This is a genomic window from Thauera linaloolentis 47Lol = DSM 12138 (genome assembly GCF_000310205.1).
In the GTDB taxonomy this organism is placed as follows: Bacteria; Pseudomonadota; Gammaproteobacteria; order Burkholderiales; family Rhodocyclaceae; genus Thauera; species Thauera linaloolentis.
This window is the reverse complement of sequence record NZ_AMXE01000013.1, coordinates 1-56,248: the sequence shown is the minus strand read 5'-3', so window position 1 is coordinate 56,248 and position 56,248 is coordinate 1. Positions and strand designations below refer to the sequence as shown.

Genomic DNA, 56,248 nt, shown 5'->3' with positions numbered 1-56,248 from the left:
CCTCGATGGCATGGGCGGCAGAAGCGCCGCCCCGTCATCCCGATCAGGCCGCGGCTTTCGCCTTGAACACCTGGCGATAGCGGTGCAGCAGCGGCTCGGTGTAGCCGCTGGGCTGGGCGCAGCCTTCGAAGATCAGCGCACGGGCGGCCTGGTAGGCGACCGAGTCATCGACGTTCGGCGCCATCGGCCGATAGGCCGCGTCGCCGGCGTTCTGGCCGTCGACCACGCCAGCCATGCGGCGCAACGTGGCATCGACCTGCTCGGCGCTGACGACGCCGTGGCGCAGCCAGTTGGCGATGTGCTGGCTGGAGATGCGCAGCGTGGCGCGGTCTTCCATCAAGCCGACGTTGTTGATGTCGGGCACCTTCGAGCAGCCCACGCCCTGCTCCACCCAGCGCACCACGTAGCCCAGGATGCCCTGGCAGTTGTTGTCGAGTTCCTGCTGGCGCTCTTCGGCGCTCCAGTCGGCCTTGACGGCGACCGGCACGGTCAGCAGGCCACCAAGCAGCGCATCGCGCTCGGCGGCGAGATCGATCTTCTCCATCTCCTGCTGGATGGCGGCGACATCGACCTGGTGGTAGTGCAGCGCATGCAGCGTCGCGCCGGTCGGCGACGGCACCCAGGCGGTGTTGGCGCCGGCCTTCGGGTGAGCGATCTTCTGCTCCAGCATCGCCGCCATCAGGTCGGGCATGGCCCACATGCCCTTGCCGATCTGGGCCTTGCCGCGCAGGCCGGCGGTCAAGCCGACCAGCACGTTGTTGCGTTCGTAGGCCTGGATCCAGGCGCTGGTCTTCATGTCGCCCTTGCGGATCATCGGGCCGGCTTCCATGGCAGTGTGCATTTCGTCGCCGGTGCGGTCGAGGAAGCCGGTATTGATGAAGGCGACGCGGCTCTTGGCCGCGGCGATGCAGGCCATCAGGTTGATCGAGGTGCGGCGCTCCTCGTCCATGATGCCCATCTTCACCGTGTGGCGCGGCAGGCCGAGCAGGTCCTCGACGCGGCTGAACAGTTCGTCGGCGAAGGCGACTTCGGCCGGGCCGTGCATCTTCGGCTTGACGATGTACATGCTGCCGGTGCGCGAATTGCCCTTGCGCGCGATGTCGTGCATCGAGATCAGCGTGGTGACCACGCCGTCCAGGATGCCTTCGGGGATCTCGTGGCCTTCGCCGTCGATGATCGCCGGGTTGGTCATCAGGTGGCCGACATTGCGGATGAACAGCAGCGAGCGGCCGTGCAGGCGCAGGCTGCCGCCCGCCGCGGCAGTGTATTCGCGGTCGGCGTTGAGGCGGCGAGTGATGGTCTTGCCGCCCTTTTCCAGTTGTTCGGTCAGCGTGCCCTGCATCAGGCCCAGCCAGTTGCGATAGACGACGACCTTGTCGTCGGCATCGACCGCGGCGATGGAATCTTCACAGTCCATGATCGTGGACACCGCGGCTTCCATGACCAGATCGTTGATGCCGGCGGCGTCGGTCTTGCCGATGGCTCCGCCGCGATCGATCTGGACATCGATGTGCAGGCCGTTGTTCTTGAGCAGCACGGCGCTCGGCGCGGCGGCGTCGCCCTGGTAGCCGACGAACTTCTCCGGCTGCTGCAGGCCGACGGTGGAACCGTTCTCGAGCGTGACGGTGAGCTTGCCGCCGACCACCGCGTAGGCGGTCGAGTCGGCGTGCGAGGCGCCGGCCAGCGGCGCGGCCTGATCGAGCACATTGCGCGCGAAGGCGATGACCCTGGCGCCACGCACCGGGTTGTAGCCCTTGCCGAGTTCGGCGCCGTCGGTCTGGGGGATCGCGTCGGTGCCGTACAGCGCGTCGTACAGCGAGCCCCAGCGGGCGTTGGCGGCATTGAGCGCGTAGCGGGCGTTCATGACCGGCACCACCAGCTGCGGGCCGGCCTGCGAGGACAGCTCGCTGTCGACGTTGGGCGTATCGACCTTGACGCCGGACGGCTGCGGCAACAGGTAGCCGATCGATTCGAGGAAGGCACGGTAGGCGGCCATGTCGGCGATCGGGCCGGGATTGGCGCGATGCCAGTTGTCCAGTTCGGTCTGCAGGCGGTCGCGGTCGGCGAGCAGTGCGCGGTTCTTGGGCGCGAGATCGTGTACCAGCGCATCGAAGCCTTTCCAGAAGGCGGCGACATCTACGCCCGTGCCCGGCAGGGCCTCTTCTTCGATGAAACGCTTCAGATTCGCAGCCACCTGAAGGCGGTGGCAGTTCACTCTCTCGGTCATGTTACGCACTCTCTGGAATGGTTCACGGAAAACCCGGCGCGGCAATCATGCAGCGCGGGCGACCGCGAGGATGCGACCGATTCGTGCTCCGGTCAAGGCCAAAGGGCAAAAGTCCTATATAAGACCTGTGATGAGCTGCCCCATGAATTTCGTCTTCCAACGTAGTCGTCGTAGGATCGACACAACGAGAGGAAGAACGACGTGAAGCGCATCCCGAAGCAGGAGTACACGGCTGAGTTCAAGGAGCAGGCCGTCAAGCGAGCTGACGAGGTCGGCAACATTGCCCGTGTTGCCGAGGAACTGGGGTTGGTTGAGCAGACGCTGCGCAACTGGGCCAAGGCGGCGAAGGCGGCGAAGGCGGCGAAGGCGGCGAAGGCGGCGAAGGCGGCGAAGGCGGGCAAGCTGAATCCGGCCGGCGCCAAGCAGATCACTGCCGAGCAGATGGAGCTGTCCCGGTTGCGCGCTCAGGTGGTGCGCCTCGAGATGGAAAATGAGATCCTAAAAAACGTCTTTCGCGGCGGCGCCCCGTCCCGATGGAAAGAAACACGGGTGCTGCCTACACTGGCCTGAGCCAGACCGTGGCCGTCAGCTTTTTGGAGGCTTTCGTCCCCGTCAAAAAACTTGGCCCGTGGGGAATCAGCGGACCCAGCTGTGGTGGCGCCTCGTGCGACCCCGTTTAGGAAATTGATTTGAACCGCTCCCCTGTCTGGCACCTTGCCTAGAGGAGGCTGCCATGTCCAAGAAAGCAAAGGCGCTCGGCCTGCCCATCGTCAATGATCGGGCGGCGGGCATCGACATCGGCTCGCGCATCCAGGTCGCGGCCGTGCCACCGGAACTGAGCGACGATCCGGTACAGACGTTCCAAAGCTTCACGGGCGATATCGAGCGCATGGCCGATTGGCTGGTGGCGCTGGGGATCAAGACGGTGGCGATGGAGTCCACGGGCGTTTACTGGATCCCCGTGTACGAGATCCTGGAGGATCGCGGGTTGGCGGTGGTGCTGGCCAACGCGAGGGACTGCAAGGCTGTGCCCGGTCGCAAGAGCGACGTCAACGACGCCCAGTGGCTGCAACGTCTGCATGCCTGCGGGCTTGCTGCGCGCCAGCTTCCGCCCGACGCGCGAGATAGCGGCGTTACGCGCCTACATGCGCATTCGCGAACGGCATCTCGAGTACGCCGCGGCGCACATGCAGCACATGCAAAAGGCGCTGATCCACATGAACCTGCAGCTACACCATGTCATCAGCGACATCAGCGGGGTGACCGGGCTGAGGATCGTGCGCGCCATCGTTGCCGGTGAGCGCGACCCCGATGTCCTGGCGAGCATGCGCGATGTCCGGTGTCGCGAGAGCACCCAGACGATTCGCGCGGCCATGGTGGGCAACTATCAGCCCGAGCACGTGTTCGCGCTGTCCCAAGCCCTGGCATTGTTCGACTTCTACCAGGACCGCATTGTTGACTGCGATGCACAGATCGAGCGTGCGCTGCAGATGTTGTGCGCGGACAAGGTCGAACCGTCGGAGCCTCTGGCCAAACCGCGCCACCGCACCAAGCAGACCAACGCGCCGAAGTTCGATGCGCGAGGGCTGCTGTACCAGCTCACGGGCATGGATCTGACCCGCATCCATGGCATTGGGCCGAGCGTGGCGCTTGCCTTGATCGCCGAATGCGGCACGGACATGAGCCGATGGCCCACGGAGAAGCACTTCACGTCATGGCTGACGCTGGCGCCGGGTTGCAAAATCAGTGGCGGCAAGGTGCTGTCCTCGCGCACTCGCAAAAGCAACAGCCGCGTGGCCGCGCGACTGCGACTGGTGGCAACCACCGTCGGGCGTACCGAAACCGCGCTGGGGGCGTTCTACCGCAGGTTGGCCGCGCGCATCGGAAAGGCCAAGGCGCTGACGGCCACGGCACGCAAGATCGCCGTCCTCTTCTACCGGGCGATGCGATTCGGAATGCAGTACGAGGATCCTGGTGCCGAGCAGTACGAGCAGCGCTACCGCGAGCGGGTCGTCAAGCAGCTGCAACGTCGGGCCGCCCACTTCGGCTTCTCGCTACAGCCGGTTGAGTCAGGTGTTTCTTAGGAAAGCGACGGCATATTTCGCGAAGGAGCTGCTGTGAAATATGCCTGGATCGAGACGCAGCGCAGATCCTTTCCGTTGCCTGTCCTGTGCGAGGCCTTATCGGTGAGCCAGAGCGGCTTTCGGGCTTGGCGAGGAGGCGGGACGCCGGAGCGCAAGCGCCTGACCGATGCGCAGGCCCTGGTACTGATCCGCACGGTTCATCAGGAGGTCCGGCAGGCCTACGGGGCACGACGCATCCACGCCGAGTTGCGTGGGCGTGGCTACCGGATCGGCTTGCCGCGCATCGAGCGACTGATGCGCGAGAACGGCATTCGGGCACGGCACAAGCGGCGCTACAAGGCGACGACCGACTCCAGGCATCACCTGCCGGTGGCGGAGAATGTGCTCGAGCGCCAGTTCGCGCCTCAGGCGCCCAATCGGGTATGGACGGGCGACATCACCTACATCGCCACCGCCGAGGGCTGGCTGTACCTGGCGGTGGCGATCGACCTGTTCAACCGCGAAGTGATCGGCTGGTCGATCAAACCACGGATGACGACCGATCTGGTGCTCGATGCGCTGTCGATGGCATGGTTTCGCCGGCGCCCAGGACCGAGCGTGCTGTTCCACTCCGATCGGGGAAGTCAATACGCCAGCCAGGCTTACCAGGCCCGCCTGGCCGCTTACGCCATGCGTGGATTGCAGAACTGGATCGAACGACAGAATCAGCAAAAAATGGCAGCATGAGGACGGCCAGTTGGAAGACGGAAAACGTAGGGCACCTCATCAACGCCTTGCTGCAGCTTGCGTGCGCCTGCATCTGGCTACTTGCGAACAGCTCCAGGATTCTTTTTGCTTGCCGGCTCAATAGTGCTGTAGCGAGGGCTACAGTGGCCACTTGATCTGCTTCGAGTCAGGTGGCATGTTCATACGTACATTGCCAGGAACAGAGGAGGGTATGTCATGCGAAGAATACTTGTGTTGTTTGTGCTTGGAAGCTTTGCACAGTTCGCCCAAGCGCAGAGTTCTGAGCTAACAGAGCTATGCAAATCTTTGGCTGATGTGGGCAAAAAACAAGCAACATCGTTCGATGCACGAAGAGGCTGCATTACAAGACGAGATGGCCTCTGGAATACGTCTGCGAGCGACGACGAGTTCCTCCCGGTCGATGCGGTATCGGCGACTCTGTTGGGAAAGCAGTTGACTACTCAGAATGCACTGCTCCAGCAAATTCGGGAATTGCGCCAGGAACTGGCTGCCAACACAGCCAAGCTTGAGGAAACAAGAAAAGCATATGACGCAGCAAACGCCAAGGCGTCGGCTTGGCGCGATGATTCGCTGAAGACGCTCGTTGAGGAAGTGAAGGCAGCACCTTCCGAGTTGGCAGCCAACCCCATCCTGCAGGAGGCGCTGCTTCCAGTGGTAGCGGCAAAACTGTTGGCTGACCCGGCTTTCATAGACGCTGTGCGTGGCACCAGCGACTCACTACGTAATGGGCAACAGCAATGACTTGCCCACGAATGACTCCTGTTGCATTTGTAGTTGCTGTTGCCGTCGGCACCATCTGGGCACGCCCAGCGTTTGCGCAGACGACATCAGCACAACTCAGACCGCTGACGGACAAAGCCACCGCAGCTCTTGCCGTTGCTGGAGTCGAGTTCGCCGTCAACACGATCGAGCTTATTGCCGACTCACAGAAACCATTCGTATCCGTGCCCGAGGCACAGCGTATCGGTTCCCAAGGCACCGCCTTGCTTGAAAGCTACCATGCTCGAATGCGCGATATCCGGTATTCAGCGGATTTGCTGCATTCATCGTTTGAAGTCGCGATCGTTGCCGGTACAGCAGCAGGTAGCTCCACAGGTGTAGGGACGGTAGTGACCGTTCCAATAGGCGTTCTTGCATCTCGCGCCAACGACATGGCACGGGATTGGATCGTTGCGGACACACAGGGGAAAGCGTCTGCTGCACTGAGCCGCGGACTGGATCAGATGAATGGCGATCAGCGGCAGACCATGGACGCGCTTCTGGGGGCCGGCAAGTACGATGAGGCAGCAACTTTTTTCGAGCAATCGACAGGCGCCATCTCGCGGATGAAAGAAAAGATGGCCAACGACGCGCAGGCGAAAAAATTGCTCGATACGGCGGTTCGGAACTCGTTTGCGCAAGGATCGGTGGCGGCCATTCGGGTAGCCGGCCAAGCGGCGTCAACCGCTGCTGATGTCGAGCAGAAGTTGGTCGCCCATACCAAGGCCTTCAGCAGTTTTGCCACCAGGAGTGCGGCGGCTGCGATGCGGCTTGAGGCTGCCATGGATGGCATGCGAGACGACCTGGACTCGCTCAAGACCAGCATGGTTGACTTGGCGAGGGATCAACAGGCGACTGCCGCACAGGTGCAGATCATTCAGGACGTGCTTTTCGATCAGCAGCCCCCAGCGGTTCGATTGGCGATGCTGGATGGGGGTGCCAAACCCGGGCTCACTGAAAAACAGAGAGAGCACCTACGCGCAGCCCTGCAAGTCCAAGCCCGCCAGCAGGAGATTACGAGTACAGCAGCTGAGTTTGTGAGCTACGCACGCGACCTGAATACAATCATGGGAGCCTTTGGCGCCGAGAGCAAGGAACTGAACGCTGCGGTTCAGTATGGATCAGCAGCCACGTCGGCACTCACGTACGCCTTCAACGGGAATTACCTCGGCGCCATTGCTTCTGTGGCAGGTGTTTTCGGTGGAGGAAGCAAGCCAGATCCCATGGCAGTGTATATCCGCCAGATCATGCAAGCTTTCGAGCAGATCAATCAGAAGCTCGACAAGGTGATCGAGCTTCAGGTGCAAACCTTGGAGGCAATCGACGCATTGTCGCGCGATGTCCAAACTCTGAGGCGGGAGGCACATGCGCGTTTTGATCGAATTGATTTCGAACTGGCAACGCTTTCGGCTTTGCAGCGGCAAGGAATCTGGAAGGACATTCAGGTATGCGATGCCGCCTGGAGCGCGCAGAACCTGCATTTGACACCCGCAAACAATGGGCGTGCCCGCTACGACACCACACGGCAGCGCTTCTGGGATCTGCAGTCGGTAATCGACTACACTGAATCTCACGGGGACAAAGCGTACAGTTGCTACCATGCTTTGAACAACAGGTTCTCCAGCTTCAAGAACGTTGGTGGCCTTGCCGGCAATCCATTGACCATTGCATCGGTCGAGACGCAGTTCGGCGGACTGGGCGTGCCGAACCCAAAAGTTACGCAAGATGAGACAGGCGCCTTCGTCTACGGCTTATCTGCACTCGCATACTACAAGAATGACTTGTACTTGCCATCGCTGGGCCTACTCCAAAGCGCCTGGTCGTACGAGACCAAGAACAAGCCTGGCTGGGGTGGGTTCGGCAATGCATATGCATTGATGACCAGGCCAGTTGCTGGGGTGCAAGGAATGCTCCAGCGAATCCGAGCCCTGGACAGCATCAGCGCCCACCAGCCGCTGGAATATTGCCGCGGACATACAGTGCTGGGCCGCAGACTTCAGAACTACCTCTGCACAAGCACTCCACCATATAGAGAAGAGCCCACCGGATCGAAGGAGGCTGAAGCTCGTGCTGCGAGAGTCACCAACGCCTTTCTTGCCGATCCTCTGATCCGGGACCAGATTGGTGAACTGGTACGCTACACATTGTTCATCGAACGGCCAATCATGTTCGCCAAGGGACAGCACGCGCCCGGATCATACACAATGGAAGAGCTTGGCAGCCTACGCCGGGATCATTACGGCCAAGGTTTGCTTAGCGACACCATGATGGTGGTGGATGTGAGCATTGCACAGCAAGCCATGCTGTACGGGGACTTCACAGCTTGGTACATCTATTCCTTTCTTTGGAACGCGAAGGAAGGAAAATGGAGAAGCGCACCGCCAGACGGCGTGAGCCAGACAGTTTTCGAGGATGCTCAAAAGCTGCTCAAGGACAATCCCAATAACCCGTGGTTGCGCCGCAATGTTTTGATGCTCATCCTCAAGGGGCAGGAAAAGGATTGCCCGGAATTGATGCAACAGGTCAACGACTGCGCATCGAACAACTTCATTTATCGCCTTATCTACGACCGTTTTTTCAAGGCGAACACGGATGGTGCATATATCTCACTCTCCGAGGGAGAGCATGCCGCTGCAGAAGAGACGCTGCTGGGTCTGTTTCGCTGGGGAGAAAAACCAAAGCTCACTATCCAAGAGGCCGCAGGCGGAGACCGCCAACTGCTTCTGAATCTGCAAGGCGTGAAACTCCCACTGCCCTCACCTGCGGAGTGGGATAAAGGAGCGTTCATCTACCCACCGCAGCTCATGAGCCGTCTCGACGATCGGGAAATTCTGGCCAGCCGCCTGGCTGGGTATGCTGCGCTCGATAGAATGTCGAAGGAAGACCGGGCCAGCGTGCTCACGATCCTTGCCAATGGCAAAGCACCGACGGCGCCATAGCTGGATCGTCGTGCCGCATGGAGACGTGCCCTCAGACGGGCATGTTCATGATGTCCTGGTACGCGGTGACGAGCCGGTTGCGTACCTGCACCATCTGCTGGAAGGACAGGTTGGCCTTCTGGAGGTTGACCATCACGTCCTGAAGATTCACGTTGGGATCGCCGGCGGAAAATTCCTGCGCCATCTGGCGCGCCTCGGACTGGGCCGCGCTGACGTCCTTGAGGGCGTTGTCGAGCACATCGGCGAAGTTGACACCGCCTGCCGCGGGCGCAGCCGTTTCCACAGGCTTGCTCTGTGCAGCCTGGGATACCGAGCGCAGTTCGCTCAACATCTGGTCGATTCCACGGGTGTCCATGCTCGCTCTCCGGTCCAGGTTTCCGGCCTGTGATCTGTCTGTCGATCTTCGGTTCCCCGGCCTGTGTCGCTCTGTTTGTCGCTGTTGACGTCAGTCTAGCAGAGCAAGGCTCGTGCCACTGCTGCGCAATTCGCCCGCCGGCTAGACATCGTAGCCTTCGTCGCGGTACTGCTGCAGCTTGTAACGCAAGGTTCGTTCCGAAATTCCCAGCTTTTCGACGGTTTTCTTGCGCGATCCGCCCAGTTCGCGCAGCGTTGAAAGTATATGCTCGCGCTCGAGATCTTTCATGTTGGCCGGGCGGGCGGCCTGCGCCGGTGCTGCGGCTTGCGGCGGAATGGCCTGGCCGGCGGCAAATATTGCCGGCGGAACGACACCCCCGGCAGCACTTGCCGGAACCTGCGCGGACAGCGCGGGTTCCGCCGGTGGCACGGCTGCGCCATCCCAATGCGGCAGGCACAGGCGCAGCGTCTCGGGGCCGACCGTATCGCCCGGCGTCAGGATCAGCACCCGGTGCAGCGTGTTTTCCAACTCCCGCACGTTGCCCGGCCACGGATAGCAGGGCAGCAGCGCTTCGGCCTCGGCCGACAGGCGGACCTGGCGCTTGAGCCGCGCCGCGTGCTGCGCGAGAAAATGGCGGGCCAGTGGCGCGACGTCGCCCGGGCGCTCGCGCAAGGCGGGGATCGCGATCGGGAACACGTTGAGGCGGTAGTACAAGTCCTCGCGGAAGCGTCCCGCGGCGACTTCCTTCTGCATGTCGCGGTTGCTGGTGGCCAGCACGCGGATGTCGAGCGCCACCGGCTTCTTGCCGCCGACACGCTCCACCTCGCGCTCCTGCAGCACGCGCAGCAGCTTGGCCTGCAGGCCGAGCGGCATCTCGGAGATTTCGTCGAGCAGGATAGTGCCGCCCTGCGCCTGCTCGAACTTGCCCGGCTGCGAGGCCTGCGCCCCGGTGAAGGCGCCTTTCTCGTAGCCGAACAGCGTCGCTTCGAGCAGGTTCTCGGGGATGGCCGCGCAGTTGATGGCGATGAAAGAACCGGCGCGACGCGGCGAATGGCTGTGGATGTAGCGTGCGAAGACTTCCTTGCCGGTGCCCGACTCACCGGACAGCAGCACCGTGGCATCAGTCTCGGCGACGCGCGCGGCCAGCGCCAGCAGGCCGCGAGTATGCGGATCTTCGGCCACCGTGTCCTCGGCGGCGGGCGGCAGCGCCGCGTAGCGCCGCACGTTCTCCAACAGCACCTCGGGCTCGAAGGGCTTCATCAGAAAGTCGCACGCGCCGCCGCGCATCGCCGCCACGGCCTTGTCGACGTCGCCATAGGCGGTCATCAGCAGCACCGGCAGCTGCGGCTGGCGCAGGCGGATCTCGTGCAGCAGTTCGAGCCCGTCCATCGGTTGCATGCGCAAGTCGGTGACGACCAGATTGAAGCGCTGGCGTTCCAGTTCGGCCAGCGCAGCCGGCCCGCCATCGACGCCGGTGACGCCGTGATGGGCCATCTCCAGCGTGAAGCACACGGCATCGCGGAGCGCGGCGTCGTCCTCGACGACAAGGATGTTGAGCTGTTCGATCATGATGGCGGGGGCAATGGAGTCGGACCTGCCGGCGCGTCGAGCGACAGCGGCAGACTGAGGGTGAAGGTGGAGCCCTGCCCGGGGGCCGAGCGCAGCAGGATGTCGCCGCCGTGGCCGCGGGCCACGCCGCGCGCGATGGCGAGCCCGAGGCCGGTGCCTTCGGCGCGCGTGGTGAAGAAGGGCTCGAACAGCCGCTCCTGGAGCTCGGGCGCAATGCCGCGCCCCGCGTCGCTGACGGCGAAGCGCACGGCGTCCATGCCGAGGCCGCTTTCGGCCGCGGAGACGGTCGCGACGTCGAAACGCACGCAGGCGCCGGCCTCGCTGGCCTGGATGGCATTCTCGAGCAGATTGGTCAGCGCGCCGCCCAGGGCCTTGCGGTCGCCGACGAGTTCGGTGTCGCCGCAGCCGCAATTCGCCTCGAACGCGATCTGGCGCGCCTTCGCCAGCGGCTCCAGCGTATGGGCCAGCTCCGCCGCCAGCTCGCACACATGGAAGCGCTGCCGCCCGAGGCTGTCGCCGCGGGCGAACAGCAGCATGTCGCGGATCAGGCGTTCGAGATAGCGCAGGCGCTCCAGCGCGCGGTCGGCCACGCGGCTGCGCTGTGCGGCGTCGAGTTCGGGCTGGCGCAGGTTGCCGGTGTACAGCAGCGCGGCGGCCAGCGGCGTGCGCAACTGGTGCGCCAGGCCGGCGACCATCTCGCCCATTGCGGCGAGCCGTTCGTTGCGCTCCGAAGCGAGGCGCATGCGGTGGGTATCGGTGATGTCGTGCAGCAGGATGATGCGCTCGTCGCCCGACTCCGGCGCGGATTCGGACAGCGACAGCCGCCGCGGCTCCTCGCCGGCGCCCCATGCGCCTGGCGCCGGCAGCGCAAGCGTGAACTCGCCCGGCGTCTCGGTGGCCTGCAGGCGCGCCCATGCCGAGCGCCAGGCCGTGCCGACCAGCGTGCCGCCGAACAGCGCTTCCGCGGCACGATTGACCTGCACCACGGCCCCTGCGCGGTCGACCACCACCACCGCCGCAGGCAGCGCCCCCATCAGCACCGAAAGGCGCTCGGTGAGCTGCCCGACCTGCGCCTGCAGCGCGTTGTAGGCGGTCGACAGCTCCTCGGACGCGCGGTTGAACAGCGCAAAAGCCTCGGCGAGCTGTGCGGCATCCAGCGGCGCGGCAGGCGATCCGGCAGGAGATTGGCGGGGTTCCGTATTCACGCCCTGCACTCTAGTCATGGTTGGCGCTATCTTAGCCGGCAAACAGGCGGCAAAAAATGCCGCTATTCACGCGACCGCCCTTGCCGGCACCGCGTGACAATGCGTCCATCCGAAAAAGTGGACCCCAAGGACCCGCCGTCATGGCCGCTGCCGAAAACACCGCCGAGATGCCCATCGGGGACGCGCCCGCCGCCGAGCCCGCGGCGGCATCCCGCCTGCAGCAGGCGCTGCAGAACATCAATGCCCTGTCGCAGCAGCAGAAGATCGCCGCCGCCGCCGCGATCGCGCTGGCGATCGCGCTGGTCGCGGGCCTGCTGATGTGGAACCGTCCGCCCGACTACGCGGTGCTGTTCTCCAACCTCGACGAACGCGACGGCGGCCAGATCATCTCCGCACTGCAGCAGCAGAACGTGCCCTATCGCATGTCGCCGAACGGCAATGCGATCCTGGTGCCCGGCGCGCAGGTCCACGAAACCCGCCTGCGCCTGGCCGCCGCGGGCCTGCCCAAGGGCGGACTGGCCGGCTTCGAGCTGATGGATGGCCAGAAGCTCGGCATCTCGCAGTTCAACGAGCAGGTCAACTACCAGCGCGCACTGGAAGGCGAGCTGTCGCGCACCGTGCAGTCGATCGCCACCGTGGACAGCGCCCGCGTGCATCTGGCGATGCCCAAGCAGACCGCCTTCCTGCGCGACGACCAGAAGCCGACCGCGTCGGTGATGGTGAACCTGCGCCCGGGCCGCGTGCTCAACGAGAGCCAGGTCGCCGGCATCGTGCATCTGGTGTCGTCCAGCGTGCCGCGCATGACGGCCGAAGGCGTCAAGATCATCGACCAGAGCGGCAAGCTGCTCACCGAGCAGGCCGACCCGCTGATGCGTGCCGGGCTCAATGCCAACCAGCTGCAGTACGTGCGGATGGTGGAAGAAGGCCTCATCGAGCGTATCGACAACATCCTCGTGCCGCTCTTCGGCAAGGACAACTTCCGCGCCCAGGTGACGGCCGACGTCGATTTCAACCAGGTCGAGCAGACCGCGGAGACCTACAAGCCCAATCCCTCGCCCGACCAGGCGATCCGCAGCCAGCAGACCACCGAGATCATCAATCCGCTGCAGGGACCGCAGGGCATCCCCGGTGCGCTCACCAACCAGCCGCCGGTACCCGCCACCGCCCCGCTCAGCGTGCCGGCGGTCGGGCCGGGCCAGCCGGGCACGCAGGGCGTCGCCAGCAGCAACCGCAGCGCGGTGCTCAACTACGAGGTCGACCGCAACATCCAGCACATCAAGCAGGCCGTCGGCCAGATCAAGCGCCTGTCGGTGGCGGTCGTCGTCAACAACCGCAGCATTCCCGGCCCCGACGGCACCCCGGCCAGGGTGCCGCTGACCGACGAGGAAATCGCCCGCATCACCAATGTTGTGCGCGAGGCGGTGGGCTACAGTGCCGACCGCGGCGACACCATCAACGTCGCCAACAACGCCTTTGCCGGCGACACGGGCGATGCCGTGCTGCCGCTGTGGAAGGACCCGGAAATGGTCGAGCTCGGCCGCGAGGGCCTGAACTGGCTGCTGGTGCTGATCGCGATCCTGTTCGTGTATTTCGGCGTGCTGCGCCCGCTGCTGCGCACCGTGGTGCCGCCCAAGGAGAAGCAGGACAAGGACGCCCAGGCCGCTTCCGCCCTGGACGGCGAGCCCGGCGGCGAGGACGAGGACGGCGTGCTCGTGTCGCTGTCGGGCGAAGAGGCCGACACTTACGAAAGCCGCCTCGCCCGGGCGCGCGAGCTGGCCCGCAACGATCCCAAGACCGTCGCCAACCTGCTCAAGGAATGGATGGGCGTGGCCGAGGAGGGCCGCAAGTGACGACACCCGAAGAAGGGCTGGAAAAGGCCGCCCTGCTGCTGATGACGCTCGGTGCCGACGAGGCGGCCGAAGTGCTGAAACACCTCGGCCCGCGCGAAGTGCAGCGCATCGGCATGAAGATGGCGAGCATGCCGCCGCAGTCCCGCAGCAAGGTCGACCCGCTGCTGATCGAGATGATCGAGCACTTCGGCAAGGGCGCGCTGATCGAGTCGGACGAAGAGCAACTGCGCCTGATGCTGACCAAGGCGCTGGGCGACGAGCGCGCCAGCCACCTGCTCGCGCGCATGATCCAGGGGTCCGACACCGCGGGCATCGAGAGCCTGAAGTGGATGGACGCCGGCACGGCCGCCGACCTCATCAAGAACGAGCACCCGCAGATCGTCGCCACCATCCTGGTCCACCTCGAATTCGACCAGGCCGGGGAAATCCTCAAGCACTTCAACGACCGCCTGCGCAACGACGTGGTGCTGCGCATCGCCACCCTCGACGGCGTGCAGCCCGCCGCCCTGCGCGAACTCAACGATGCGCTCACACGCATGCTGGCCGGCGCCTCGACGGTGAAGAAGGCGTCGATGGGCGGCGTGCGCCACGCAGCGGAAATCCTCAACTTCGTCGGTTCGGCGCACGAAACGAGCGTCATCGACAACGTGCGCGAATACGATCCGGAGCTGGCGCAGAAGATCCTGGACGAGATGTTCGTGTTCGAGAACCTGCTCGACATCGACGACCGCGGCATCCAGACCATCCTGCGCGAGGTCCAGTCCGACTCGCTCATCGTCGCCCTCAAGGGCGCGCAGCCCGAGTTGCGCGAGAAGATCTTCAAGAACATGTCGAGCCGCGCCGCCGAGATGCTGCGCGAAGACCTCGAATCCCGCGGCCCGGTACGCCTGTCCGAGGTCGAGGCGGAACAGAAGGAAATCCTCAAGATCGTCCGCCGCCTGGCGGAAGAAGGCCAGGTGATGATGGCCGGCAAGGGGGGCGACGATGGCTTCGTCTAATCACGCCCCACACCTCACGCGCACAGGCCTGCCAGCCTCGCCCGCGCCCGGGAGCGTGCCGTGAGCATTTCCCGCCACCAGGCCGTGGGCGCCTACCAGCGCTGGACACCGCAGGACTTCGGCGCTCCGGACGAGGCCGGGCCCGCACAGGAAACCGCCGCCGCTGCCGAACCCGAGCCCGTCGCCGAAACGCCGGAACCGGCCTACGACCTGCCGCCCGATTTCAAGCTGCCCACGGCAGAGGAAATCGAGCGCATGCATGAGGACATCCGCAACGCCGCGCATGAAGAAGGCCGGCGCGAAGGCCATGAGGCCGGCCTGGCTGCGGGGCTGGTCGAGGGCGAGCGCAAGGGCTACGAGGAAGGCCGGACGAGAGCCGAAGCCGAGGCCGCGCGCCTCCTGTCGCTCGCCGACCGGCTCGACCAGTCGCTGGCGGAAATCGACCGCGAGGTGGCCGAGGAACTGATGGCGCTCGCCATCGAGCTGGCGCGGCAGATGGTCCACGACACCCTGCAGCTCCACCCCGCAACGATCCTCGACACCGTTCGCGCCGCCCTGCAGCAGTTGCCGCAGGGCCACGCGCAGATCCGGTTGCATCCGGACGATCTCGCGCTGGTGCGCGAGCACATGGGGGAACAGCTGTCGCACGCCGGCCACCGCCTGCAGGAGGACTTCGGCCTGCAGCGCGGCGACTGCCGCATCGACGCCCAGGGCGCCCAGGTCGACGCCACGCTCGAGACCCGCTGGCGGCGGGTGCTGGAATCGCTCGGGCGCGAACACGCCCGCTTCTCCCCGGCCGACGACGGGGGCGAACCGGCAGCGGACAGCACGGGCGCGGCGGACGGAGAGGCCACGGACACCGGAGCCGAAGCGGCCGCCGACGCCGGCGATGGCAGCCCGGCGGACGGCCGGGGCGACACCGCATGAAGCACGGCAGCGAGCTGTGGCGGGACTTCCTAGCCGACGGCCGCCGGCTGGCGCGGGACGCCAGCACCTTCGAGGTCTCGGGCCGGCTCACGCGCATCAACGGACTCGTCATGGAAGCGGCCGGACTCAAGCTGCCGCTGGGCTCGGGCTGCCGGATCCTGGTGCCGGGCGGCGGCGCGGTCGAGGCCGAGGTCGTCGGCTTCAGCGGCGAGAAGCTGTTCATGATGCCGACCGACGACGTCTTCGGCCTGGCCCCCGGCGCACGCGTGCTGCCGATGGAAATGGGCATGCCGCGGCTGGTGCCGGGCAAGCGCATCGGGCCGCGCCGCCGCGCCGCCGACCGCGCCAAGCATCTGCCAGTGGGCAATGCCCTGCTCGGCCGTGTCGTCGACGGCGCGGGCCGCCCGCTCGACGGCGCCGGGCCGCTGGCCACGCAGGAGACACGCTCGCTGCAGGGACGCCCGATCAACCCGCTGACGCGCGCGCCGATCCAGCAGCCGCTGGACGTCGGCATCCGCGCGATCAACGCCTTGCTCACCGTCGGCCGCGGCCAGCGCCTCGGCCTGTTCGCAGGCTCCGGCGTGGGCAAGTCGGTGCTCATCGGCATGATGGCGCGCTATACCGCGGCGGACGTCATCGTCGTCGGCCTGATCGGCGAGCGGGGCCGCGAAGTCAAGGAATTCATCGACCACAGCCTGGGACCGGAAGGCCTGGCGCGCTCGGTGGTGGTGGCCGCGCCGGCCGACACCAGCCCGCTGATGCGCATGCAGGGCGCAGCGTATGCGACCACGGTGGCGGAGTACTTCCGTGACCAGGGCAAGCAGGTGCTGCTGATCATGGATTCGCTGACGCGCTACGCGATGGCCCAGCGCGAGATCGCGCTGGCCATCGGCGAGCCCCCCGTCACGCGCGGCTACCCGCCGAGCGTGTTCGCCCGCCTGCCGGCGCTGGTCGAGCGCGCCGGCAACGGCCCCGAAGGCGGCGGCTCGATCACCGCCTTCTACACCGTGCTCGCCGAAGGCGACGACCAGCAGGACCCCATCGCCGACGCCGCGCGTGCCATCCTCGACGGCCACTTCGTGCTGTCGCGCAACCTGGCGGACCAGGGCCACTATCCGGCCATCGACATCGAGCAATCGATCTCGCGCGCCATGCACGGCCTCGTCGGCGACGACCATTTCGCCGTCGTGCGCCAGTTCAAGCAGTTCTTCTCGCGCTACCAGCGCTCGCGCGACCTGATCGCGGTGGGCGCCTACCAGCCGGGCGGCGACCCGGTGCTGGACACGGCGGTACAGCTCTACCCGCGTCTCGAGGCCTTCCTGCAGCAAGGCATCAACGAGCGCGAGCCCTACGACGGCGCGCTGCAGAAGCTGGCACAGGTGTTCTCGGCGTGAGCGTGACATCGTCCGCGCGCCCGCGGCACGAGAAAAGTGCCAAACCGCGCACAGCGGCTAGAATACGGAGTCATACTGCCCTCCGGGGCGCCAGAAACGAGGCTATGCGGCTCCCATGAATACTCGCTTCCATCTGCAGCCCCTCCTCGACCTCGCCCAGACCCGCACCGACGACGCCGCCCGCCGCCTGGGCGAACTGGTCGCCGCCGAACGGGACGTGGCGCAAAAGCTGCAGATGCTCGAAGACTACCGGCGCGAGTACAACCAGCGTTTCGTCGAAGCCGCCCGCGAGGGCCTCAGCCCGGATGCCTGGCGCAACTACGGCGCCTTCATCGCGCGCCTGGACGATGCCATTCTCGCCCAGCGCAAGATGGTCGAGCAGTCGCATCAGCAGACGGCGCAGGGCCAGCAGCAATGGCTCACGCAACGCAACAAGCTCAAGGCCTTCGACACCCTGTCGCAGCGGCATCAGGCGGGCCTCGCCCGCATCGAAGCCCGCCAGGAACAGAAGATGGCCGACGAGCATGCGGCGCGGCGCGGGCGAGCAAGCCTCGACGGCGACGGCCCCTCCCACGACTGAGCGCCACGGCGGAGCTTCCGCCGACCCGCATGCCCAGTGGCACGCCTTTTGCATTGAGAGCCCTGCTCATCCATGTTCCAGAGGCGCCAGACCATGCCCGCATCCGTTTCCTCCTCCAGCCTGGCCCAGGGCCTGCAAGGTACCGCCGGGCGCAAGCTGTCCGACCAGGCGATGACTACCGGCCTGGCCGGCCTGATCGGCCCCGGCAAGCAACAGGCCTCTTTCTCGCGCACGCTGCAGAACCAGTTGCACGCTTCACACGCCCAACCGGCTCAAACCCAAACCACACGCGCCAGCGACGCCTCACCGCGCACCGCCTCGCCCGTACGGCAGCGGGAAGCCGATCGCAGCGCACAGCGCAGCACAGCGCAGGAACCGGAACGCGCCCAGCCGCAAACCCCGGACGCGGACGCGGGACGCGGCACGGCCGAAACCGCCGCCGCAACGGACGGCACGGCCAGCGGCAACGACGGCCAGCGCGGAAACCCCGACTCGCCTCACGACTCCGGGACGGCGCCGGCCGAAGAGGGCACGGATGCCGCCGGCACCGCCGATGCCGCCGCCATTGCCGGCCTGCCGGCAGCGATTGCCGCCCTGCGCTCGGAAACGGCAAGCGCCGCCGGCGAGGCCGACGGCGACCTGGCGGCGGGTGACAGCACCGGGAAATCGCTTCAGAATGCCGGCCTGCTGCCGAAAGACGATACGGGACTGGCGAACGCCGGCGCGGATGCCGACACCGCGGCGCAGTCGGTGCAGGGGCGCCTGCCGATCATGGCGGCCATCGCCGACAAGGCCGCGGGAACGGCCGCGGCGCTGCAGGCCGGGGACGGCGACATGGCGATCCAGCAGCCCGCCCAGGCATCGGGAGGGCATCATGGTGCGAACCTGCTTGGCGTGCTGCGGCACGCACCGGCTCCGTCGACGCCGCAGTTGCCGGTCCAGACGCCCGCAAGCCAGCATGCATGGGCCGAAGACGTCGGCAACCAGGTACGGTGGATGCTCGGCCGCGCGGAGAGCAAGGCCGAGCTGGTGCTGACGCCGCCGAACCTCGGCAAGCTGGAGGTGTCGATCTCGCTCAGCGGCGACCAGACCACGGCGCAGTTCGTCGCCTCCAGTCAGGCCGCGCGTGACGCACTCGAGCAGGCGCTGCCGCGTTTGCGCGAGATACTCCAGCAGTCCGGCATCAGCCTGGGACAGGCCGACGTCAGCACCTCCGAAGACCGGAGCGCGGGCAGCGATGGCGGCGGACAAGGCCGCCACGCGGGCGGCAGCGGCGAGACGTTCGCGGATACTGCCGGCGGCAAGCCCGCGGTGTGGCAGCAGCAACACGACGGACTGGTCGACACCTTCGTCTGAAGCGCTTGAATTGGGGCAGCTCTGCCCCACTTTTCCACGCTTCGCGGCGTGCGATCTTCCGGGATAATTTTGGCAAGGTATCAGGAGGATCGCATGGCCAAGGCGCCAACCAAACCGGAAGCGGGCGGAGAAGCCCCCCCCAAGGGCAAGAGCAAGCTGCTCATCGCCATCGTCATCGTGCTGCTCGTGGCGCTGATCGCCATGGCGGGCCTCGCGGTACTGCTGTTGCTCAAGAACAAGGACAAGGGGGGCGAGGACGGCGCCGCCACGTCGGCGGTCGTCACCCCGCCCGCGCCGCCGCCCACCCCGGTGGTGGATCTGTCCAAGCCCCCCACTTTCGTGCCGCTGGACCCCTTCACGGTGAACCTGCGCCGCGACGAGGGCGACCACTACCTGCAGACCGTGATCGTGCTGCGCGTCGCCGACGCCAAGACCGGCGACGGCCTCAAGGGCTACATGCCGGAGATCCGGCACCGCATCAACCTGCTGCTGTCGAGCCGCCTGCCGTCGGAACTGTTCACCACCGAAGGCCGCGAACTGCTGGCCGCCAGCATCGTCGATGAGACCAACGCAGCGCTCGGCTTCCCGGTCCAGACCGATGCCCGCGGCCGCACCACCTCGACGGGCCCGATCCAGGCGGTGCTGTTCAACTCCTTCATCATCCAGTAGCGGACAAACGCCATGTCCTCGGATTTTCTCTCCCAAGAAGAAGTCGACGCCCTGCTGCGGGGCGTGACCGGAGAATCCGACGAGCCCGAGGTCGAGGAACAATCGACCGAGGGCGTGCGCCCCTACAACCTGGGCACGCAGGAGCGCATCGTTCGCGGGCGCATGCCCACGATGGAGCTGATCAACGAGCGCTTCGCGCGCTATCTGCGCATCGGCTTCTTCAACTATGTACACCGCAATACCGAAGTCTCCGTCGGCACGATCAAGGTCCAGAAGTACGCAGAATTCGTGCGCAACCTGGTCGTGCCCACCAACCTCAACTTGGTCACGGCCAAGCCGATGCGCGGCACCGGGCTGATCGTCTTCGACCCGAACCTCGTCTTTCTCGTTGTCGACAACATGTTCGGCGGCGACGGGCGCTTCCACACCCGGGTCGAAGGCCGCGACTTCACGCCGACCGAGCAGCGCATCATCCAGGGCATGCTCGACGTCGTGTTCGCCGAGTACACAAAGGCCTGGGCGCCGGTGTTCAAGCTCGAGTTCGAATACGTGCGCTCCGAGATGAACTCGCAGTTCGCCAACATCGCCACGCCCTCCGAGATCGTCATCGCGACGACCTTCTCGCTCGAGATCGGCGGCGCCCAGGCCGAGATGCACGTGTGCTTCCCTTACTCGATGCTGGAGCCGATCCGCGACCTGCTCTACTCGACGATGCAGAGCGACCACATCACCTCCGACCGGCGCTGGATCAAGCTGCTGTCGCGCCAGTTGCGCGCGGCCGACGTCGAGCTGTACTGCAACCTCGGCACGGCGCGCGTCACCCTGCGCGACATCGTCGACATGCGGGTCGGCGACGTGATTCCCCTGAACGTGCCCGAGGTTCTGTCGGCCGAGATCGATGGCGTACCGGTGTTCGAGTGCAGGCAGGGAACCAAGAACGGGCGATACGCCATCCGGGTGGAACGCATCCTCACACACGAAGAGGAGCCCTCACCCTTGCTAGCTGGAGGCCAGAATGGCTGACGACGACCAGATTTCCGATGACGATTGGGCTGCCGCGATGCAGGAGCAGGCGGTGAGCGAAGCCAGCCAGGGCGGCGACAGCGAAGCCGCCCGCGTCGCCGCCGAACTCGCCGCCGCGGCGATGGAAGACTCGCCCTACCAGGCTCGCCCGGCCAGCCAGATATTCGAGGAATTCGGCGCCGGCAGCCCCGCCAAGGGCTCGCTGAACGACTTCGACATGATCCTCGACATCCCGGTGCAGATCACCGTGGAGCTGGGGCGCACCAAACTGACGATCCGCAACCTGCTGCAACTGGCGCACGGCTCGGTGGTCGAGCTGGACGGCCTGGCCGGCGAGCCGATGGACGTGCTGGTCAACGGCACCCTGATCGCGCAGGGCGAGGTCGTGGTGGTCAACGACAAGTTCGGCATCCGCCTGACGGACATCATCAGTCCGGCCGAACGCATGCGCAAGATCCGCAACTGAACGCGGGGCCGCCGTGCATCGTTCGCGCTTCCTGATCCTGCCGCTGCTGTCGCTGGGCGCCGCCGATGCACTGGCGCAGGCCGCGGCGGCGCCCTCGGGCAACGCCGCGCCCGCCGAACTGGCCGGCAGCCTGTTCCAGATGCTGTCGGGCCTTGCCGTCGTCATCGCCCTGCTGCTGGCCTGCCTGTGGTTGATCCGCCGCCTGGCCGCGCCGCGCGGCAGCGCCGCCGCGATCAAGGTCCTGGGCGCGGCGGCGGTGGGACCGCGCGAACGGGTGGTGCTGGTGCGCCTGGGCGAACAGGTGCTGGTGCTCGGCGTGGCCCCGGGCTCGGTCACCAAGCTGCACGAGATGAGGCCTGAAGACCTGCCGCCGGCCACCGGGGGCGGCGCTCCGCCCTCGCCCCAGCGCTCCTTTCCGGCCTGGCTGAAGCAAGCGATGGAGCGCCGCGATGCGCGCTGAACGCCACCGTCCATCGCCCCTGCTGCGCACGGGCCTGGCACTGGCGCTGGCCGGCCTGCCGCTGATCGTGCAGGCGCAGGCGCTGCCGGCGATCACCAGCACGGCCACGCCGGGGGGCGGCACCACCTACAGCCTGACCATCCAGACGCTGCTGCTGATGACGCTGCTGAGCTTCATCCCGGCCATGGTGCTGATGATGACCAGCTTCACCCGCATCATCATCGTGTTCTCGCTGCTGCGCCAGGCCATGGGCACGCAGACCTCGCCGCCCAACCAGGTGCTGCTCGGCCTGGCCCTGTTCCTGAGCTTCTTCATCATGGCGCCGGTCGCCGAGCGCGTCTATACCGACGCCTACCTGCCCATGTCCGAAGGCCAGATCCAGTTCGACGAGGCCTTGCAGCGCGCCTCGGTGCCGGTCAGGACCTTCATGCTGGCGCAGGTGCGCGAACCCGACCTGACGCTGTTCGCCGGGCTGGCCAAGGTGCCGCCGGTGGAAAAGGCCGAGGACCTGCCGATGCGCGTCATCATCCCGGCCTTCGTCACCTCCGAAATCAAGACCGCTTTCCAGATCGGCTTCATCGTCTTCATTCCCTTCATCATCATCGACATGGTGGTCGCGTCGGTGCTGATGTCGATGGGCATGATGATGATGTCGCCGGTGATCGTGTCGCTGCCCTTCAAGATCATGCTGTTCGTGCTGGTCGACGGCTGGACGCTGCTGATCGGCTCGCTGGTGCAGAGCTTCGCGGTCTAGCGCGGGGCACCGAGAGGAACCGACCATGACTCCCACCTCCGTCATCGAACTGGGCCGCCAGGCCGTCGAAGTCACCCTGATGGTATCGGCGCCGCTGTTCCTCGCCGCGCTCGTCACCGGCCTGATCATCAGCATCTTCCAGGCCGCGACGCAGATCAACGAGATGACGCTGACCTTCGTGCCCAAGCTCATCGCCATCTTCGTCACGCTGGTGCTGGCCGGCCCGTGGATGATCACCGTGCTGACCGACTTCATGCGCCGGCTGTTCGAATCCATCCCGACGATGATCGGCTGAGGCCGCGCGTCCTGCCCCCGCCTCCCCCGCACCGATGCTCAGCGTAAGCGCCGCCCAGCTCGACGCCTGGCTCGCCGCGGCGATGTTTCCGCTGGCGCGCCTGCTGGGCCTGTTCGCCTCGGCGCCGGTATTCTCCAACCGCGGCGCTCCCGCCCGCGTGCGGCTCGCCATCGGCCTGGGCGTGGGCATCGCGCTGCTGCCGGCGATGCCGCCGATGCCCGAGGTGGCGCCGGGCTCCGGCCTCGGGCTCGCCATCTTCGGCCAGCAGATCTTCATCGGCATCGCGGTGGGCTTCATGATGCGCCTCGTGTTCGCCGCGGTGGATATGGCCGGGGCGCTGATCGGCATGCAGATGGGCCTGTCCTTCGCCATCTTCTTCGACCCCGACGCGGGCGGGCAGACCGCCGTGCTGTCGGACTTCCTCAGCCTGATCGCCACCCTGCTGTTCCTCGCGGTGAACGGCCACCTGCTGATGATCGAGGTGCTGGTGCGCAGCTTCGAATGGCTGCCGGTGGGCACCGACGCCATCCGCGCCGACGGCTGGGGCTACATCGCCCGCGCCGGCGCCGCCGTCTTCGCCGCCGGCCTGCTGCTGTCGCTGCCGGTGATCGGCGTGCTGCTGGTGGCCAACGTCTCGCTCGGCGTGCTCACCCGCGCGGCGCCGCAGCTCAACCTGTTCGCGGTCGGCTTTCCGGTGACGCTCACCGCCGGCTTCGTCGGCGTGCTGCTGATCATGACCAACTTCGCCCCGGTGCTGCAGAGCCTGTTCGAGCGCGGCTTCGACGAAATCGACCGCATGCTCGAATTGCTCGCGCCCCTGCAGGCGCCGCCCCCGCCGCGCTGAGCCGGAGGGGGCGGGTCACAAGGCCGGGAAGATGCGCGAGCGCAGGAGCTGGATTTCGGCGTTGGCGTAGCGGCGCGCGAACGGCCGCGTCGATTCGACGCCTTCCTCGTAGTGCACGATCTCGTAGCCGGCAAAACCGCCCGCCTCCACCATCTGCCGCGCGTTGCGCAGGAAGACCTGGCGCGCCTCGCCATCACCGCCGGTGAACAGTGACTTCATGCGCAGCGCCATGCGCACGCGGTCGCCCCCGGCCTCGCGCACGTCGACCCGCCATGTCGGCGCGAACGGATCGTAGATCGCGAACGCCACCAGGCCGCCGGCCAGGTACTCCGGCTCGAGCATCTTCAGATCGTCCAGCATCATCAGTCCGCCGGCGATCGCGGCCACCGGGCCGCCGTAGTCGGCGGCGAAGCGCTCGGCCTCGTCCAGCCCGCGCGACAGCCTGGACGCCTCCTGCTTCTGCTCCGGAGCCTGGGCGGACGGCGCGGATGGTCCCGGCGCGGCCTGTTCGGGGGCGGGCGCCGAAGCGCAGCCGGCCAGGGTGAGCGCGGCAAGGAGGGAAACCGCCAGTGCGGGCAGGGCGCGCATGATGACTCTCAGTTCAGGAAATTGAACAGGGACAGGCCCGACACCTTCATGAAGGACTGCTGTGCCGCCTGCAGGTAGGTCTGCCGCTGCGTGAGCTGCGAGATCGCCTCGACGTAATCGACGTCCTGCAGGTTGGACAGCGTCGCCGCGTACTGTATGTCGAGGTCGCTGCCGAGGTCGGCCAGCGCCTGGGTCTCGGTCAGTTGCGAGCCGATCTGCGCGCGCACCTTGAGGATGTTCTCCTGGCCGGCGTCCAAGGTTTCCAGCGCAAAGGCGACCGCCCCGGTCATGCCCGACACTCCGTTCTGCTTTTCCAGCGTGGCGGCGAACATGGCCATGTTGTTGAGCATGCTGGTCGACGGCACGTAGATCTCGAACGCATCGCCGTCGGCCACGCCGGTGGCCGGCAGCGACAGTTCCAGGCCGTCGATCGTGGCGCCGGGCGGCATCAGCGTGACCGCCGGCGGCACCTCGTTGCCGTCCTGCCCGATGCGGGTGACGTCATAGCTGCCCGTCCCCTCGTCGAAGACCAACTGGTAGCGCGTGGCCTGCCTGACCGCGGCCGGGTCGACGGCGGCCAGCGTGGGCGCGGCGTCGCCTTCGTTGTCGAGCGCACCGTAGATCTTGATCGACTCGGTATCGAGCGTCAGCGTGCGGTCGAACACATCCGAACCGGGCAGGCTGATCGCCATGTAGCGCGAGGCCGAGACCTGGATGCTGCGCTCGCCCTGGTCCCCGGCATAGCTGACGCCGGCCTCGTTGCCATTGAAGGGCTGCATCTGCGCACGATAGCCGCCGAAGATGTACTCGCCCATGCCATCCTGGCTGTTGGCCAAAGCGAGCATGGCCTCGAACTGCGCCTTCATGTCGACCGCCAGCGAACGCAGGTCCTCCGGCTTCATCGTACTGTCGCCGTTGCCCGCCTGCACCGCGCGCGTGCGCACGTACTGCAGGATCTCGCCCGCCCCTTCCAGGCGGGATTCGAGCAGCTTCAGTGCATCGTCGGCGTAACCGATGTTCTCGCCGAACTGCTTGTTGACCGCCTGCGTCTGGCCGATCTCGAGCGCGCGCGCCGATGCGATCGGATCGTCGGCGGGCGTCAGCACGCGGCGGCCGGTGGATACCTGCTGCGCCGTGTGCAGGAGGCCCGACCACTGCTGCTGAATCGAGCTCACGCTGCGGTCGTAGATCATGTTGGTCGAAATACGCATGATGCTCTCCCTGCCCGGCTCAGCGGCCGATGGCGATGAGTTCGTCGAACAGGCGCTGCGCCACGGTCATGACGCGCGCCGACGCCTGATAGGCGAGCTGGAAACGGACGAGATTGGCCGCCTCTTCGTCCAGGTTGACACCCGATACGCTGTCGCGCGACGCCGTCGCCTGGTCGAGCAGCGCCTGCTGGGCGGACTCGTTGACCTGGACCTCGCGGGTCTTGTTGCCGACCGTGGTCACGGTCTGGGCATAGATTGACTGGAAGGTGGCGGTCGGCCGTCCGCTGCCGTCGGCCAGCATCACCTTCGAAGTCTGCAGCGCGCCGAGCGCGACGGCGTTGCGGTTGTCGGCCACGCCGGCGGCGTTCGACGCGAACTCGAAGCTGTCCCCGGACTCGGGCGAGCCGCTGAACTTGAAGTCGAACGCATAGCCGCCCGGCCCGGTGATGCGGAACTGCGCCCCCGAAGAATCGGTGGCCGGATCGAAGGTCGTGGCGCTCCCGCTCGGATAGGCCGTGTCGGCCACCCACTGTCCGCTCGTCGCATCCTGCCTCAGGCGCTCGATCGTGTAGCCGGCCGGCACCGACAGGCTGGTGCCGCTGAAGCTGGCGGAAAACGACGCGAAATCCGGCTTGCCGTCACCCGCCCCGTCCATGCCGGCGATACTGCGGACATCGATGTCGGCGAGCTTGCCCGTGCCCTGGTTGACCAGCGGCGCGCTCACCGACACCGGGCCGCCGGCGGCGATTTCGCGGTAATCGGTGATCGCCACCGAGATATGGCTCGCGGCATCGCGCGTCGGCTGGATCAGCAGGCCCTTCTCGGGAATGCTCGCCGCGCTGGGGACGGTGACGGACAGGCCGCCGCCCTCGAGCGTCACCGGCCAGGTCGCCGGCAGGGCCTGCGACGCCACCTCCTCGTCGCCCGCGAACAGCTTCACCGTGCCGCCGATGTTGTCGACGGCGACGCGATAGTCCTTCGCCCGCACCTCGCTCACGTCGGTGATGCTGGTGGCGACGCCGGCCGTGGCCGGCACGACGGTGGGCGTGATCGGCTTGAAGAAATTCTTGCCGAAGACGCCTTCGAGATCGATGCCCAGCTTGTGCTGCGCATTGAAGGTTTCGGTGATGCCCAGCGCGATCAGGCCCAGCTCGTTCTGCGCCGCGTCGAGCGATACGCGGCGGAACTCCAGCAGCCCCCCCAGCGTCCCGCCCGTGAGCAGCGACTCGGCCAGCTCGATCCTGTTGCCGCCCGGCGCAACCATCGAGACCGCGCCGCGCTCCGGATCACTCGCGCTCGGGATCACCTCGAAGGTCGACACCGCGCCGCGCAGCACCAGCGACTGCCCCGAGCCGATGAATACGGACACCGCGCCGCTGGCGTTCGCGCCGTCCGATTCCTCGACGACCGTGATCTTCACCAGCTTGTTGAGTTCGCCCAGCAACAGGTCGCGCTGGTCGAGCAGGTCGTTGGCGGGCGTACCGGCACCGCCCGCCTGGGCGACGACGATGCGCTGGTTCATCTCGGCGATCGCCTTGGCGTAGCTGTTGATCGACTCGACGGTCTGCACGAGGCTGCCTTCCACGCCCTCGCGGATCTCTTCCATGCGGGCATTCAGGGAGTGGAAGCGGGTCGCCAGCGACTGGGCATTGGAAATCAGCGCCTGGCGCGCGGCCGGGCTGGTGGGATTGGACGCCACCTCCTGCACGCCGGCGAAGAAGTTCGCCATCGCCGGCGACAAACCCGTCGTGCTGTCGGCCAGCAGGTTGTTGATCTGCCCGATCTGCGCGCCGTAGGCGGCATACTGCGAGCGGCGGTTGTCGGCCTGCAGGACCTGGCTCTCCAGGAACTGGTCGTAGGAGCGCGTGACCGAGGACACCCGCGTGCCCTGGCCGAAGAAGCCGGCGCCGGTGAAGAGCGGCTCCAGCGCCCCCTGGCCGACCGTCTGGCGGTGGTAGCCGGCGGTATTGACGTTGGTGATGTTGTGGCTGGTCGTGGCGAGCTGGGCCTGTGCGGCATTGAGGCCCGTCATTCCGATGTTGAGCATGCCAGCCATGATGGTCTTCCTGATCTGCGATTTCCTGACAGGAGATCAGCAAGAAAGATGCCAACCCTCGGCCGGCAATTTCTGCGGCAGGATCAGCCGATGCCGGCGAGCGCGCTGCGCAGCGTCGTGCCGCCGATGATGCGGGTGAGCTTGTCGGCGTACTGCGGATCGGTCGCATAGCCCGCATCCTGCAACCCGCGCGCGAAGCCGCCGGCGTCCGTCTGGCCGAGCACGCCCGCGTAGCGCGGGCTGCGCGTCATCAGTTCGGCATAGTCGCGGAAGGACTCGGCATAGGACGAATACGCGCGGAAGCGCGCCGCCTCGGTATAGGCGCGGCCATCGGCATACTCGGTGACCGCGCGGTCGACCGTCCTGCCGCTCCAGGCCGAGCCGGCCTTGATGTTGAACAGGTTGTGGCTGGGGCGGCCATCGGCGTGGCGCAACTGCTTCTCGCCCCAGCCCGTTTCCAGCGCCGCCTGGGCCACCATGAAGGCCGGCGGGATGCCGGTGCGCTTGCTGGCCTCGACCGCATGCGGCCAGAGCTCGGCGACGAAGCCCCGGACCTTGTCCGAGACCGCGCCGCCGGCGTCGCGCACATGCTGGAGCGCCTCCCGGAAACGCGCTTCGAGCAGCGCGTTTCCGGCCACGGAACCGGTGTCCAGGCCAGCCGGGGAATCCCCCGCCCTGTCCGGCGACACGGCAAGCGCCGCACGCCCGGCCACGGCAGAAATTGCCGGCCGACGGATGGCGCCGGCAAGATCGAAGCCGCCATTGCCGCCCGTGGCGCCCTGCCCCGGCAGCGCCGCATCCGCGCCGCCCGCGCCCTCGTCCTTGCCGCCGAGCTGGCGGAAGAGCGCATCCGCGAGGCCCGTGCCGCGCGACTGCGACAGGTTCAGCGCAAGCTGCTGATCGAGCATACTTTGGTACATGCGGGTCTGGTCGCTGTCGAGCAGACTGTTCGACGGCGTGGCGTCGCGCATCGACTTCAGCAGCATCTGCATGAACAGCGCCTCGAACTGCTTCGCCGCCGCACGCAGCGCTTCGTTCGACTGGCCCTCGGTGCGCGCCAGGCGCTGAAGCTCGGCGAACGAGTTGGGGTCGAGGGCGTTGAGCTGGACGCCGGCGTTCATGTCCCGCCTCAGATGATCTCTAGCTCGGCGCGCAGCGCACCGGCCGCCTTCATTGCCTGCAGGATGCTGACCAGGTCCATCGGCTTGGCGCCGAGCGCGTTGAGCGCCTTGACCACGTCGGCGAGATTGCCGCCGGCGCGCACGTTGTGGATGCTGCCGCCGTCCTGACGGATGTCCACCTGGCCCTGGTTCTGCGCCGCCACCGTCACGCCCTGCGAGAACGGCGCCGGCTGGCTGACCTGGGTCTGGCTATCGACGGTGACGGTCAGGTTGCCGTGCGACACGGCCACGTTCTGCAGCGTCACGCGCTGGTTCATGACGACCGAGCCGGTCCGGGAGTTGACGATGACCCTGGCGGTCTGTTCGCCCGGCGTCACCCTCAGGTTTTCGAGCTGGCCCAGGAAGGCCACGCGGCGCGAGACGTCGGACGGCGCCAGCACCTGGATGCTGCGCCCGTCCAGCGCGCGCGCCGCGCCCGGCGCGACAGTGTTGATGGCATCCACCACCCGGCCCGCGGTATTGAAGTCGGCCTCGTTGAGCTCGACCATGACGAAGTCGCCCTGCCCGACCGCCGCGGCGACGCCGCGCTCCACCGTCGCGCCGCCGGGAATCCGTCCCGCCGCCAGGTGGTTGATGGTCTGCGCCGCGCCGCCCGCCGCGCCGCCTGCGCCGCCGACGGCGAGGTTGCCCTGCGCCACCGCATAGACCTGCCCGTCCGCGCCCTTGAGCGGCGTCATCACCAGCGTGCCGCCGCGCAGGCTCTTGGCATTGCCGATCGACGACACGGTGACGTCGATCGGCTGGCCGGGCCGGGCAAAGGGCGGCAGGCTGGCCGTCACCATCACCGCGGCGACGTTCTTCAGCTGCATGTTGGTGCCCTGCGGTACGGTAACGCCCATGTTGCCGAGCATGTTGACGATGCTCTGCTTGGTGAAGGGCGTCTGCGTGGTCTGGTCGCCGCTGCCGTCCAGGCCGACCACCAGGCCGTAGCCGACGAGCTGGTTCTCGCGCACGCCGGCGATGGTGGCCAGGTCCTTGATGCGCTCGGGCGCGGCCTCGGCCGCCGAGACGAAGAAGATGCCAGCGGCCACGGCCACCACCAGCGCACGTGTCAGCAGGGCTTTGAAGGCGCTCATGTCGGATCTCGATCAGAAAGGCAGGACGGCGAGGAAGAAGCGCTGCAGCCAGCCCATGGTGTTGGACTGGTCGATGACGCCGCTGCCGCGGTATTCGATGCGCGCATCGGCGACCTGCGTGGATTGCACGGTGTTGGTCGTGGTCACGGTGTTGGGGTCGATCACGCCCGAGAAGCGGATGAACTCGCTGCCCTGGTTGATCGCGAGCACCTTCTCGCCCGACACCAGCAGGTTGCCGTTCGGATACACGTCGATGACCGTCACCGTGATCGTGCCGTTGAAGGCGTTGTTGGCGCCGGCCGAGCCCGTGCCGTTGAAGCCGGAATCCACCCCGGCCTCGACGCTGAGGCCGTTCAGCCCACCCAGCGGCAGGCGTGAGGTCGCCGTGATGCCGCCCGTCATTTCGGAATTGCGCGTGGCGCTGGTGTTGGCGCTCTTGGTCGCAGTGTTGCGCTCGACGAGGTTGATCGTGACGATGTCGCCGACATGGCGGGCGCGGCGATCCTCGAACAGCGGGCGCGCCAGCGCCGTCTGGTAGATGGCGCCGTTGGCGGGCTGCGCGCCGGCACGGCTGTCCGGGCGCACGCTCATGGGCTGGTGCACTGCGGTCGGCGGCACGGTATTGATCGAGGCGCAGCCCGACAGCAGCGCCAGCACGGCGAACAGGCAGGAGGGGAGAAGCGTTTTCATCATCGGCCTCACGGCGTGGCCCTGGCGATGGAGCTCTCGCAAGCGGGTCATCACAATTGGGCCATCACAATTGGGTCAGGCGGCCCAGCATCTGGTCGGATGTCGAGATGGCGCGCGAATTCAGCTCGTAGGCTCGCTGCGTGACGATCATGCTGACGAGTTCCTCGGCGACATTCACGTTCGAGTTCTCGACGTAGCCCTGGTTGATGACGCCGGCGCCGTTGGTGCCCGGCTCGGTCGGCGTGGCCTCGCCGCTCGACGCCGTCTCGTAGAACAGGTTCTCGCCCATGCTCTGCAGGCCGCCCGGATTGACGAAGGTGGCGAGCTGGATCTGGCCGACGGGCTGCATCTCGATCTGGTTGGGCAGCTTGACGGTGACGGTGCCGTCCTTGCCGATGGAGATCTGCGTGGCATCGGCGGGGATCTGGATGGCGTCGAGCAACTGGTAGCCGCTGGCGGTGATGACGTTGCCCTGGTTGTCGAGCTGCAGCGCACCGTCGCGGGTGTAGGCCGTGGTGCCGTCGGGCATCGCGATCTGCAGGAAACCGTTGCCCTGTATCGCGAGATCGAGCGCGCCGCCCGTCTGCTGCGGACTGCCCTGGGTGAAGATGCGCTCGGTGGCCACCGGCCTCACCCCGGTACCGATTTGCAGGCCGCTCGACACCTGGGTCTGCTGCGTGGTCTGCGCCCCCGGCTGGCGGATCGTCTGGTACAGCAGATCCTCGAACACCGCGCGCTGGCGCTTGTAGCCGTTGGTCGAGACGTTGGCGAGGTTGTTGGAGATCACGTCCAGCGAAGTCTGCTGGGCATCGAGCCCGGTACGGGCGGTCCACAGGGAGCGGATCATGATGGAGTCCTCTGTTCTGCGTTGCCGTGCCGGCAGGCCTTGCCGGCACGCGGCGGCGATTGCCGCTTCTTGCACGGAATCAGTCTAGGCCCTTGCCGGCCACGGCCATCCCGCGATAAACAACGCAAAAACCGTGCTAATCATGCGCAAGGGGGCAGACGGCGGGCATCGGCGCCCGCGCGCGCCTCAGCGCGCAGCCAGCACCTGCGTGGCGGCACGGTCGTTGGCTTCGGCCGTTTGCAGCATGCGGACCTGCATCTCGAACTGCCGCGCGAGCGAGATCATCTGCACCATCTGGTCGGCGACATTGACGTTGCTGCCTTCGAGGTAGCCGCCCGCGACCTGCACGTTCTCGTCCGCCGGCGCCGGCGCGCCGCCGGCGAGCCGGAACAGGCCGTCATCGCCACGCACCAGTTCGGCCTCGGGCGGATTCACCAGCTTGAGCCGGGCGACGATATTGACGATGTTGCCGTTCGGGTCGATGGACGACACCGAGCCGTCGCGGCCGATGACGATCTCGGTATCGGGCGGCAGCGCGATCGGCCCGCCGTCGCCCGCCACCGGCAGCCCGTCGCGGGTCTGCAGGATGCCGGCGGGGCTCAGCGTGAGGCTGCCGTCGCGGGTATAGCCTTCGCTGCCGTCGGGCAGTTGCACGGCCAGCCAGCCCTTGCCTTCCACCGCCACGTCGTAGGGCCGGCCGGTGTACTGAATCGGCCCCGGGGTGAAGTCGTTGGCAATGCTGGCGTCGACCGCGAACGAACGCGAGCGGAAGGCCTCGGTCTGGATTTCCACGCCGCGCAGCTTGTGCATCTGTGCGCGAAAGCCGGTGGACGCAGCATTGGCGATGTTGTTCGACACCGCCGCCTGCTGGTTCATCGTCCCGGTGGCGCCGGTCATCGCCGTATAGATCAGACGGTCCATGCTCTACTCCCCCTGCCCGGGCTGCCCGGAACGAACCCCTGCCGTCATCAGCGCAGGTTGACCAGCGTCTGCAGGATCTGGTCCTGTGTGCGGATCGACTGCGCGTTGGCCTGGTAGTTGCGCTGCTGGATGATCATCTGCACCAGTTCCTGGGTCAGGTCGACGTTCGACTCCTCGACCTGGCCGGCGGAGATGACGCCATTCATGCCGTTGCCCGGCGTGCCCCGCGCGAAGCCGCCGGACTCCGGCGTCTCGACCCAGTAGTTGTTGCCGATGGGCGACAAGCCGTTGTTGTTGCGCACGGTGGTCAGGTTGACAATGCCGACGTCCTTGGTGTCGCCGTTCGAGTAACGCGCCTGGATGATGCCGTTACGGCTGATCGACAGGCCGGATATTTCTCCCGGCGGGGCCCCGTCCTGCTTCAGTTCGCGCGGTTTCGACTCGCCGCCGAACTGCGTGATGGCGTTCAGCCCCAGCGTGGACACGTTCGGGTTGACCGCGTCCGTCCCCAGCAGCGCGCTGAACACCGAGCCGTTGGTCGGCGGCGTGACGCCCGCCGTCACATGCGGCGTGACCGCGGCCACCCGGCCCACGCCATCGAAACCGATCGTGGAATTGTGGGTGAGCGTGCTGGTGTCGTTGTCGACGACGGTGTAGGCATCCCATTCGCTGTAGGTCGGGGGCGCCGTCGTGGTGTCGACGACGTCGCTGCGGCGCACGAAGTAGAAGGACAGCGTGTGCTCCTTGCCCAGCGAATCGAAGATCGGGATTCCGGTCGAGTACGTGTAGGTCAGCGGGTCCGACGGATCGATCGCCGCGGCCGGTGGCGCCGGCGTCGGAATCACTTCGGCATCGGCACTGAGGTTCAGGTTCAGGCTGATTTCCGAGGTCTCTATCGCCCCCACGCCCGAGGCGGGCACGATCAGCGGCCGGAAGGTATCCACCGAGGCCGTTGCCGGCGCATAGACGTCGCCCGACACCGGATCGATCGCCTGGTAGCCCATCAGGCGGTCGCCGAGCGAGGTGACGATGTAGCCTTCCTTGTTGATGTCGAACTGCCCGTTGCGCGACAGCGCGTAACCGCCGTTCTGCAGTTCGATCTCAAAGAAGCCGTTGCCGTTGATCGCCATGTCCAGCGGGTTGCTGGTGGTGGTGACGTTGCCCTGGGTGAAGGCCTGGCGCACCGCCTGCACCGCGCTGCCGATGCCGATCTGGATTTTCGACACGGCGCCGGTGAGCGACGAGGCATAGGCGTCCGCGAACACCGTGCCGGAGTTCTTGAAGCCCACGGTGCTGGCGTTGGCGACGTTGTTCGAGATGACGTCGAGCGCCTTGGAGGAGGAGTTCAGGCCGCTAAGGCCTTGCTGGAATGCCATGATCGGTGCTCCGGATCAGAGGATCTGCTTGATGTCGTCCAACTTGAACAGGCCGAGGTCGCCCACCTGCAGGTCGGTGCCCTTGGTGCCGCGAACGATGCTGGTGACGGCACCGAACTGCAGCGTGCGCCCCTCGACCTTGTCGTCGCCACGCGTCGCCGACAGGGACAGCGTGTAGACGCCGTCGGCCGCGCGCGAGCCGTCTTCCGCCGTGCCGTCCCAGACGAAGTTGTGGCTGCCGGCCTCGAGGCCGTCGAAGACCATCTGCTTGACCACCAGACCCGAACTGTCCCTGATCGTCAGCGTCGTGGTATCCGCCGGGCCGTCGATTTCGAAGCCGCCGATCCCGCCGGCCTCGGTCAGCACCACGCGCTGGCCCTCGACCAGCACGCCGCGCCCGATCAGCGCCGCAGCGTTCAGGCCCTCGGACGAAGCCTGCGAATCGAAGAAGGACTGCACCATCTTGTTGAGGCGCTCGATGCCATCGACCGTGCTCATCTGCGCGAGCTGCGAGGTCAACTCGGCGTTCTCCATCGGATTCATCGGATCCTGGTTCTGGAGCTGGGTGGTCAGCAGCTTGAGAAAACGTCCCTGCATGTCCTCTTCCGCCGCCTGCACGGGTTCGCTGCGGGCCAGCTTGGACAGTACGTTTTCCGCTGTCGTGTTGTTCGAGACGGTGGTCATGAATCTCTCCTGCTCACGGCATCATTTGCCGGACAGCGCTTACTGTCCGATCTGCAGGGTACGTTGAAGCAATGTCCGTGCCGTGTTCATGATCTCGGCGTTGTTCTGGTACGAACGCGAGGCCGAGATCATGTTCACCATCTCCTCGGCGACGTTCACGTTGGGCATCTCGACATAGCCTTCGGCGTTCGCCGCCGGATTGTTCGGCTCGTACACCAGCCGCATCGGCGCCGCGCTGTCGACGATCTGGGTCACCTGCACGCCGACCGAAGCCGGCCCCGCCATCTGGCGGGCGGCGAAGACGACCTGCTTGGCGCGGTAGGGTTCGCCCGTCTCGGTGGTCACGCTGTCGGCGTTGGCAAGGTTGGAGGCCGTGGTGTTGAGCCGCAGCGACTGGGCATTGAGCGCCGAGCCGGCGATCTGGAAAACGTTGAGCATGCTCATGATGAAGCTCCTTACTGGCCGGTGAGCGCCGTGTTCATCGAACGCAGCATGCCGTTGATGAAGGTCACGCTCGCCTCGTAGCGCAGCGAGTTCTCGGCGAAGGCCGCGCGCTCGACGTCCATGTTGACGGTATTGCCGTCGACGGCGGACTGGAGTTCGGTGCGGTACAGCGTGAAGCTGTCGGCGCCCGGTGCGCCGCCGCCGGCGATGTGGCCGCGGTGCGTGGTGTCGAGCGCCACGCCGGGCAGGCCGCCGCCGGGCGCATTGCCCAGCGCGCTGTCGAGGGCGCTGCGGAAATCGATGTCGCGCGCCTTGTAGTGCGGCGTGTCGGCATTGGCGATGTTCGACGCCAGCAGTTCCTGGCGATGGGCCTGGAGATTGAATGCCGCCTGGTGGAAGCGCATCTGGTTGTCGAGCAGGGTCTTCATCGCCTTACCTCGCGGATGGAAGTGCCGCGCCCCGCGAATGGGGAACGCAATCGATGGCTATGGAAGGTGCAGCTTTCATGCCAGCGATGCTAAGCCCCGGTCCGCTTTCGCCCTCGCCGGATAAGGCGGAGGAAAACCGCCCAAATCTGCCGCTTGCGGACACGGGCGGCAAAACCTGCCCCCCTTCCTGCCGCCAGCTTCCCGCAGCCCTGCCCGCACGCGGCTTGCCTCGCTGGAAGAGGCATGCTGCAATCCGCCCCATGAACCGTCCGCCCCCAAGCCCGGCCGCCCTGTGGCGCGGCGTGTCGTCCCTCGCGCTTTTCGCCCTCTTCCTCCCTGCTGCCGCCCACCAGCCCCCCGAGGCGGTCGAAGCGGCCGTCCGCGGCTTTCTGGAACGGGAAGTCCAGGGCCTGCCCGGCGACGTACGGATCGGCGTCCGCGCCTTCGACCCGGACAACCGGCTTCCGCCGTGTACGGCGCTCGAAGCCTTTCTCCAGCCCGGCACCCGCGCCTGGGGGCAGGTGAGCGTCGGCGTGCGCTGCAACGCACCGGCCGCATGGACGGCCTGGGTACAGGCCCGGGTCCAGGTCTTCGGCCCCTACCTGGTCACCACCCGTGCCCTGCGCTCGGCCGAGATCATCGGCGCGGCCGACGTCGAAATGCGCGAGGGCGAACTCAGCGCCCTGCCCGACAACGTGCTGACCGCGCCCGAACAGGCGCTCGGCCACGCCACGCGCTTTGCCCAGGCGGCCGGCGCACCGCTGCGCGCGGGAAGCCTGCGCCTGCCGGACGCGGTGCGCCGCGGGCAGACCGTTCCCGTGGTGACGCGCGGGCCGGGCTTTGCGGTATCGGGCGAAGGCCAGGCCCTGAACGGCGCGGCCCCCGGCGAACGGGTCCGCATCCGGCTCGGCAACGGCCAGATCGTGCAAGGGCGGGTACGGCCCGACGGCGCGGTGGATGTCGATTTCTAGGCCGTCACCGCGTTTTTTGGCCGGGTGTGAAATAAATCACTAAAGTTTCACGAAACGCGGCCGTCTACCCATTCGTGTCAATGGGTTTTTGGAGACCATCATGAAAATCGAGAACACGGGCAAAGCCTATGTTCCCTCGCAGGTACAGGATGCCCGCACGCCTGCGCAGCCCGGCAGGGCCCCGGTGCAGGCCAGTGGCGACAGCGTGCAGCTTTCCCCGCTCGCCACGCTGATGAAGAAGGCTGAAAGCGCGATTTCGGAATCGTCCGAGGTCGACCAGAAGCGTGTGGACGAGATCCGCCAGGCGATCTCCGAAGGCCGCTTCAAGATCGACGCCAACCGCATCGCGGACGGCCTCATCGCCAGCGTCAGGGACATGCTCGAATCGCGCGGCTGATCCATCGGCGGGCAACGGGGAGTAAGATCCGGCTCCGCACGCACTGAAAGCGCACGATACGATGAAACAGCCCGCCCCGCCCACGCCCTCCGCCGATCAGCAACGGCTTGCGTTGCTGATCGAAGCCGAATCGATGCAGCTCGGCGAATTCCTGGCCATTCTCGAACGTGAGGAAGGCCTGCTCGTGCAAGGCGACACCGATGCGCTGGTCAATGTCGCCAACGAGAAGAACGAACGCTACCGCCAGCTCCAGCGCCTGCACGACGAACGCTCCCTGCTGCTGGCACGCATGGGCCATGGCGTGTCCGATGCCGCGATCCGCAAGATCTGCGCAAACCTCCCGCGCGTGCTGGCACGCTGGGACGAGGTGATATCGCGCGCGCGCCAGGCGCGCGACCGCAATGCCCTCAACGGCCAGCTCATCCTCGAACGCATGGCCGGCAACCAGGCCGCGCTCACCGTGCTGCTGTCGGCCGCCAACCATCCGCAGCTCTACGACGCCGACGGCCTCGCCAAGCCCACCGGCGGCGGCCGCATCCTCGGCAGCGCCTGAACATTCGTCCAGTATCCAGCTCTGCTATCCTTGCGCCCTTCGTGAAACCGGACGGGCCCGCAGCATGGCTGGCAAGCAAGACACTCCCAAGCAGTACGACGAATCCTCCTTCCGCGTCCTGAAAGGACTGGAGCCGGTGCGCGAGCGCCCCGGCATGTACACCCGCACCGACAGCCCGGCGCACATCATCCAGGAAGTCATCGACAACGCCGCCGACGAGGCGCTCGCCGGCTTCGCGAAGAAGATCCATGTCGCCCTGCATCTGGACGGTTCGGTCACCGTGGCCGACGACGGCCGCGGCATCCCGGTCGGCCTGCACCCCGAGGAAGGCGTGCCGGTGGTGGTGCTGGCCTACACCCGGCTGCACGCCGGCGGCAAGTTCGACAAGCGCGAGGGCAACTCGGCCTACGCCTTCTCGGGCGGCCTGCACGGGGTCGGCGTATCGGTGACCAATGCCTTGTCGACCCGGATCGAGGTCGAGGTCAGGCGCGACGGCAAGATCCATCGCATCGACTTTTCCGACGGCGGCGAGACGATCAGCGAAGTCCGCATCGAAGGCGACTGCGGCCGCCAGAGCGGCACCCGCGTGCGCGCATGGCCGGATGCAAAGTACTTCGAGTCGCCGCGCGTGCCGATGGGCGAACTCGAACGCCTGCTGCGCTCCAAGGCCGTGCTGCTGTCCGGCGTGTCGGTGCGCCTCGACGTCGAGCAGCCCGGCGGCACCATGCAGAGCAAGACCTGGACCTATCCCGAAGGCCTGGCCGGCTACCTGAAGGAACTGGCCGGCGACGTCGACGCGGTCGCGCCGATCTTCACCGCCGAGAAATACGCCGGCAAGGACGACAGCAGCTTCGCCCCCGGCGAAGGCGCGGCCTGGGCGCTGGCCTGGTTCGAAGCGGCGGTGCCGAGCGAGTCCTACGTCAACCTCATCCCCACGGTCAATGGCGGCACCCACGAATCCGGCCTGCGCGCCGGCGTGTTCGAGGCGATGAAGTCTTTCATCGACCACCACACCCTGCTGCCGCGCGGCGTCAAGCTGCAGCAGGAAGACGTCTGCGGACGCATGAGCTTCGTGCTGTCGGCGCGCCTGCTCGATCCGCAGTTTCAGGGCCAGGTGAAGGAAAAGCTCAATTCGCGCGAAGCGGTCAAGCTCGTCTCCAGCCAGTTGCGCGACCCCTTCGAGATCTGGCTCAACAATCACGTCGATGCCGGCAAGGCCATCGCCGAGCTGTCGATCAAGCAGGCCCTGGCGCGGCAGAAGAGCGCGCAGAAAGTCGAGAAGAAGAAGACCTCGGGCGTGGCCGTGCTGCCGGGCAAGCTGTCGGACTGCGAATCCGAGGACATCGCCGACAACGAACTCTTCCTGGTCGAAGGCGACTCCGCCGGCGGCTCGGCCAAGATGGCGCGCAACAAGGAAACCCAGGCCATCCTGCCGCTGCGCGGCAAGGTGCAGAACGCCTGGGAGATCGACCCCGACCGCCTGTTCGCCAATGCCGAGATCCACGACATCGCCGTCGCCCTCGGCGTGGATGCGCACAAGGCCGACAGCGACGTCGACCTCTCCGGCCTGCGCTACGGCAAGGTCGTCATCATGTCCGACGCCGACGTGGACGGCGCCCACATCCAGACCCTGCTGCTGACACTATTCTTCCGCCACTTCCCGAAGCTGATCGAACGCGGCCACGTGTATGTGGCACAGCCGCCGCTGTACCGCGTCGACGTCCCCGCCCAGGGCAAGAAGCGCCCGCCGCGCCGCCTGTACGCGCTGGACGAAGGCGAACTCACCGCCATCCGCGACCGGCTCGAGAAGGAAGGCTTCCGCCCCGACGCGATCGACGTCGGCCGCTTCAAGGGCCTGGGCGAGATGAACCCCGACCAGCTCCGCGAAACCACCATGGACCCCGCCACCCGCCGCGTGCTGCCGGTCAAGGTGCGCGGCGGCGCGCAGCAGGACACGCTGAAGATGTTCACGCTGCTGATGGGCAAGGGCGAAGCCTCGGGGCGGCGGGCATGGATGGAAGAAAAGGGCGACTCCGTCGAAGCGGACGTGTAGGCCGGCTCGAACACCACGCTGGCGCGCCCCACGCCAGCACATTGCCGCCCTCCCGGGAATAGTGCATCCGCACTATTCGGCGGCGAACAGCCGTAGGTAACAATGGTACGGCGCTCCCGGCAGCTCTCCGCATCAAGGGAATCGGCCCTTGCAGCGGCTGCCGGCACGGCGTCACCCCGTACCGTTTTGCATCTACCGTCGAGGCGAATTTGAAAGCCACCGCCCCCGCTGTTGCCCTCTCCGCCCTGTTCCTGCCTGCCTCCGGTTTCGCGCTCGAACTGCCTTCGCCCGACGAACTGGAAATCGCGCGTTGCCGGCTAGCGGGGTCGTGAGGCACGCGTGGCTTTTTCCAGAATTTACCCTTCTGCCCGTTTTCTCCGGCACCGGACGCACGTCGCGGCCTGCCTTGCCGTGTCGCTGAACTACGGCCTCGCCTGGGCCGATCTACTGCCGCCCCCGGCGGAAGCAGCCATCAAGCGTCTCGAAAGGAACCGCAATGCCTTCGACCGCAGCGACCAGTTCTGCGCCGGCAAGTTTCGCGGCGACGCCTGCGCCATCCTCGGCAGCCGCTTGGCCGGCGGCGGCGAAGGCGTCTGCGACAACGAAATCAACCGCGCCACCTTCACTATCGACCTGTATTGCAAGCGCACCGGCCTGGCGCTCATCGAGCGCAGCCTGCCCAAAGACGGTTTCGTCGCCGAAGCCGCCCTCTGCGCCGACGCCGAAGCCTCCCGCCCGTGGAACTGCGCGCCGCTCCCCGAGACCCCGGCGGATCGTTTCTGCCAGGGCAAATCCATCGGCCAGGCCTGCACCGTGGCGATGAGCTACGACGGCAGGCCCGAGCAGCACGAGGGCATCTGCCGTGAGGAAACGCAGCGCGAAGGGTTTTATTACCAGGGCCGCCGGGTCGCCACACGACAGGCCATCCTGTGCATGGCCCCGGAAGCCGTCGAGCGCCGCTACCGCAATGCCTCCTGGCTGGAAAAACTGCGGCAGTAGCGATGCCGCGGGCGGCACACGGAACGCATTGCCGCCGCATCCGCCCCGGTAAACGCTGGCGCTGCAATGGTGCATCTGCATCATTGAACGACGCCTCCCCCGTGCCGCCACAATGGCAGCGCCTCAGCGGCCCCGCCGCCACTTCATCGATGACCCTGAAGCCCCCCTGAACAACCGGCCATCGTCAAAACATGAACATTTCCAAGACGATCCATCGCGCTCATCCACGGCGCGCGCTGAACTGGGCCGGGCTGGTCGCCGCGCTGGTGCTCGGGGGGTGCAGCGCCGCCCCGCAACTCTATGAAGGCACGGGGGGCTACCGTTTTATCGGCGCCAAGACACCGCCCCCTGGAAAGGAATCGCTCCCTGAAACCTGGCGTGCCGACTGGGAGGATAAATACCAGAATCCTAAGCAACGCTCCAAACTCAAAGGCAAGTTCCAGGAAGGCGACACCCTCTCCATCTACCTGAAATCTGCCTCGTTCTCCCACATCACGGAAGATCCCATCAAGCGTGCGTGGGCTGACCATGTCCGCAAGACCGGCAAAGTCAAAGGCGAGATCGCCATCATCGCCACGGACAAAGGACCGGAAGCCACCGTCTCCCCCACGGACGCATCCAACCCCGGGCGCGTCATCTTCTATTCCGGGGATGTGGAAGAAGGGCAGATGGTGAACCTTTCCTTTGGCCCGGGGTACGGCCCGGTGAAGTGGAACGGCGGCCCCATCGTGCTGGACGTGACCGTGCTGCAAATCGTCGCGCAGGATAGCCTTACTTCGCATTAACACATCAAAGGATTGATTCCATGCGTTCAAAGATTCTGAACCTGTCGGTATGGGCCGTGCTGGCCATACCCACAACGGGTGTGCAGGCGCAACTGCCGCCGCAACTGGAGGCCGACCGCCTGCTGCAAAAAGCGGCTGCCGCGATGGAAAAAAAGAGAGGCGACAGACAGCACTACATCGACATCACCTACGACCTGGAAAACGCCCGCGAAACAGGCGCTCCCATGCCCACCAATTTTTCCTATCACCTGGGTATAGCGGCCCTGCGCGCCGGCGCCATCAGAACCTCCCTGGAGGCATTGGGAGACTACCTGAAAGAGCAAGGCACCAAGGCCAAGTACTACAAAGAAGCGCTGTCGGCCTACAGCACGGCAGAGACTCGGGCACAGGCCTTGAAGAGCATAACAAGATCTTTTGGGAATCGCCTGGAGTGGCATTCCGACTATCGCGGGGAATTTTTCGGGGAAATCAAAGACCGCGTGACAGGTCTGATCTGGCAAGCCTGCAGCAGCAGAGATAACTGGACCGGATGGGAATGTTCCGGACCTGGTACGACGAAGTCTTGGCCTGAATCCGTTGCAGAAGCGGACAGATTGTCCAATCGCACCGGCAAGCGCTGGCGCTTGCCGACGAAGGGGGAATTGGAGGCCTTGGCCACTCATTTGCCCGAACAACTGATCGCGGGAAATCCCGGCGCTTGGATCTGGACCAATGAAAAACGCGAGTACTGGGTCGGAAGAAACGATTACTACATGAAGGCGTATGTCGTGAGTGAGTACGGCGTCAAGTTTAACCAGCAAAGCAGTGATTCCTTCGATCGAGATAGTGAATGGTATTTCCGCTTTGTCCGCTCCGAATGAACCCATCGTATCCCATGAAAACCGCGAACAAGCACTGGGCCTGGCTGCTGTGGGGTATCAGCGCCCTGTGCGCATCGGCTGAACCGGGCGGGCAAGGCGTATTGCGCCCGGCCAACGCGCTGAACGACAACTGCTTCAAGACAGCATCCGCCGTAGTTCCCGAAATCTGCGGCAAGGTGGAGGTGCGCTGGAAGCTCTCTGCGCTGATGGGCGAGCCGGTGGGCAATTACGGCCTGGTATGGTCTCTGACCTCGGTGCGCCTGCTGGCCGACGATGGCCTGGGCGCAAAACCGCGCAGCTACCCGGTAGCCAGCCTGCCCCCGGCGCTGGCGCGGGCCGCGCGAGGCAGCGAGCTGACGCTGGAAGGGCTGGCCCACATCAAGGGCGCAAAGAATCTGACCCTGCATTTCGATACCGGCGCGCCCACCCGACCAGATGGCAAGGTATCGTTCAATGTGGCGGGCAGCCCTGATTGGGATGCCTTCCTGATTGCCGACACGCGCAGGCCGCAGAACTGGCACAGCCGCTGTGACGCCAAGCACCGCATCTACGCGCCCGCGGCCGAGGCCAAGGACATCATACGCAAGGGCGTGGTGCTGGAGCGGCTGGAGGTATGCCCCGGCACCCGCGCCAGCATCGGCAACCTGGAAACGGCCATCCGCAAGCACTGTGAACAAGGCGGGCGCGAAGCTTTCTGCCCCCGTGAAGACCCGGGCAAACCAGACAGTGCCAAGCCCAAATCCAAGGCGCCCCCCACGCGGACGGATTATCTTGAGGAAGCACAAGACCGCATGAATACGGCCCGCCAGCATGCACAGATGACCGCTGCTTTTCGCGCCGAAGCCCAGGCAAGCTGCGAGCGGGAAGCCAACGCCGCGCAGAACAAGGCCGACGCCTGCGTGCGCAAGGCCTGCGCCATGCCGCCGGGGCTGCCCTCCAGCGCGTCTTGCACGGGCATTCCCCAGCGTCCGGTCCGGGGACTGCACCTGACGGCCGCAGGATGTGACAGGGCATGCCAGCAGAAAGCAGAAGAGCGCATCAGCCGCGAGCTAAAAGAACGCCAGACCGCCTGGGATGCGCGCTGGGGCGAGCGTGCGCGGCAATGCCAGCCCTTGTTCGAGGCCGAAGAAACCGCCGCCACCTGCCGTGCCACGGCAGCGCAGCGGTGTGCCACGCCCGGTGTCGAAGTACAAAGCTGCGTGCAAAAGCGCATGGCCAACGCCCCCACGCAAAATGATGCCGCCACCGCGCTCAGGCAACAGAAGCAGCAACGCACCAAGACACCGCAACGCCCGGTGTTCCTGGATTGATGCGGCTCGGCACAATGGATGGGACAGGGGCGCGTCGAACCGGAATGGATATCAGCAGACACGCCTTATGCTGCGCGGTGGCACTGACCCTCGGCCTGACGGCTTCCAGCGCCTGGGCCTGCAGCCTCAAAGACCAGCGCCAGCAGGTCTCCGTATTGGCGCAGTTCAGTGCAGCGCCGATGCGCTTGCCGCAAGAGGTCAGCCTGCGAACCGGCGATCTGCTCTCCGTACTGGTGCTGCGCCGCGCCAGGCTGCGGGTGGTGGATGCCAACGACCAGCCCAGCGATGCCGTGGCGGCGCTGGATGCCGCGCGTTACCAGCACCTAAGCCGCCACAACGGCGCCAAGGCCCCCGCAGAAATCAGCGCGGGCACCTACCCCGCCCACCTTGAATGGCGGCACTTTGGCGCTGGCCTGCCGGGGGCCGCCTATCTGATGCTGACGGTGGACAAGGAACAGGCACTGCTGCGCGTGCAGGTCGATCCCCGCCCGCCTGCCCCGCGCGGGCAGGACTGGGTGTGGAGCGATGCCCGGCAGAGCGACCCCGTTGCCCTGACGCCATTCGACACCCTCACCCTCAACCTGCCTGGCACGCCCGGCGACGGCTGGCAGGTGGCAATGGCGGGCAGGCCGGTAGCGGTGGCCAGCATCTCCGCCCAGGCGCAAGCAACCGATGCGCCCGCCCGCGTGCTGCTGCAATTGAACGCAGCAGACCTGTGGGCCGGCGAACGGGCCGACACATTCACCGTGCGCCACGCCGGGGGGGCGGTTTACCGCTTTACCGTGCGGCCATTGGCAGTGGCAGCGTGTTGATGTGCCTTGCCCATTACCGCGTAAAAATCACTACAACATTCAAGGAGTCAATATGAAATCAAGAATCAAAAAGGCCCTTTTACTGGCCAGCGCCATAGCCGCGATGCTGGGTATTTCCCAGCCGGCAATTGGCCAGATGTCCGCAGCCCAGCAACAGGAGTTCGAGCGGCAAGAAAGAAGGATAACCGAATCCGTGATTCCCAGCACCCAGGCGGAGAAAGATGCTGCGTGGGCGGATTACGATGATCTTGAATCCTCGGCAGCCCGCGCCAATACAGAGCGGCGTGAACAAGCGGGACAGGAAAGCAGGGATAGGCTGGAAAGCACGAAAGAATTAAGGTCTGCCATACAGCTCGTGCAACAGGCGGATCGCATCGATAAAGAAATCTTGGCGCAGAGAGAAAAAATGGGCTGGACCAAACCCTATGGCAAACCCAATATCGCCCCCACAGACGCACCGCTGAAGTTTTCATCGTCCGCTGATGCAGCCAACCATCAACGACTGATCGGGCTGCTGTTAGACCGGTTCGAAATCGAAATGACAAAAAAACGGGAAGACCTCTCACTTCTTGCCAGTGTGCATCTCCTGGAGGAAGCCTGGGCTTTGGGCTATCGCGCTTCTGATTTGTCCTATGCTTTAGGACGTGCTTTAACAGAAATGGGTGATGCCGAAGAGGCCGTACGCTGGCTGGAACATTATCTGAAGACGCAGAGAAATGCCGCCTCGGAGGATTATCAGTTGGCACGACGTGCTTATGACAAGGTGCAAAGTGAACTCCCAGCCTGGCGCGAATTTCACCAGCGGTTCGAGTGGCCCGATAAAACGGTGGGTGAAATCAAAGATCGAAAAACCGGCCTGATCTGGGAGGTATGCAATAGTTTCCTTGGATTTTGGGAAGGGCGCTGGTGCTCAGGTCATCATCGGGAGAAAACGTGGGACGAAACGATGGTGCACGCCATGAATGAGGCCCGCCGCACCGGCCAGCCTTGGCGCGTTCCCGACAGGGCGGAATTGAAAGAGGCTGCCAGTTATTTCCCTGAGGGTTTGACCGGCGGCTATATCTGGACGGCGACGCAATCCAGTGACGGCAGGGCCGCCGTATTGAGTGAACACATGGCCCGGATGCAGCGGGTTCAGGAAAATGGGGAAGTGGTGCCAGAAGCCCAGCTTGGCGTGAATGCGCCCAAGCAGCAGCGGCATAACTTTCGGCTGGTTCGCTGATGGGGTGCAAGCACATGGTGCTTGCAGGCTTGGCCCTGGCCTGCGCCGCCCCCGCCGCCTGCGCCCAGGTGCTGACGCCGCCGCTGCAATTGCTGCTGTTTCACCCCGCCCGCCCCGGCGTGCTGTCCCAATGCGAGAACGCGCATGGGCGCGATACGTTTGGGCGCGATGCCCGGCCTGACCCGGCAGACCCGCAGAAAGCCTGGGTGGTGGAGACGGCATTCACCCTGCACTGGCCGGATGGCGCGTTCACCCAGGCCGGGGCGCTGCCGGATGCTGCTGCGTTGCCCATCGACCGCTGTTTTGCCTTGCTGTCCGGCGGGCAGCCCGTGCTGTCGGGCGCGGTGGTGGATGAATGGTCGGCGCGGCGGCTGGACTTCATGGCCCTGGTGCGCCTGTGCAGTGAGCCCGGCACGCCTACACGCTATGTGCTGCAAGCGCGTTTTCCCCTGCCGCGCTGAGGCCCGCAGATGGAACAATGGCAAGCCTTTGGCGTGACCCTGGCCTGCGAGGTCCCGGCGATGCTGCTGGCCCGCCGCCATGCCCCGGCGCGGGTGGCGCTGGGGGCCATCGGCATCAATGGCCTGACCCACCCGGCAGCCTGGACGGTGGCCATGCTGCTGGCCCCGGCGCAGTACCGCGTGGGTCTGTGGGTGATCGAAGGGATTGTGGTGCTGCTGGAGGCGGCGTGGTACCGCGGGTGGCTGGGCGTTGGCGGGCTGCGAGCGCTGGGGTGGGCGCTGTGGGCCAATGCGGCATCGCTGGGCCTGGGGTGGTGGCTGTGGTAGCGGCGGCGCTGGCGGCTGGGGTTGCCATGGCCCGGCCTGCCGTTTGGCATGTGCTGGCCGTGGGCGCGATGCTGCTGGGTGCTTTGTGGCTGCCTTTGCCGCTGTATCTGGCGGCGCTGGCCGTGTTCGGCCTGCCGCATGTGGTGTGGGAGATGGGCTTTTTGCGCAGCCGCTATGCCGGGCGCTGGCCGTGGGCGTGGTGGCTGGCCTTGTGGGCGGTGCTGCTGGCGCAGGCGGTGGTGCGGGGGGCGGTGTGGGTGGATACCTATTCGGCCACCTTGGGGCAGATTGTGGATTTGCTGTCCTTGCTGGCGCTGGGCCTGATCGTGGCCGCTGCGCCAGCGGGCGCGGGGTGGCGGGTGCGGCTGGCCGGGCTGGCGGCGGCACTGGCGGTGTGGCTGCTGCTGGAGCGCGGCGACGTGCTGCACGCCTTGCTGGTGCTGGCCGTGCTGCACAACTTCACCCCGCTGGCGATGGTGTGGGACATGCGCCGCGAACAGCCGCGCAGCCCTGCCGTCCGCGCCCTGGCCTGGGCGGTGTCCGGCCTGTTTCTGCTGCCGCTGCTGGTGGCGTTCAGCGGCTGGAGCGGGGCGTTCCTGCCCCCGGCGCTGGGTATGCAGATGCCGCTGCTGGAGGCGCAATGGCCGCCGCAGTGGGGCGGCGTGCAGCATTCGGCAGTGCTGTCGGCGATTGTGCTGGCGCAGTGCCTGCATTACTACTGCGTGATCGTGCTGCTGCCCCGTGCCGAGCAGCGGCGCAGCGGCCAGCCGGTACTGCCGCGCGGCTTGCAACTGGCGACGTGGGCAGCAGCGGCGTTGATGACGGCCTACTACGCCGCCGACCATGCCAGCGCACGCCAGTTGTACGCGGTGGCCGCCGGCATCCACGCCTGGCTGGAATGGCCGGTGCTGCTGATGGCCTGGCTGAGCCGGCCCCCCGCCCTCAAGCGTCGACAGAAACGGTGAAGAACTCGACTGAATCACCGGCTGCCGGGCAGAAGGTAGGTCGGTCGGCGCGGAATCGGCACCGGTTCGTAGCGCGGCGGATTGCCGCCATAGTAGGCATCCCTGCTGCCATGATTCATGAACGATTTCCAGCAGGTGTCCTGGTTGCGACGGTAGTTGCTGTTGCACACACGCGAAGTATTGCTCTTACGGCAGTCGGCGTTCAATTTTCGCGCATCGTTCATGCATGAAGCGTACAGCGACTGCGAGCGGGATTGCGCATCGGCGACGCCCGGGCAGATCATGCCAAGCAACAGGATGAACATGCACAGACGATTGACCGGGATGAGCGACATGATGTCTCCTGCGAAGCAAGGCGCCGTCAAGGACAGGCGTCATTCAATTCCTGTTTGAGCAGCCCGCACCACGGCAAGGAAATGGCGGAACGTTTCCATGACCTGGAGCGTCAATTCGGCCCCCTTGCTCGAACTGACGCGACTGATTTCGCCATCCCGGTCATATTCCATGTCGATCCTGCCCACGCCCGCGAGCCGGATTTCCACCGGCTTGCCGTGAGGACCATATTTGAACGCAAGCTCGCGACGCGGTACCCCTTCCCCGCCGGTCACGACCAGGCGCTGGACACTGGCGGTCCTGCCATAGTCGAACCTGAACTGGCGACCGTTCGCATCTTGCGCGCGAATCAGCTTGCCATCATCGTCGTAGTGGTAAACAAGCGCCGTGCCGAGACGCTGATCTAAGATCAGGATGAGCTTGCCGGTATGCGGATGATGGATCAGTTCGGTGACATGGCCCGCCGCATCGATCTTGCGGACGATGCGCCCTCGTTCATCGCAGATGACCCGCCCGCTGCGCCCTTCCTCGACGGTCACGGTACCGGTACCAGGCACCGTGACCGCTTCCACCTCCGTCCGGACGAACGTCTGCGCCCGCAGGCGCGGTTCGCCAGCAGCATGCAGCACGGGGAGCGCATCGCCGCTCTGCAAAGCGACGCCGGCCATCGCCACCAGAGGCATGAGCAGTATCGCGGCGAATCCCTGCTTTTCCAGTTTCACGATGTGTGTTTCCCTTCTGCTTGCACAAATCCTGAGATATCGACAAAACCACCGGCAGATTGTGTCGCACTGACCCACCTCACTCAATGATGCATATGCATCATTCGGGCGTCGGCTTCCCCAGCTCAAACGCAGTTGCCCGATCGATCTGCCCAGCTTGTTGCCCCGCCAGCTTGCGCTGCGGCTCTTCCTGCTGCTGCACCGCTGAATCATCGGCCGGCCCGGGAGTGCCGGCCGGCAGCCTCCGGCAGCTGTGTAGAATATTCTCACTAGCGATACGGAAGCCCTTGCGACATGCCCCCCTCGTCGACCGAGTTGAGCGTACTGCTGCTGCGCCTGTACGGCCTGGCTCACGCGTACCCGATAGATCAGTTCCAGGATGCCACCCTGGCCTTGCTGAAGCAGGCCCTGCCCTTCGATTCCGCCATGTGGGGCGCCGGTACGCAGACCGCATCGGGGCTGGACATCGAGGTCATCCATCTGCACGAGCAACCACAAGAGATGCTGGAGAGCTATCAGGCCATCCGCCATCTCGACACCGCGGCCGCCGAGCTCACCCGCAATCCACGGGGGGTGCGGGGTTTCCATGCGCCAAGCTGGTTCGGCAAACGCGAGCAGGCACCGCTGCGCGAGTACGGCCGCCGCTTCGAGCAGGCCAATTTCTTCATCAGCGCCGACGGCAACCCCTCCACCGGCTTCTTTCACTGGCTGTCGCTGTTCCGGGCGGACGAGTCGGCCCGCTGCACCGACCGGGAATGCGCGCTGCTCGCCCTGCTCTCGCCGCATGTCCTTCAGGCGCTGTTCATCAACCACGGCATGCATCGGCACACGCTGTACGCCACACACCTGGCCGGGGCTGGCCACGCCATCTGCACCCCGGCCGGTACCTATTGCCAGCGCGACCCCACATTCGAGGACATGCTGCGCGCAGAATGGACCTCACCGTCCTGGCAGCACCTGCCGGCCGCCGTGCTGGAACGCGTCCAGCGCGGAGAAGCCCGCTACGACGGCCGGCACATCGTGATCACCGCCCGCAGCGAGCACGGCCTGCTGTTCCTGCGCGCCCGGCCGCGCTGCCCGGCCGACGCACTCAGCCCACGCGAACGCGCGGTCGCCGCCCTTGCCGCCAAGGGCCTGAGCCAGAAGGAGATCGCCCGCCAGCTCGACCGCTCGCTGTCCACGGTGCGCAACCAGATGCAGGCGGTGTACCGCAAGCTGGCGATCGGCAGCACGGCCGAACTGGTCCACCAGCTACGCCTGGCGGAGTGAGCGCGCCTTCCATCCCATGGGCCAGGACGTTTACATGAGCCTGCCCGCCGCCCGCGCCCCTCGCCTGGTTGACGTGTTCCCGCACGCCTGGTCACCGGCTCGCCTCTGATTGCACGCTCGGGGTAAGATCGCCCCCTTTTCGCAGCCGTAGCGGCTCCGCCTCCGGATGCCGCTTCAACGCCAATGAGCAACGACACCTCCGATCTGTTCGGTACCCCCGAGCTGCCTGCATCCCCACCCTTGGCGCCTGCCGCCACGGGCGTCCAAGCCGATGGCGGCGCCATCCTTCCCCCGCCCCCTGCTCCGCCCGCCGATCCGGAGCCAGAACCCGAGGACGACGGCACGCTGGCGCTCGACCGCTATGCCGAGCGCGCCTATCTCGCCTATGCCATGAGCGTTGTGAAGTCGCGCGCGCTGCCGCAGGTGGAAGACGGCCTGAAGCCGGTGCAGCGCCGCATCCTGTATGCGATGAGCGAGATGCGGCTGTCGCCCGCGTCCAAGCACGTGAAGTCGGCGCGCGTGGTCGGCGACGTCATCGGCAAGTACCACCCGCACGGCGACACCAGCGTCTACGACGCCATGGTGCGCGTGGCGCAGGACTTTTCGCTGCGCTACCCGCTGGTCGACGGCCAGGGCAACTTCGGCTCGCGCGACGGCGACTCGGCGGCGGCGATGCGCTATACCGAATGCCGCCTGACGCCGATCGCCGAGCTGCTGCTGTCCGAAATCGACCGCGGCACGGTGGATTTCGTCCCCAACTACGATGGCGCCTTCGATGAACCCAAGCTGCTGCCCGCACGCCTGCCCTTCGTGCTGCTCAACGGCGCCTCGGGCATCGCGGTGGGGATGGCCACCGAGATCCCGCCGCACAATCTGCGCGAGGTGGCCGAGGCCGCCTGCCACCTGATCCGCCATCCGGAGGCGACGCTCGACGACGTGCTCGGCATCATCCCCGGGCCGGACTTTCCCGGCGGCGGCCAGCTCATCTCCGCGCCTGAGGCGATCCGCGACGCCTACGCCTCGGGCCGCGGCAGCCTGCGCCTGCGCGCGCGCTGGAAGATCGAGGAACTGGCGCGCGGCCAGTGGCGCGTGATCGTCGACGAACTGCCGCACGGCGTATCGGCCGCGCAGGTGCTGTCCGAGATCGAAACGCTGACCAATCCACAACCGCGCGCGGGCAAGAAGGAAGTCTCGCAGGAGCAGAAGAACCTCAAGCAGCTCGTGCTCGGCGTGGTCGACACCGTGCGCGACGAATCCAGCGACAAGGCGCCGGTGCGCATCGTGCTGGAACCCAAGTCCAGCCGCCAGAACCGCGACGAGTTCATGGCGGTGCTGCTGGCCCACACCAGCCTCGAGACCTCGGCCTCGGTCAACATGACGATGATCGGCCGCGACGGCCGGCCGCAGCAGAAGAACCTGATGCAGGTCCTGCGCGAGTGGATCGACTTCCGCTACGTCACCGTCGAGCGCCGCACCCGCCACCGCCTGGACGAGGTCGACCGCCGCATCCACATCCTCGAAGGCCGCATGATCGCCTTCCTGCACATAGAGGAAGTGATCCGCGTCATCCGCGAGTCGGACGAGCCCAAGCCGGCGCTGATCGCGGCCTTCGGCCTGTCCGAGACACAGGCCGAGGACATCCTCGAAATCCGCCTGCGCCAGCTCGCGCGGCTCGAAGGCTTCAAGATCGAGAAGGAACTGGCCGAACTGCGCGACGAGCGCGACGGCCTGCAGCACATCCTCGACAGCCGCCCGGCGATGACCCGCCTGATCCTGAAGGAAATCCAGGACGACGAGAAGAAGTACGGCGACGACCGCCGCACCCTGGTCGAGGCCGTCGCCGCCGTGGCGCCGGCCGAAATCTCGGTGCCGGACGAGCCGGTGACGGTGATCGTGTCGAAGAACGGCTGGGTGCGTTCGCGCCAGGGTCATGGCATCGACCCCGCCGGCATCGGCTACAAGGCCGGCGACTTCGGCTTCGCCGTCATCGAGACGCGCACCACCTGGCCGCTGATCGTCATCGACACCCATGGCCGCGCCTACACCGTCAAGGTATCGGACCTGCCCGGCGGGCGTGGCGACGGCGTGCCGATCACCACACTGGTCGAGTTCCAGGACGGCGGCAAGCTGGCGCAGGTCGTCAGCGACACGCCGGACGCGGTCTACCTGTTCGCCAACGGCGGCGGCTACGGCTTCTTGTGCAGCGTGGGCGACGCCACCAGCCGCCAGCGTGCCGGCAAGGCCTTCATGAGCCTCGAGAAGGGCGAGAAGGTGCTGGCGCCGGCCAAGGCCTTCGGCACCTGGATCGCCGCCGCGTCGGAAAACGGCCGCCTGCTGGTCTTCCCCCGCCCCGAGATGAAGACCCAGAGCGGCGGCCGCGGCGTGATCGTGATGGCGCTGGACGAAGGCGAAGCGCTCGCCGCCGTCGCCGTGCCGGCCGACGACGCGGTGCTGACGGTCGAGGGCACGGGCCGCGGCGGCAGAGCCGTCGCCATCGAATTGAAGCCCGCCCAGCGCGAGCCGCTGCGCCATCGCCGCGCGCGCAAGGGCGCGCCGCTGACGCCGAAGGTGAAACCCGAACGGATGGAGTGACGAAAAGCGGAAACCCGCCCGGCCCTGCGCGCCCGGCGGGCCGCTCCCCTACGGGCTTGCTTCCGGTGCGGCTTCCGGCGCTTGCCCGGCTTCAACCGCCGGCGGGGGCTCCGGCAGGATCGAGCGGATGGGGTCGTTGGGCGCGATACGCGACGGCCCGACCGGCGCCGGCTCGGCATCGCGCGACTCCAGCAGGATGGTAACGCGCCGGTTGCGCCGCCGGCCCTCCTCACTGGCGTTGTCCGCCACGGGGCGCTGGTCGGCATAGCCGGCGGCAGTCAGGCGGTCGGGCCGCACCCCGCTGTCGATGAACAGCCGCGCCACCGTCGATGCGCGTACGGCGGACAGTTCCCAGTTCGACGGAAAGCGCCAGGTGTTGATCGGCATGGTGTCGGTGTGGCCCTCGATGGTGATCGGGAACACCGATGCCGCCAGCACCTGCGCCACCGCACGCAGCGCATCGGCGGCAGCCGTCCCCAGCGCGGCATCGCCGGGCGCGAACAGCAGCGCGGCGTTGATCTCGATGCTGATGCCGAACGCGCCTTCGGACACGTTGACCTCGCCGGTCTGCGCAAGCGCGCCCATCACGCGCCGGATTTCCTCCGCCATGTTGTGCATCTGCGCGGCGGTCTGCTTGCGGCGGGCCTCGGCCGCCTCCTGTAACTGGGTATTGGCGGGCGGCGCGGGCCGGACGACCGGCGCCATCGCCACCGGCGGCACGATGAGCTGCTCGCCGTTGTCCTTGATGCTGAGGCTGCGGAAGGCCTGCACGATGGAATCCGACAGCACGCGATACTTGCCCTCGTTGATCGAGGACAGCGAGTACATGACGACGAAGAACGCGAACAGCAGGGTGATGAAGTCGGCATAGGAAACGAGCCAGCGTTCGTGGTTCTCGTGCTCTTCCACCTGCTTGCGTCTGCGTGCCATGGCTCGGTCCCGGCCGGCGTGGCTCACACCACGTAGCCCTGCATGCGGCTGGCGATGATGCGCGGATTCTCGCCGTTGGCGATGCCGACGATGCCGTCGACGAACATCTCGCGCTGCGTCACCAGCACGCCGATCTGCGCCGCCAGCTTCTTGGCGATCGGCAGGAAGACGAGGTTGGCGAAGCCCACGCCGTAGATGGTGGCGACGAAGGCCACGGCGATGCCCGCCCCCAGCCGGGAAGGGTCGGACAGGTTCTCCATGACGTGGATCAGCCCCATCACCGCGCCGAGGATGCCGATCGTGGGCGCATAGCCGCCGGCCGCCTCCCAGATCTTGGTCGATTGCCGCATCTGCGCTTCCCAGGCGTCGATCTCCACTTCGAGCACCTCGCGCAGCCGGACCGGATCCACCCCGTCGACCAGCAATTGGAGGCCCTTGCGCATGAAAGGGTCGCGCAGATTGCCGACATGGTTCTCCAGTACCAGCAGGCCATCCTTGCGTGCGATCTGGCCCCAGTTGGCGACCTGCTCGATCATGCGCGCCGGGCTGGTCACGGGCGGCACGAACACCCAGCGCGCCATGCGCACGCCGTCGACGAAGGTGCGCAGCGGACTCTGCAGCATGACCGCGCCCAGCGTGCCGCCGATGACGATGAAAAAGGCAGTCGGCTGCACCAGCGAGGACACGTGCCCCCCTTCGAGCACCTGCCCGCCCAGGATCGCGGCAAAGCCGAGCACGAGGCCGAAGACACTGATCCTATCCATGGCGATCCAGTCCGGGCATGTTCATCGCGAACCTCAACCCTGCTGTTGCGGCTTCTTGGGCGGACGGCCGCGCCGCGCGGGCACCGGGGCCTCGCCGCCGAGCACCGAGGAGCGCAGCCGCGCCACCGCCTGGCTGTGGAGCTGGCACACGCGCGACTCGGTCACGCCAAGGACGGCGCCGATCTCGCGCAGGTTCAGTTCTTCGTCGTAGTAGAGCGCCATCACCATCTGCTCGCGCTCGGGCAGCACCTCAATGGCCGATACCAGGCGCCGCCGCATGTCGGCATCCGCCAGCAAATCGAGCGGGTTGGCATCCTGCTGCGCGAGATGCCGTTCGAGGAAATCGTCGTCCTGTTCGCGGCCGAAATCCTCGAAATACACGAGCTGGTGCCCGCGCGCCTCCTGCAGCATGTGCTGGTATTCAGCCAGCGGCACGCCGAGCGCATCGGCGAGTTCGCCTTCGCTCGGCGCCCGCCCGTATTCCTGTTCCAGCATGTGGATGGCGGACTCGATACGGCGCATGTCGCGCCGCAGGCTGCGCGGCAGCCAGTCGTTGTCGCGCAGGCCGTCGAGCATGGCGCCACGGACGCGCTGCACGGCATAGGTTTCGAACTGCGCGCCGAGCCCGTCCTCGTAGCGGCCGATGGCATCGAGCAGGCCCATCATGCCGTTCTGGATCAGGTCGTCGACCTCGACGCTGGCCGGCAGCCTGGCCATGAGCTGATAGGCGATGCGCTTGACCAGCGGCGCATAGGCTTCGACCAGATGGGCCTTGTCGAGGTTACCTTGGGCGTCGTACATCCATTGGGCCTGTATTTTCTTGCGGCGCGATCCGGCCCGCATACCTGGATTGGGAGTGGATTGCCGGCATTCTCCCGCACTGTCGTACGCATTACCAGCAGGATGCATCACGCCGCCCTGCATGCTCAGGCACTCCGAACAGGTTTCACCGCCGCACCCCTCACTGCGATCCGACGCATGAAGGCGGCGCTGGCGGCACGCGCCGCACTGGCGGCGTCCGACTGCGTCAGGGCCGCGGCGAGGTCGTCGCGCTCGGCCTCGCCCAGCCAGGTCAGGGGCAGCCCGACATGGCGGCGGACGAGCGCATCCAGGCCGGAAAAGAAGCGCGATGCATCGTCGCGGCTGCGGGCGCGGCACACCGCCACATGCACGGACCCCGCCCCGGCCGCGGCCAGGGCCTTGATCGTGCGGTAGGCCTCGGTGGCGCCGCTCGCGCTCGCTTCGGCCACGAGCAGACGGCGCGGCGCGGCGGCGGCGAAGGGCGAAGGCTGGCCGGCCGTCTCGCCGTCGGCGTGCACCAGCACGAAGCTGGCATGGCGGTGCAGGATGCGCAGGGCCTCGACGAGGCAGGCTCGGCGGGCATCGTCCAGCAGCGGCAGCGCAAGGGCTGCGGCAACGGCCGGCACCCGGCCGAGCAGGCCCGGCGCAGGCTGCAGCACCTCGGCCAGCGTGGTGCGGCCATCGAGCAGTTGCAGCAGATCGGGGCCCGCTGCCAGTTGCAGCGCCGCGCCCAGCCCGGCTTCGCCTTCGGCTTCGTCCAGGATCAGGACCCGTTCGGCATGGCCGGCGATGCGATGCGCCGCCAGCACCGCGTTGTGCGCACGGTGGCGGCCGCAGGCATACAGCGCCGCGACCTGGGGAGGCGCACGGCGGAACAAGCGTCGCAGCCCGGCCGCCTGGTCTTCGCGTCTGTCCAGCATGTCATGCCTCCTTTGGAGCCGGCCGGGCAAAGCCGGCCTTCCTTGAACGCAATGGGCGCGGGGCGCGTTTCACCTCAGGCGCCTCCGCCGGCCGCGGCCAGCATCATTCCCGCCTCGTCGCCATCCAGGTGCCAGGGCGATTCCGGTCCCTGCTGGCGCAGCGCGCGGTGCAGCAGATAGGCACGGTTGGGCAGGTGCAGGTCCTCGGGCACGCGCTGGCCGTTGGCCAGATAGCGGATGTCGAGCCCGTGGCGCACCGCCACGTCGAGCGCCGGCGCCAGGGACGCGGCCTCGTCCACCTTGGTGAAGATGCAGCCGGCGAGGTCCGCCCCGGCATAGGCGCGCACCACGTCGTCGAGCGTGTCGCCGCGCACCGTGGCATTGAGCAGCAGCAGGCGGCGGACGTCGCCGGCGCCGCCCAGCATGGATGCCTGCTCGGCCACCATGCGGTCGCGCTGGCTCATGCCCATGGTGTCGATCAGCACCATGTGCTTGTTGCGCAGGCCGGCGAGCGTCTGACGCAGGTCGGCCGCGTCGCGCACCGAGAACACCGGCACGCCCAGGATGCGGCCGTAGATGCGCAGTTGCTCCTGCGCGCCGATGCGATAGCCGTCGGTCGTGATCATCGCCAGCCGGCTCGCGCCATGGCGCACCACGCAGCGCGCGGCAAGCTTGGCCGTGGTGGTGGTCTTGCCGACGCCGGTCGGCCCCACCAGCGCGTATACGCCACCGCGGTCGATCACATCGTCGTCCGAAGCGTGGGCGCGCATCATGCGGTCGAGCGCGGCGCCCGCGGCCTCGCGCGCCTCGAGCCGGCTCGCGTCCTCCGGCACCGCCTCGGCCAGCTTGCGCGCCAGGGCGGCGGAGAATCCGGCTTCGAGGAGTTCGCCCACCAAGGCTGCACGGGCGGGCGCCTGGCGGCGGGTTTCACCCCAGGCGAAACCCGCCAGCTGGCGTTCGATCATGCCGCGAATGCCGGACAGTTCTTCCATGAGGCGGGCATTGGTTTCCTGCAGCTCGCGCATGCGGGCGTTGCCGAAATCGTCCGCCGCGGCCGGCGCGGGCCGGGCGCGCATCGCGAAATCGGCGGTTTCGATGCGCGGCGGCGAAAACGGCCGGATGACGGCCTGCGGCGCTGGCGCCACGGGCGCCGGGCGCGTGGCGTTGCGGGCGGCGCTGGCGGCCAGCGCCGACAGGCT

55 protein-coding genes and 2 pseudogenes are annotated in these 56,248 nt (G+C 66.6%); 34 read left to right on the top strand and 23 right to left on the bottom strand.

Translation table 11 applies throughout. From position 1 onward, the window contains the following. Positions 1 to 43: 43 nt before the first annotated feature. Entirely contained in the window at positions 44 to 2,227 is a 2,184-nt protein-coding gene (locus C666_RS05925; protein WP_004335353.1) for a malate synthase G, read from the bottom strand. Positions 2,228 to 2,428: 201 nt separating this feature from the next. Here C666_RS05925 and C666_RS05920 point away from each other — a divergent pair. The 6 genes and pseudogenes from C666_RS05920 to C666_RS05905 all read left to right on the top strand — a co-directional run. After that, a pseudogene (locus tag C666_RS05920) lies at positions 2,429 to 2,731 on the top strand (transposase); the annotation flags it as partial. Between the two features lie 229 nt (positions 2,732 to 2,960). After that, complete coding sequence (locus C666_RS20880) at positions 2,961 to 3,527, top strand: IS110 family transposase (protein ID WP_004335349.1); 567 nt, start codon at positions 2,961 to 2,963, stop codon at positions 3,525 to 3,527. After that, positions 3,445 to 4,311, top strand: a complete 867-nt coding sequence (locus C666_RS20875; RefSeq protein ID WP_245603965.1) for a transposase — start codon at positions 3,445 to 3,447, stop codon at positions 4,309 to 4,311. Before C666_RS20880 ends, C666_RS20875 begins: the two co-directional genes overlap by 83 nt. Beyond that, positions 4,312 to 4,986, top strand: a pseudogene (locus C666_RS05910) (IS3 family transposase); the annotation flags it as partial. It abuts the gene before it with no gap. A gap of 267 nt (positions 4,987 to 5,253) precedes the next feature. Further along, on the top strand, positions 5,254 to 5,799 hold the full coding sequence (locus tag C666_RS20375) for a hypothetical protein (RefSeq protein ID WP_154666280.1): 546 nt from the start codon (positions 5,254 to 5,256) through the stop codon (positions 5,797 to 5,799). A gap of 11 nt (positions 5,800 to 5,810) precedes the next feature. Beyond that, positions 5,811 to 8,756 carry a hypothetical protein gene (locus tag C666_RS05905; RefSeq protein WP_154666279.1) on the top strand — a complete coding sequence of 982 codons (2,946 nt, stop codon included), beginning with the start codon at positions 5,811 to 5,813 and terminating at the stop codon, positions 8,754 to 8,756. 31 nt (positions 8,757 to 8,787) lie between these two features. Here the strand turns inward: C666_RS05905 and fliE are convergent, their stop codons facing one another. The 3 genes from fliE to C666_RS05890 form a co-directional block, all read right to left on the bottom strand. Then, positions 8,788 to 9,111: a flagellar hook-basal body complex protein FliE gene (gene fliE / locus C666_RS05900; protein WP_004335340.1), complete on the bottom strand. Its 324-nt coding sequence runs from the start codon at positions 9,109 to 9,111 to the stop codon at positions 8,788 to 8,790. A 141-nt stretch (positions 9,112 to 9,252) separates the two neighbouring features. After that, a complete protein-coding gene (locus tag C666_RS05895) occupies positions 9,253 to 10,680 on the bottom strand; it encodes a sigma-54-dependent transcriptional regulator (RefSeq protein WP_004335337.1) in 1,428 nt (475 codons plus the stop codon). After that, complete coding sequence (locus C666_RS05890) at positions 10,677 to 11,903, bottom strand: sensor histidine kinase (RefSeq protein ID WP_051019877.1); 1,227 nt, start codon at positions 11,901 to 11,903, stop codon at positions 10,677 to 10,679. The genes C666_RS05895 and C666_RS05890 overlap by 4 nt, the downstream gene beginning before the upstream one ends. A gap of 122 nt (positions 11,904 to 12,025) precedes the next feature. On the opposite strand from C666_RS05890, the gene fliF reads away from it, so the two are divergent. The 13 genes from fliF (at position 12,026) to fliR (ending at position 23,501) form a co-directional block, all read left to right on the top strand. Further along, positions 12,026 to 13,735, top strand: coding sequence for a flagellar basal-body MS-ring/collar protein FliF (gene fliF / locus C666_RS05885; RefSeq protein WP_004335334.1), 1,710 nt, complete (start codon positions 12,026 to 12,028; stop codon positions 13,733 to 13,735). Next, on the top strand, positions 13,732 to 14,733 hold the full coding sequence (fliG, locus tag C666_RS05880) for a flagellar motor switch protein FliG (RefSeq protein WP_004335332.1): 1,002 nt from the start codon (positions 13,732 to 13,734) through the stop codon (positions 14,731 to 14,733). Before fliF ends, fliG begins: the two co-directional genes overlap by 4 nt. A 60-nt stretch (positions 14,734 to 14,793) precedes the next feature. Continuing rightward, positions 14,794 to 15,660 carry a flagellar assembly protein FliH gene (locus C666_RS05875; RefSeq protein ID WP_004335330.1) on the top strand — a complete coding sequence of 289 codons (867 nt, stop codon included), beginning with the start codon at positions 14,794 to 14,796 and terminating at the stop codon, positions 15,658 to 15,660. Then, complete coding sequence (fliI, locus tag C666_RS05870; protein ID WP_004335328.1) at positions 15,657 to 17,054, top strand: flagellar protein export ATPase FliI; 1,398 nt, start codon at positions 15,657 to 15,659, stop codon at positions 17,052 to 17,054. Before C666_RS05875 ends, fliI begins: the two co-directional genes overlap by 4 nt. Before the next feature lie 115 nt (positions 17,055 to 17,169). Further along, positions 17,170 to 17,634, top strand: a complete 465-nt coding sequence (gene fliJ / locus C666_RS05865; protein ID WP_004335326.1) for a flagellar export protein FliJ — start codon at positions 17,170 to 17,172, stop codon at positions 17,632 to 17,634. 93 nt (positions 17,635 to 17,727) lie between these two features. Further along, entirely contained in the window at positions 17,728 to 18,990 is a 1,263-nt protein-coding gene (locus C666_RS05860) for a flagellar hook-length control protein FliK (RefSeq protein WP_154666278.1), read from the top strand. Between the two features lie 93 nt (positions 18,991 to 19,083). Then, on the top strand, positions 19,084 to 19,659 hold the full coding sequence (locus C666_RS05855) for a flagellar basal body-associated FliL family protein (protein WP_004335321.1): 576 nt from the start codon (positions 19,084 to 19,086) through the stop codon (positions 19,657 to 19,659). Positions 19,660 to 19,671: 12 nt separating this feature from the next. Then, positions 19,672 to 20,682, top strand: a complete 1,011-nt coding sequence (fliM, locus tag C666_RS05850) for a flagellar motor switch protein FliM (RefSeq protein WP_004335319.1) — start codon at positions 19,672 to 19,674, stop codon at positions 20,680 to 20,682. Beyond that, entirely contained in the window at positions 20,675 to 21,148 is a 474-nt protein-coding gene (gene fliN, locus C666_RS05845; RefSeq protein WP_004335317.1) for a flagellar motor switch protein FliN, read from the top strand. The genes fliM and fliN overlap by 8 nt, the downstream gene beginning before the upstream one ends. Before the next feature lie 13 nt (positions 21,149 to 21,161). Next, positions 21,162 to 21,608: a flagellar biosynthetic protein FliO gene (fliO, locus tag C666_RS05840; protein ID WP_004335315.1), complete on the top strand. Its 447-nt coding sequence runs from the start codon at positions 21,162 to 21,164 to the stop codon at positions 21,606 to 21,608. Further along, positions 21,598 to 22,362: a flagellar type III secretion system pore protein FliP gene (fliP, locus tag C666_RS05835; RefSeq protein ID WP_004335313.1), complete on the top strand. Its 765-nt coding sequence runs from the start codon at positions 21,598 to 21,600 to the stop codon at positions 22,360 to 22,362. Before fliO ends, fliP begins: the two co-directional genes overlap by 11 nt. A 25-nt stretch (positions 22,363 to 22,387) precedes the next feature. Further along, on the top strand, positions 22,388 to 22,657 hold the full coding sequence (fliQ, locus tag C666_RS05830; protein WP_004335311.1) for a flagellar biosynthesis protein FliQ: 270 nt from the start codon (positions 22,388 to 22,390) through the stop codon (positions 22,655 to 22,657). A gap of 34 nt (positions 22,658 to 22,691) precedes the next feature. Further along, positions 22,692 to 23,501, top strand: a complete 810-nt coding sequence (fliR, locus tag C666_RS05825) for a flagellar biosynthetic protein FliR (RefSeq protein WP_004335310.1) — start codon at positions 22,692 to 22,694, stop codon at positions 23,499 to 23,501. A 15-nt stretch (positions 23,502 to 23,516) separates the two neighbouring features. Here the strand turns inward: fliR and C666_RS05820 are convergent, their stop codons facing one another. From C666_RS05820 to flgB, 12 genes are all read right to left on the bottom strand, one after another. Beyond that, complete coding sequence (locus C666_RS05820) at positions 23,517 to 24,089, bottom strand: hypothetical protein (protein ID WP_004335308.1); 573 nt, start codon at positions 24,087 to 24,089, stop codon at positions 23,517 to 23,519. Between the two features lie 8 nt (positions 24,090 to 24,097). Then, a complete protein-coding gene (gene flgL, locus C666_RS05815; protein WP_004335306.1) occupies positions 24,098 to 25,300 on the bottom strand; it encodes a flagellar hook-associated protein FlgL in 1,203 nt (400 codons plus the stop codon). A 19-nt stretch (positions 25,301 to 25,319) separates the two neighbouring features. Then, a complete protein-coding gene (gene flgK, locus C666_RS05810; RefSeq protein ID WP_004335304.1) occupies positions 25,320 to 27,356 on the bottom strand; it encodes a flagellar hook-associated protein FlgK in 2,037 nt (678 codons plus the stop codon). An 83-nt stretch (positions 27,357 to 27,439) separates the two neighbouring features. After that, positions 27,440 to 28,477, bottom strand: coding sequence for a flagellar assembly peptidoglycan hydrolase FlgJ (gene flgJ, locus C666_RS05805; RefSeq protein WP_004335302.1), 1,038 nt, complete (start codon positions 28,475 to 28,477; stop codon positions 27,440 to 27,442). A gap of 8 nt (positions 28,478 to 28,485) precedes the next feature. Next, positions 28,486 to 29,613 carry a flagellar basal body P-ring protein FlgI gene (locus tag C666_RS05800; protein WP_004335300.1) on the bottom strand — a complete coding sequence of 376 codons (1,128 nt, stop codon included), beginning with the start codon at positions 29,611 to 29,613 and terminating at the stop codon, positions 28,486 to 28,488. Between the two features lie 12 nt (positions 29,614 to 29,625). After that, positions 29,626 to 30,303 (bottom strand): flagellar basal body L-ring protein FlgH, encoded by a 678-nt coding sequence (locus C666_RS05795; RefSeq protein ID WP_028792489.1) that lies wholly within the window; start codon positions 30,301 to 30,303, stop codon positions 29,626 to 29,628. 64 nt (positions 30,304 to 30,367) lie between these two features. Then, positions 30,368 to 31,150: a flagellar basal-body rod protein FlgG gene (flgG, locus tag C666_RS05790; protein ID WP_004335296.1), complete on the bottom strand. Its 783-nt coding sequence runs from the start codon at positions 31,148 to 31,150 to the stop codon at positions 30,368 to 30,370. Between the two features lie 186 nt (positions 31,151 to 31,336). Beyond that, complete coding sequence (flgF, locus tag C666_RS05785) at positions 31,337 to 32,071, bottom strand: flagellar basal-body rod protein FlgF (protein ID WP_004335294.1); 735 nt, start codon at positions 32,069 to 32,071, stop codon at positions 31,337 to 31,339. A gap of 47 nt (positions 32,072 to 32,118) precedes the next feature. After that, entirely contained in the window at positions 32,119 to 33,447 is a 1,329-nt protein-coding gene (gene flgE / locus C666_RS05780) for a flagellar hook protein FlgE (protein ID WP_004335291.1), read from the bottom strand. A gap of 15 nt (positions 33,448 to 33,462) precedes the next feature. Then, positions 33,463 to 34,131: a flagellar hook assembly protein FlgD gene (locus tag C666_RS05775; protein ID WP_004335288.1), complete on the bottom strand. Its 669-nt coding sequence runs from the start codon at positions 34,129 to 34,131 to the stop codon at positions 33,463 to 33,465. Positions 34,132 to 34,170: 39 nt separating this feature from the next. After that, positions 34,171 to 34,575, bottom strand: a complete 405-nt coding sequence (gene flgC / locus C666_RS05770; protein WP_004335284.1) for a flagellar basal body rod protein FlgC — start codon at positions 34,573 to 34,575, stop codon at positions 34,171 to 34,173. Between the two features lie 11 nt (positions 34,576 to 34,586). Then, positions 34,587 to 35,003 (bottom strand): flagellar basal body rod protein FlgB, encoded by a 417-nt coding sequence (flgB, locus tag C666_RS05765; RefSeq protein ID WP_004335280.1) that lies wholly within the window; start codon positions 35,001 to 35,003, stop codon positions 34,587 to 34,589. A 260-nt stretch (positions 35,004 to 35,263) separates the two neighbouring features. Between flgB and flgA the strand changes: the two genes are divergently transcribed. The 13 genes from flgA to C666_RS05700 all read left to right on the top strand — a co-directional run bounded on the left by flgA (position 35,264) and on the right by C666_RS05700 (position 46,718). Next, positions 35,264 to 35,974, top strand: a complete 711-nt coding sequence (gene flgA, locus C666_RS05760; protein ID WP_004335278.1) for a flagellar basal body P-ring formation chaperone FlgA — start codon at positions 35,264 to 35,266, stop codon at positions 35,972 to 35,974. Between the two features lie 100 nt (positions 35,975 to 36,074). Next, positions 36,075 to 36,371 (top strand): flagellar biosynthesis anti-sigma factor FlgM, encoded by a 297-nt coding sequence (gene flgM / locus C666_RS05755; RefSeq protein WP_004335275.1) that lies wholly within the window; start codon positions 36,075 to 36,077, stop codon positions 36,369 to 36,371. A gap of 61 nt (positions 36,372 to 36,432) precedes the next feature. Continuing rightward, positions 36,433 to 36,924: a flagella synthesis protein FlgN gene (locus tag C666_RS05750; RefSeq protein WP_028792488.1), complete on the top strand. Its 492-nt coding sequence runs from the start codon at positions 36,433 to 36,435 to the stop codon at positions 36,922 to 36,924. Positions 36,925 to 36,988: 64 nt separating this feature from the next. Then, positions 36,989 to 38,977: a DNA topoisomerase IV subunit B gene (locus tag C666_RS05745; protein WP_004335269.1), complete on the top strand. Its 1,989-nt coding sequence runs from the start codon at positions 36,989 to 36,991 to the stop codon at positions 38,975 to 38,977. Between the two features lie 411 nt (positions 38,978 to 39,388). Further along, positions 39,389 to 39,976: a hypothetical protein gene (locus C666_RS05740; RefSeq protein ID WP_004335265.1), complete on the top strand. Its 588-nt coding sequence runs from the start codon at positions 39,389 to 39,391 to the stop codon at positions 39,974 to 39,976. 191 nt (positions 39,977 to 40,167) lie between these two features. Next, positions 40,168 to 40,761 carry a hypothetical protein gene (locus C666_RS05735; protein ID WP_004335262.1) on the top strand — a complete coding sequence of 198 codons (594 nt, stop codon included), beginning with the start codon at positions 40,168 to 40,170 and terminating at the stop codon, positions 40,759 to 40,761. A 20-nt stretch (positions 40,762 to 40,781) separates the two neighbouring features. After that, positions 40,782 to 41,621: an Lcl domain-containing protein gene (locus tag C666_RS19295; protein ID WP_004335259.1), complete on the top strand. Its 840-nt coding sequence runs from the start codon at positions 40,782 to 40,784 to the stop codon at positions 41,619 to 41,621. Between the two features lie 14 nt (positions 41,622 to 41,635). Beyond that, entirely contained in the window at positions 41,636 to 42,931 is a 1,296-nt protein-coding gene (locus C666_RS05725) for a hypothetical protein (protein ID WP_004335257.1), read from the top strand. Positions 42,932 to 42,975: 44 nt separating this feature from the next. After that, positions 42,976 to 43,743, top strand: coding sequence for a hypothetical protein (locus tag C666_RS05720; RefSeq protein ID WP_154666277.1), 768 nt, complete (start codon positions 42,976 to 42,978; stop codon positions 43,741 to 43,743). Positions 43,744 to 43,795: 52 nt separating this feature from the next. Next, positions 43,796 to 44,965 (top strand): Lcl C-terminal domain-containing protein, encoded by a 1,170-nt coding sequence (locus tag C666_RS05715; RefSeq protein WP_004335253.1) that lies wholly within the window; start codon positions 43,796 to 43,798, stop codon positions 44,963 to 44,965. After that, positions 44,965 to 45,426, top strand: coding sequence for a hypothetical protein (locus C666_RS05710; RefSeq protein WP_028792487.1), 462 nt, complete (start codon positions 44,965 to 44,967; stop codon positions 45,424 to 45,426). The genes C666_RS05715 and C666_RS05710 overlap by 1 nt, the downstream gene beginning before the upstream one ends. Before the next feature lie 9 nt (positions 45,427 to 45,435). Further along, positions 45,436 to 45,753 (top strand): hypothetical protein, encoded by a 318-nt coding sequence (locus C666_RS05705; protein WP_004335248.1) that lies wholly within the window; start codon positions 45,436 to 45,438, stop codon positions 45,751 to 45,753. Between the two features lie 26 nt (positions 45,754 to 45,779). Beyond that, positions 45,780 to 46,718, top strand: coding sequence for a hypothetical protein (locus C666_RS05700; RefSeq protein ID WP_004335246.1), 939 nt, complete (start codon positions 45,780 to 45,782; stop codon positions 46,716 to 46,718). A 14-nt stretch (positions 46,719 to 46,732) separates the two neighbouring features. Here C666_RS05700 and C666_RS05695 read toward each other — a convergent pair whose 3' ends face one another. Both C666_RS05695 and C666_RS05690 read right to left on the bottom strand, forming a co-directional pair. Further along, positions 46,733 to 47,053: a hypothetical protein gene (locus tag C666_RS05695; RefSeq protein WP_004335243.1), complete on the bottom strand. Its 321-nt coding sequence runs from the start codon at positions 47,051 to 47,053 to the stop codon at positions 46,733 to 46,735. Between the two features lie 39 nt (positions 47,054 to 47,092). Next, positions 47,093 to 47,773, bottom strand: a complete 681-nt coding sequence (locus C666_RS05690; RefSeq protein ID WP_004335241.1) for a hypothetical protein — start codon at positions 47,771 to 47,773, stop codon at positions 47,093 to 47,095. Positions 47,774 to 48,067: 294 nt separating this feature from the next. On the opposite strand from C666_RS05690, the gene C666_RS05685 reads away from it, so the two are divergent. Together C666_RS05685 and parC are read left to right on the top strand one after the other, a co-directional pair. Further along, positions 48,068 to 49,042 carry a helix-turn-helix domain-containing protein gene (locus C666_RS05685; RefSeq protein WP_004335237.1) on the top strand — a complete coding sequence of 325 codons (975 nt, stop codon included), beginning with the start codon at positions 48,068 to 48,070 and terminating at the stop codon, positions 49,040 to 49,042. A 183-nt stretch (positions 49,043 to 49,225) separates the two neighbouring features. Beyond that, a complete protein-coding gene (gene parC, locus C666_RS05680; RefSeq protein WP_004335234.1) occupies positions 49,226 to 51,634 on the top strand; it encodes a DNA topoisomerase IV subunit A in 2,409 nt (802 codons plus the stop codon). A gap of 48 nt (positions 51,635 to 51,682) precedes the next feature. On the opposite strand, the gene motD is transcribed toward parC, so the two are convergent. The 5 genes from motD to flhF form a co-directional block, all read right to left on the bottom strand. Beyond that, positions 51,683 to 52,564, bottom strand: a complete 882-nt coding sequence (gene motD, locus C666_RS05675) for a flagellar motor protein MotD (protein ID WP_004335231.1) — start codon at positions 52,562 to 52,564, stop codon at positions 51,683 to 51,685. Positions 52,565 to 52,587: 23 nt separating this feature from the next. Further along, complete coding sequence (locus C666_RS05670) at positions 52,588 to 53,328, bottom strand: flagellar motor protein (protein WP_004335228.1); 741 nt, start codon at positions 53,326 to 53,328, stop codon at positions 52,588 to 52,590. Positions 53,329 to 53,361: 33 nt separating this feature from the next. Continuing rightward, positions 53,362 to 54,129, bottom strand: coding sequence for an RNA polymerase sigma factor FliA (locus C666_RS05665; protein ID WP_004335225.1), 768 nt, complete (start codon positions 54,127 to 54,129; stop codon positions 53,362 to 53,364). Between the two features lie 125 nt (positions 54,130 to 54,254). Then, positions 54,255 to 55,049 carry a MinD/ParA family ATP-binding protein gene (locus C666_RS05660; protein WP_004335222.1) on the bottom strand — a complete coding sequence of 265 codons (795 nt, stop codon included), beginning with the start codon at positions 55,047 to 55,049 and terminating at the stop codon, positions 54,255 to 54,257. 74 nt (positions 55,050 to 55,123) lie between these two features. Further along, on the bottom strand, positions 55,124 to 56,248 hold a 1,125-nt coding region (flhF, locus tag C666_RS05655), incomplete at its 5' end, for a flagellar biosynthesis GTPase FlhF (RefSeq protein ID WP_004335220.1).

Coding starts and splice junctions, on each gene's coding strand:
- C666_RS05925 (WP_004335353.1), bottom strand. CDS start 2,227: ATGACCGAGAGAGTGAACTGCCACCGCCTTCAGGTGGCTGCGAATCTG.
- C666_RS20880 (WP_004335349.1), top strand. CDS start 2,961: ATGTCCAAGAAAGCAAAGGCGCTCGGCCTGCCCATCGTCAATGATCGG.
- C666_RS20875 (WP_245603965.1), top strand. CDS start 3,445: ATGAACCTGCAGCTACACCATGTCATCAGCGACATCAGCGGGGTGACC.
- C666_RS20375 (WP_154666280.1), top strand. CDS start 5,254: ATGCGAAGAATACTTGTGTTGTTTGTGCTTGGAAGCTTTGCACAGTTC.
- C666_RS05905 (WP_154666279.1), top strand. CDS start 5,811: ATGACTCCTGTTGCATTTGTAGTTGCTGTTGCCGTCGGCACCATCTGG.
- fliE (WP_004335340.1), bottom strand. CDS start 9,111: ATGGACACCCGTGGAATCGACCAGATGTTGAGCGAACTGCGCTCGGTA.
- C666_RS05895 (WP_004335337.1), bottom strand. CDS start 10,680: ATGATCGAACAGCTCAACATCCTTGTCGTCGAGGACGACGCCGCGCTC.
- C666_RS05890 (WP_051019877.1), bottom strand. CDS start 11,903: ATGACTAGAGTGCAGGGCGTGAATACGGAACCCCGCCAATCTCCTGCC.
- fliF (WP_004335334.1), top strand. CDS start 12,026: ATGGCCGCTGCCGAAAACACCGCCGAGATGCCCATCGGGGACGCGCCC.
- fliI (WP_004335328.1), top strand. CDS start 15,657: ATGAAGCACGGCAGCGAGCTGTGGCGGGACTTCCTAGCCGACGGCCGC.
- fliJ (WP_004335326.1), top strand. CDS start 17,170: ATGAATACTCGCTTCCATCTGCAGCCCCTCCTCGACCTCGCCCAGACC.
- C666_RS05860 (WP_154666278.1), top strand. CDS start 17,728: ATGCCCGCATCCGTTTCCTCCTCCAGCCTGGCCCAGGGCCTGCAAGGT.
- C666_RS05855 (WP_004335321.1), top strand. CDS start 19,084: ATGGCCAAGGCGCCAACCAAACCGGAAGCGGGCGGAGAAGCCCCCCCC.
- fliM (WP_004335319.1), top strand. CDS start 19,672: ATGTCCTCGGATTTTCTCTCCCAAGAAGAAGTCGACGCCCTGCTGCGG.
- fliN (WP_004335317.1), top strand. CDS start 20,675: ATGGCTGACGACGACCAGATTTCCGATGACGATTGGGCTGCCGCGATG.
- fliP (WP_004335313.1), top strand. CDS start 21,598: ATGCGCGCTGAACGCCACCGTCCATCGCCCCTGCTGCGCACGGGCCTG.
- fliQ (WP_004335311.1), top strand. CDS start 22,388: ATGACTCCCACCTCCGTCATCGAACTGGGCCGCCAGGCCGTCGAAGTC.
- fliR (WP_004335310.1), top strand. CDS start 22,692: ATGCTCAGCGTAAGCGCCGCCCAGCTCGACGCCTGGCTCGCCGCGGCG.
- C666_RS05820 (WP_004335308.1), bottom strand. CDS start 24,089: ATGCGCGCCCTGCCCGCACTGGCGGTTTCCCTCCTTGCCGCGCTCACC.
- flgL (WP_004335306.1), bottom strand. CDS start 25,300: ATGCGTATTTCGACCAACATGATCTACGACCGCAGCGTGAGCTCGATT.
- flgK (WP_004335304.1), bottom strand. CDS start 27,356: ATGGCTGGCATGCTCAACATCGGAATGACGGGCCTCAATGCCGCACAG.
- flgJ (WP_004335302.1), bottom strand. CDS start 28,477: ATGAACGCCGGCGTCCAGCTCAACGCCCTCGACCCCAACTCGTTCGCC.
- C666_RS05800 (WP_004335300.1), bottom strand. CDS start 29,613: ATGAGCGCCTTCAAAGCCCTGCTGACACGTGCGCTGGTGGTGGCCGTG.
- C666_RS05795 (WP_028792489.1), bottom strand. CDS start 30,303: ATGAAAACGCTTCTCCCCTCCTGCCTGTTCGCCGTGCTGGCGCTGCTG.
- flgG (WP_004335296.1), bottom strand. CDS start 31,150: ATGATCCGCTCCCTGTGGACCGCCCGTACCGGGCTCGATGCCCAGCAG.
- flgF (WP_004335294.1), bottom strand. CDS start 32,071: ATGGACCGTCTGATCTATACGGCGATGACCGGCGCCACCGGGACGATG.
- flgE (WP_004335291.1), bottom strand. CDS start 33,447: ATGGCATTCCAGCAAGGCCTTAGCGGCCTGAACTCCTCCTCCAAGGCG.
- C666_RS05775 (WP_004335288.1), bottom strand. CDS start 34,131: ATGACCACCGTCTCGAACAACACGACAGCGGAAAACGTACTGTCCAAG.
- flgC (WP_004335284.1), bottom strand. CDS start 34,575: ATGAGCATGCTCAACGTTTTCCAGATCGCCGGCTCGGCGCTCAATGCC.
- flgB (WP_004335280.1), bottom strand. CDS start 35,003: ATGAAGACCCTGCTCGACAACCAGATGCGCTTCCACCAGGCGGCATTC.
- flgA (WP_004335278.1), top strand. CDS start 35,264: ATGAACCGTCCGCCCCCAAGCCCGGCCGCCCTGTGGCGCGGCGTGTCG.
- flgM (WP_004335275.1), top strand. CDS start 36,075: ATGAAAATCGAGAACACGGGCAAAGCCTATGTTCCCTCGCAGGTACAG.
- C666_RS05750 (WP_028792488.1), top strand. CDS start 36,433: ATGAAACAGCCCGCCCCGCCCACGCCCTCCGCCGATCAGCAACGGCTT.
- C666_RS05745 (WP_004335269.1), top strand. CDS start 36,989: ATGGCTGGCAAGCAAGACACTCCCAAGCAGTACGACGAATCCTCCTTC.
- C666_RS05735 (WP_004335262.1), top strand. CDS start 40,168: ATGAACATTTCCAAGACGATCCATCGCGCTCATCCACGGCGCGCGCTG.
- C666_RS19295 (WP_004335259.1), top strand. CDS start 40,782: ATGCGTTCAAAGATTCTGAACCTGTCGGTATGGGCCGTGCTGGCCATA.
- C666_RS05725 (WP_004335257.1), top strand. CDS start 41,636: ATGAAAACCGCGAACAAGCACTGGGCCTGGCTGCTGTGGGGTATCAGC.
- C666_RS05720 (WP_154666277.1), top strand. CDS start 42,976: ATGGATATCAGCAGACACGCCTTATGCTGCGCGGTGGCACTGACCCTC.
- C666_RS05715 (WP_004335253.1), top strand. CDS start 43,796: ATGAAATCAAGAATCAAAAAGGCCCTTTTACTGGCCAGCGCCATAGCC.
- C666_RS05710 (WP_028792487.1), top strand. CDS start 44,965: ATGGGGTGCAAGCACATGGTGCTTGCAGGCTTGGCCCTGGCCTGCGCC.
- C666_RS05705 (WP_004335248.1), top strand. CDS start 45,436: ATGGAACAATGGCAAGCCTTTGGCGTGACCCTGGCCTGCGAGGTCCCG.
- C666_RS05700 (WP_004335246.1), top strand. CDS start 45,780: ATGGCCCGGCCTGCCGTTTGGCATGTGCTGGCCGTGGGCGCGATGCTG.
- C666_RS05695 (WP_004335243.1), bottom strand. CDS start 47,053: ATGTCGCTCATCCCGGTCAATCGTCTGTGCATGTTCATCCTGTTGCTT.
- C666_RS05685 (WP_004335237.1), top strand. CDS start 48,068: ATGCCCCCCTCGTCGACCGAGTTGAGCGTACTGCTGCTGCGCCTGTAC.
- parC (WP_004335234.1), top strand. CDS start 49,226: ATGAGCAACGACACCTCCGATCTGTTCGGTACCCCCGAGCTGCCTGCA.
- motD (WP_004335231.1), bottom strand. CDS start 52,564: ATGGCACGCAGACGCAAGCAGGTGGAAGAGCACGAGAACCACGAACGC.
- C666_RS05670 (WP_004335228.1), bottom strand. CDS start 53,328: ATGGATAGGATCAGTGTCTTCGGCCTCGTGCTCGGCTTTGCCGCGATC.
- C666_RS05665 (WP_004335225.1), bottom strand. CDS start 54,129: ATGTACGACGCCCAAGGTAACCTCGACAAGGCCCATCTGGTCGAAGCC.
- C666_RS05660 (WP_004335222.1), bottom strand. CDS start 55,049: ATGCTGGACAGACGCGAAGACCAGGCGGCCGGGCTGCGACGCTTGTTC.